This window comes from Bradyrhizobium sp. CCBAU 65884 (assembly GCF_028128835.1).
GTDB lineage: Bacteria > Pseudomonadota > Alphaproteobacteria > Rhizobiales > Xanthobacteraceae > Bradyrhizobium > Bradyrhizobium ottawaense.
Window position 1 is genome coordinate 1 of record NZ_LBJU01000101.1, and the last position, 56332, is coordinate 56332.

52 protein-coding genes, 1 tRNA gene and 3 pseudogenes (1 of these 56 cut by a window edge) are annotated in these 56332 nt (G+C 63.1%); 27 read left to right on the forward strand and 29 right to left on the reverse strand.

Annotated features, from left to right (window positions below; all coding sequences use genetic code 11):
- Both XI03_RS09965 and XI03_RS09970 read left to right on the forward strand, forming a co-directional pair.
- The coding region (locus XI03_RS09965; RefSeq protein WP_271592024.1) for a hypothetical protein at positions 1–500 on the forward strand (500 nt) is incomplete at its 5' end.
- A gap of 48 nt (positions 501–548) precedes the next feature.
- Complete coding sequence (locus XI03_RS09970) at positions 549–935, forward strand: hypothetical protein (RefSeq protein ID WP_271592025.1); 387 nt, start codon at positions 549–551, stop codon at positions 933–935.
- A gap of 15 nt (positions 936–950) precedes the next feature.
- On the opposite strand, the gene XI03_RS09975 is transcribed toward XI03_RS09970, so the two are convergent.
- Together XI03_RS09975 and tnpC are read right to left on the reverse strand one after the other, a co-directional pair.
- Positions 951–1268, reverse strand: a complete 318-nt coding sequence (locus XI03_RS09975) for a hypothetical protein (protein ID WP_271592026.1) — start codon at positions 1266–1268, stop codon at positions 951–953.
- A gap of 68 nt (positions 1269–1336) precedes the next feature.
- Positions 1337–2267, reverse strand: a pseudogene (gene tnpC, locus XI03_RS09980) (IS66 family transposase); the annotation flags it as partial.
- 14 nt (positions 2268–2281) lie between these two features.
- Between tnpC and XI03_RS09990 the strand changes: the two are divergent.
- From XI03_RS09990 to XI03_RS10010, 5 genes are all read left to right on the forward strand, one after another.
- The gene (locus XI03_RS09990) at positions 2282–2632 is read left to right on the forward strand and encodes a phage portal protein (RefSeq protein ID WP_271592064.1); all 351 of its coding nucleotides are present in this window, start codon (positions 2282–2284) and stop codon (positions 2630–2632) included.
- A gap of 205 nt (positions 2633–2837) precedes the next feature.
- Positions 2838–3308 (forward strand): HNH endonuclease, encoded by a 471-nt coding sequence (locus XI03_RS09995; RefSeq protein ID WP_271592028.1) that lies wholly within the window; start codon positions 2838–2840, stop codon positions 3306–3308.
- Between the two features lie 32 nt (positions 3309–3340).
- Positions 3341–5572 (forward strand): phage tail tape measure protein, encoded by a 2232-nt coding sequence (locus XI03_RS10000; RefSeq protein ID WP_271592029.1) that lies wholly within the window; start codon positions 3341–3343, stop codon positions 5570–5572.
- 33 nt (positions 5573–5605) lie between these two features.
- On the forward strand, positions 5606–6025 hold the full coding sequence (locus XI03_RS10005; protein ID WP_271592030.1) for a hypothetical protein: 420 nt from the start codon (positions 5606–5608) through the stop codon (positions 6023–6025).
- A 968-nt stretch (positions 6026–6993) separates the two neighbouring features.
- The gene (locus tag XI03_RS10010) at positions 6994–7332 is read left to right on the forward strand and encodes a hypothetical protein (protein WP_271592031.1); all 339 of its coding nucleotides are present in this window, start codon (positions 6994–6996) and stop codon (positions 7330–7332) included.
- A 270-nt stretch (positions 7333–7602) separates the two neighbouring features.
- On the opposite strand, the gene XI03_RS10015 is transcribed toward XI03_RS10010, so the two are convergent.
- From XI03_RS10015 to XI03_RS10040, 5 genes and pseudogenes are all read right to left on the reverse strand, one after another.
- Positions 7603–7887: a DUF3892 domain-containing protein gene (locus tag XI03_RS10015; protein ID WP_271592032.1), complete on the reverse strand. Its 285-nt coding sequence runs from the start codon at positions 7885–7887 to the stop codon at positions 7603–7605.
- A 685-nt stretch (positions 7888–8572) separates the two neighbouring features.
- The gene (locus tag XI03_RS10020) at positions 8573–9124 is read right to left on the reverse strand and encodes a YfbU family protein (RefSeq protein ID WP_271592033.1); all 552 of its coding nucleotides are present in this window, start codon (positions 9122–9124) and stop codon (positions 8573–8575) included.
- Between the two features lie 408 nt (positions 9125–9532).
- On the reverse strand, positions 9533–10516 hold the full coding sequence (locus XI03_RS10030; RefSeq protein ID WP_271592034.1) for a tyrosine-type recombinase/integrase: 984 nt from the start codon (positions 10514–10516) through the stop codon (positions 9533–9535).
- A 241-nt stretch (positions 10517–10757) separates the two neighbouring features.
- Positions 10758–10827, reverse strand: a tRNA-Glu gene (locus tag XI03_RS10035).
- 164 nt (positions 10828–10991) lie between these two features.
- Positions 10992–11606 (reverse strand): annotated as a pseudogene (locus tag XI03_RS10040) (IS256 family transposase); the annotation flags it as partial.
- A 333-nt stretch (positions 11607–11939) separates the two neighbouring features.
- Between XI03_RS10040 and XI03_RS10045 the strand changes: the two are divergent.
- The 3 genes from XI03_RS10045 (at position 11940) to XI03_RS10055 (ending at position 15082) form a co-directional block, all read left to right on the forward strand.
- Entirely contained in the window at positions 11940–12515 is a 576-nt protein-coding gene (locus XI03_RS10045) for a tyrosine-type recombinase/integrase (protein WP_271592035.1), read from the forward strand.
- A 74-nt stretch (positions 12516–12589) separates the two neighbouring features.
- A complete protein-coding gene (locus tag XI03_RS10050) occupies positions 12590–13510 on the forward strand; it encodes a hypothetical protein (protein WP_271592036.1) in 921 nt (306 codons plus the stop codon).
- A 546-nt stretch (positions 13511–14056) separates the two neighbouring features.
- A complete protein-coding gene (locus XI03_RS10055) occupies positions 14057–15082 on the forward strand; it encodes an IS110 family transposase (RefSeq protein WP_271592037.1) in 1026 nt (341 codons plus the stop codon).
- Between the two features lie 321 nt (positions 15083–15403).
- Here XI03_RS10055 and istB read toward each other — a convergent pair.
- Positions 15404–16147, reverse strand: a pseudogene (gene istB / locus XI03_RS10060) (IS21-like element helper ATPase IstB).
- An 11-nt stretch (positions 16148–16158) separates the two neighbouring features.
- Positions 16159–17697: an IS21 family transposase gene (gene istA, locus XI03_RS10065; protein WP_271592065.1), complete on the reverse strand. Its 1539-nt coding sequence runs from the start codon at positions 17695–17697 to the stop codon at positions 16159–16161.
- 105 nt (positions 17698–17802) lie between these two features.
- On the opposite strand from istA, the gene XI03_RS10070 reads away from it, so the two are divergent.
- The 4 genes from XI03_RS10070 (at position 17803) to XI03_RS10080 (ending at position 20904) form a co-directional block, all read left to right on the forward strand.
- Positions 17803–18369, forward strand: a complete 567-nt coding sequence (locus tag XI03_RS10070) for a hypothetical protein (RefSeq protein WP_271592038.1) — start codon at positions 17803–17805, stop codon at positions 18367–18369.
- Positions 18370–18453: 84 nt separating this feature from the next.
- Entirely contained in the window at positions 18454–18708 is a 255-nt protein-coding gene (locus XI03_RS40500; protein ID WP_442869705.1) for a helix-turn-helix transcriptional regulator, read from the forward strand.
- A 147-nt stretch (positions 18709–18855) separates the two neighbouring features.
- On the forward strand, positions 18856–19134 hold the full coding sequence (locus XI03_RS10075) for a hypothetical protein (RefSeq protein WP_271592039.1): 279 nt from the start codon (positions 18856–18858) through the stop codon (positions 19132–19134).
- A gap of 870 nt (positions 19135–20004) precedes the next feature.
- Positions 20005–20904: an alpha/beta fold hydrolase gene (locus XI03_RS10080; protein ID WP_271592040.1), complete on the forward strand. Its 900-nt coding sequence runs from the start codon at positions 20005–20007 to the stop codon at positions 20902–20904.
- Between the two features lie 347 nt (positions 20905–21251).
- Here XI03_RS10080 and XI03_RS10085 read toward each other — a convergent pair whose 3' ends face one another.
- Entirely contained in the window at positions 21252–21743 is a 492-nt protein-coding gene (locus XI03_RS10085) for a hypothetical protein (RefSeq protein ID WP_152102338.1), read from the reverse strand.
- A 263-nt stretch (positions 21744–22006) separates the two neighbouring features.
- Here XI03_RS10085 and XI03_RS10090 point away from each other — a divergent pair, with 263 nt between their 5' ends.
- The 3 genes from XI03_RS10090 (at position 22007) to XI03_RS10100 (ending at position 27114) form a co-directional block, all read left to right on the forward strand.
- A complete protein-coding gene (locus XI03_RS10090; protein ID WP_271592041.1) occupies positions 22007–25063 on the forward strand; it encodes an ATP-binding protein in 3057 nt (1018 codons plus the stop codon).
- Positions 25064–25381: 318 nt separating this feature from the next.
- Complete coding sequence (locus XI03_RS10095; RefSeq protein WP_038950112.1) at positions 25382–26596, forward strand: OpgC domain-containing protein; 1215 nt, start codon at positions 25382–25384, stop codon at positions 26594–26596.
- Positions 26597–26625: 29 nt separating this feature from the next.
- Positions 26626–27114, forward strand: a complete 489-nt coding sequence (locus XI03_RS10100; protein ID WP_271592042.1) for a DUF2059 domain-containing protein — start codon at positions 26626–26628, stop codon at positions 27112–27114.
- Positions 27115–27122: 8 nt separating this feature from the next.
- Here the strand turns inward: XI03_RS10100 and XI03_RS10105 are convergent, their stop codons facing one another.
- From XI03_RS10105 to XI03_RS10120, 4 genes are all read right to left on the reverse strand, one after another.
- Positions 27123–28235: an ABC transporter permease gene (locus XI03_RS10105; protein ID WP_038971307.1), complete on the reverse strand. Its 1113-nt coding sequence runs from the start codon at positions 28233–28235 to the stop codon at positions 27123–27125.
- A 2-nt stretch (positions 28236–28237) separates the two neighbouring features.
- On the reverse strand, positions 28238–31009 hold the full coding sequence (gene rbbA, locus XI03_RS10110; protein WP_271592043.1) for a ribosome-associated ATPase/putative transporter RbbA: 2772 nt from the start codon (positions 31007–31009) through the stop codon (positions 28238–28240).
- Positions 31006–32073 (reverse strand): HlyD family secretion protein, encoded by a 1068-nt coding sequence (locus tag XI03_RS10115; protein ID WP_028142172.1) that lies wholly within the window; start codon positions 32071–32073, stop codon positions 31006–31008. The genes rbbA and XI03_RS10115 overlap by 4 nt, the downstream gene beginning before the upstream one ends.
- A gap of 239 nt (positions 32074–32312) precedes the next feature.
- A complete protein-coding gene (locus XI03_RS10120; protein ID WP_271592044.1) occupies positions 32313–33518 on the reverse strand; it encodes an ABC transporter substrate-binding protein in 1206 nt (401 codons plus the stop codon).
- Positions 33519–33683: 165 nt separating this feature from the next.
- Here XI03_RS10120 and XI03_RS10125 point away from each other — a divergent pair, with 165 nt between their 5' ends.
- Together XI03_RS10125 and XI03_RS10130 are read left to right on the forward strand one after the other, a co-directional pair.
- Positions 33684–34451, forward strand: coding sequence for a FadR/GntR family transcriptional regulator (locus XI03_RS10125; protein WP_038971312.1), 768 nt, complete (start codon positions 33684–33686; stop codon positions 34449–34451).
- A gap of 66 nt (positions 34452–34517) precedes the next feature.
- Positions 34518–36131 (forward strand): acyl-CoA synthetase, encoded by a 1614-nt coding sequence (locus XI03_RS10130; RefSeq protein WP_271592045.1) that lies wholly within the window; start codon positions 34518–34520, stop codon positions 36129–36131.
- 37 nt (positions 36132–36168) lie between these two features.
- On the opposite strand, the gene XI03_RS10135 is transcribed toward XI03_RS10130, so the two are convergent.
- Positions 36169–37182: an AraC family transcriptional regulator gene (locus XI03_RS10135; RefSeq protein WP_271592046.1), complete on the reverse strand. Its 1014-nt coding sequence runs from the start codon at positions 37180–37182 to the stop codon at positions 36169–36171.
- 130 nt (positions 37183–37312) lie between these two features.
- Positions 37313–38515: an MFS transporter gene (locus tag XI03_RS10140; protein ID WP_271592047.1), complete on the reverse strand. Its 1203-nt coding sequence runs from the start codon at positions 38513–38515 to the stop codon at positions 37313–37315.
- A 152-nt stretch (positions 38516–38667) separates the two neighbouring features.
- Between XI03_RS10140 and XI03_RS10145 the strand changes: the two genes are divergently transcribed.
- From XI03_RS10145 to XI03_RS10155, 3 genes are all read left to right on the forward strand, one after another.
- Entirely contained in the window at positions 38668–39471 is an 804-nt protein-coding gene (locus tag XI03_RS10145; protein ID WP_095424650.1) for an MBL fold metallo-hydrolase, read from the forward strand.
- A 156-nt stretch (positions 39472–39627) separates the two neighbouring features.
- Entirely contained in the window at positions 39628–40656 is a 1029-nt protein-coding gene (locus XI03_RS10150; RefSeq protein WP_271592048.1) for an alpha/beta fold hydrolase, read from the forward strand.
- On the forward strand, positions 40653–41600 hold the full coding sequence (locus XI03_RS10155; protein WP_271592049.1) for a fatty acid desaturase: 948 nt from the start codon (positions 40653–40655) through the stop codon (positions 41598–41600). Before XI03_RS10150 ends, XI03_RS10155 begins: the two co-directional genes overlap by 4 nt.
- Positions 41601–41656: 56 nt before the next feature.
- On the opposite strand, the gene XI03_RS10160 is transcribed toward XI03_RS10155, so the two are convergent.
- Complete coding sequence (locus XI03_RS10160; RefSeq protein WP_028142163.1) at positions 41657–41905, reverse strand: hypothetical protein; 249 nt, start codon at positions 41903–41905, stop codon at positions 41657–41659.
- Between the two features lie 138 nt (positions 41906–42043).
- Entirely contained in the window at positions 42044–43024 is a 981-nt protein-coding gene (locus XI03_RS10165) for a helix-turn-helix transcriptional regulator (RefSeq protein WP_097668312.1), read from the reverse strand.
- Positions 43025–43112: 88 nt separating this feature from the next.
- Between XI03_RS10165 and XI03_RS10170 the strand changes: the two genes are divergently transcribed.
- Positions 43113–43853 carry a glutathione S-transferase family protein gene (locus XI03_RS10170; RefSeq protein WP_271592050.1) on the forward strand — a complete coding sequence of 247 codons (741 nt, stop codon included), beginning with the start codon at positions 43113–43115 and terminating at the stop codon, positions 43851–43853.
- An 89-nt stretch (positions 43854–43942) separates the two neighbouring features.
- On the opposite strand, the gene XI03_RS10175 is transcribed toward XI03_RS10170, so the two are convergent.
- The 4 genes from XI03_RS10175 to XI03_RS10190 all read right to left on the reverse strand — a co-directional run bounded on the left by XI03_RS10175 (position 43943) and on the right by XI03_RS10190 (position 47889).
- A complete protein-coding gene (locus XI03_RS10175; protein WP_028142160.1) occupies positions 43943–44728 on the reverse strand; it encodes an enoyl-CoA hydratase/isomerase family protein in 786 nt (261 codons plus the stop codon).
- A 12-nt stretch (positions 44729–44740) separates the two neighbouring features.
- Positions 44741–45847 (reverse strand): cyclic nucleotide-gated ion channel, encoded by a 1107-nt coding sequence (locus XI03_RS10180; protein WP_271592051.1) that lies wholly within the window; start codon positions 45845–45847, stop codon positions 44741–44743.
- 157 nt (positions 45848–46004) lie between these two features.
- Positions 46005–46223: a hypothetical protein gene (locus XI03_RS10185; protein WP_028142158.1), complete on the reverse strand. Its 219-nt coding sequence runs from the start codon at positions 46221–46223 to the stop codon at positions 46005–46007.
- A 220-nt stretch (positions 46224–46443) separates the two neighbouring features.
- Entirely contained in the window at positions 46444–47889 is a 1446-nt protein-coding gene (locus tag XI03_RS10190; protein WP_271592052.1) for a TAXI family TRAP transporter solute-binding subunit, read from the reverse strand.
- Between the two features lie 405 nt (positions 47890–48294).
- Between XI03_RS10190 and XI03_RS10195 the strand changes: the two genes are divergently transcribed.
- Together XI03_RS10195 and XI03_RS10200 are read left to right on the forward strand one after the other, a co-directional pair.
- Complete coding sequence (locus XI03_RS10195) at positions 48295–48642, forward strand: DUF3307 domain-containing protein (protein WP_049801962.1); 348 nt, start codon at positions 48295–48297, stop codon at positions 48640–48642.
- Between the two features lie 270 nt (positions 48643–48912).
- Entirely contained in the window at positions 48913–49311 is a 399-nt protein-coding gene (locus XI03_RS10200; protein ID WP_028142155.1) for a hypothetical protein, read from the forward strand.
- Here the strand turns inward: XI03_RS10200 and XI03_RS10205 are convergent.
- Complete coding sequence (locus tag XI03_RS10205) at positions 49308–49631, reverse strand: YkgJ family cysteine cluster protein (protein WP_028142154.1); 324 nt, start codon at positions 49629–49631, stop codon at positions 49308–49310. The genes XI03_RS10200 and XI03_RS10205 overlap by 4 nt on opposite strands.
- 18 nt (positions 49632–49649) lie before the next feature.
- Positions 49650–50348 carry a helix-turn-helix transcriptional regulator gene (locus tag XI03_RS10210; protein ID WP_026202551.1) on the reverse strand — a complete coding sequence of 233 codons (699 nt, stop codon included), beginning with the start codon at positions 50346–50348 and terminating at the stop codon, positions 49650–49652.
- Between the two features lie 111 nt (positions 50349–50459).
- Here XI03_RS10210 and XI03_RS10215 point away from each other — a divergent pair, with 111 nt between their 5' ends.
- Together XI03_RS10215 and XI03_RS10220 are read left to right on the forward strand one after the other, a co-directional pair.
- Positions 50460–50720, forward strand: coding sequence for a hypothetical protein (locus tag XI03_RS10215; protein ID WP_018321420.1), 261 nt, complete (start codon positions 50460–50462; stop codon positions 50718–50720).
- A gap of 38 nt (positions 50721–50758) precedes the next feature.
- Positions 50759–51487, forward strand: a complete 729-nt coding sequence (locus XI03_RS10220; protein ID WP_028142153.1) for a glutathione S-transferase family protein — start codon at positions 50759–50761, stop codon at positions 51485–51487.
- A 151-nt stretch (positions 51488–51638) separates the two neighbouring features.
- On the opposite strand, the gene XI03_RS10225 is transcribed toward XI03_RS10220, so the two are convergent.
- The 5 genes from XI03_RS10225 to XI03_RS10245 form a co-directional block, all read right to left on the reverse strand.
- Positions 51639–52790 (reverse strand): ABC transporter substrate-binding protein, encoded by a 1152-nt coding sequence (locus XI03_RS10225; protein ID WP_038950093.1) that lies wholly within the window; start codon positions 52788–52790, stop codon positions 51639–51641.
- A gap of 89 nt (positions 52791–52879) precedes the next feature.
- Entirely contained in the window at positions 52880–53299 is a 420-nt protein-coding gene (locus XI03_RS10230; RefSeq protein WP_028142151.1) for an acyl-CoA thioesterase, read from the reverse strand.
- 12 nt (positions 53300–53311) lie between these two features.
- Positions 53312–54073, reverse strand: a complete 762-nt coding sequence (locus XI03_RS10235) for an SDR family NAD(P)-dependent oxidoreductase (RefSeq protein WP_271592053.1) — start codon at positions 54071–54073, stop codon at positions 53312–53314.
- A 27-nt stretch (positions 54074–54100) separates the two neighbouring features.
- Entirely contained in the window at positions 54101–55984 is a 1884-nt protein-coding gene (locus tag XI03_RS10240) for a feruloyl-CoA synthase (RefSeq protein ID WP_038971317.1), read from the reverse strand.
- Positions 55981–56332, reverse strand: the final stretch of a protein-coding gene (locus tag XI03_RS10245; protein WP_028142148.1) for a crotonase/enoyl-CoA hydratase family protein. 458 nt of this gene lie beyond the right edge of the window; 352 of the gene's 810 nt are visible here — the last part of the coding sequence; the start codon falls outside the window, past its right edge — the gene reads right to left on this strand; its stop codon occupies positions 55981–55983. The genes XI03_RS10240 and XI03_RS10245 overlap by 4 nt, the downstream gene beginning before the upstream one ends.

Consider the following 56332-nt stretch of genomic DNA (forward strand, 5'->3'; position numbering starts at 1 on the left):
CATCGAGCGCTTCTGTCGTTACAGTGCCCCGGAAAAACAAGACCCGATGTTGCGAACTTCTGGTTCAAGACACTAGCCCGGGACCATCTCCTGACATCCGCGTGGGGCGTCCAGATGCCAGCGCCGAAGCAGTGTCAATCGCGGGCTCGTTCAAGCGTGCAAACATTTTGGCGTTCGGCTTCGCGCTATTGATCGGTGGTTTTGGCGTCTTTGGCGGTCTGAAGGCTCCAGCGCCCCTCATCCTGCTTGTCGCCGCTCTTCTCGCCTTCTTTGGCGCACGTAGGTGGCTTGATAGGTCGAGCGATGTCTACAAATTTCGGGACGCAGAGGCAGCCACAAAGCAAAATTGGCTACGCGCCCAGCAGCAATGGGCCGAACGAACCGGCTCCGCCACGTTCGACGCGAAGAAGCAAGAGGTGCTGAAGCTTCGGACCGCTATTGACTATCTCCCGCAAGTACGTGCCTCAAAACTAGATAAGCTCAAGAAGTCGGTGAGGTAGGCGCAGCTCTCACGCTATCTCGACCATTTCGAGATCGACAAGGCAAAATTGGATGGCATCGGCGAAGGGCGGAAACGCACCCTGCAATCCTACGGCATCGAGACCGCTGCTGACCTTCTTGGGCCAGCGGTCGAGTCAGTGCCCGGATTTGGACCGAAGCTGTGTGGCGTTCTGTACTCTTGGCGACAGTCGCTGGAGAAGCGCTTCGTATTCAACGCAGCAACTGGCGTAGATCGCCGTGACATGGACAAGATCGAGCACGAGATTTCCGTCGAGCGTCGGAAGCTAGAGCAAGCCGTCCGGAGCGGCTATGAAGAGCTTCAACAGCTTCACGGAAGGATTCTTCACGCACGGGCCCAATTGCGAGGGCCTGTAGAGGCAGCTTACAAAGCCTATCTTCAAGCGGATGTGAACTATAAAGCGGTGTCCGGCTAGTTCGGTCCTTGTGGCCTACTGCTTCCAGCCAATCACGATACCGTCTTCTAGATAGACTCGATTGCTGAAACGGTTCTTCCCCGTTTGCCCATATTTCCAGGTCTCCTTGGTCTTGGCTTTCTTGACTTCGTAGTCGCGATCCACGGGAGCGCCCCAGGCCTCCACAAGCTGCTCTTCCGTCATTCCCTGCCAGACTTGGCGCGCAATTATCATGTCTGCGATTTGCTCTCCATATTTGGCAACGAGACGCTGCCTGCGAGCCCTGCGCCGCACATTGTTGAGAACAGCTATTCCACCGATGATCGCTCCAACCACAAATAAAATTACCAACAACGGGTTCGCTCCCTCTGAAGTCGGACTCTCGCGAGAGGCCGCCGAAATGTAAGCGCTTAGCGATCACCCTATTGATGCAGGCTTGACGCTTTGCGGAATCGCCATGGCATGAGGTCTTCGATCCTGCTATGGGGATGGCCGTCGATGATCGCCTCGAGTGTTTCGGCGATGTAGGCAGCAGGGTTTACGTCGTTGAGTTTGCAGGTGGCGACGATCGAGGCGAGCAAAGCCCAGTTTTCCGCCCCGATTTCATGTTCGGCGAAGAGCGCATTTTTCCTGGTCAAGCAGATCGGCCGGATGGCGTTCTCGACCGGGTTGGTGTCGAGCTCGAGACGGCCGTCTTCGAGGAAGCGGGTCAGCCCCTGCCAATGATTGAGCGCATAGCGGATATCCTCGGCGAGTGTCGAACCGCTGGAGATCATCGACAGCTGTTTCTCGAACCAGGACCTCAACGCGGCGACCATGGGCAGCGAGTGCTCCTTGCGCGCGGCCAGCCGGATGTCCGGCGATGCACCGCGCGCCATGGCTTCGATGGCGTAAAGCTGGGCGATGTGCCGAATGGCGGCCTCGGCGATCGGCGACTTGCTGTTGCGGGCCAATTTCACAAAGCGCCGGCGCAAATGGCTCCAGCAATGCACGAGCGTCCAAGGCCCTTGCGGTCGAACGACTTCGGTCAGCCGGTCAATACCCGTCGTAGGCATCGCATTGCAGGAAGCTTCCGCCAAAGCCGTCCAGGAACTGCTCCGCGAAGGCGCCGCTGCGACCGGGGGCATATCGGAACAACACGATCGGTGGACTTAGGCCGCTGTGGCCACGGTCGTCTGACGCGATCGCCCAGAAGTAGCCTTTCTTCGTTTGACCTCGCCCCGGATCAAGCACCGGTGCCGTGGTCTCGTCCATGAACAGGCGATCCGCCATGGCCAGGTGGCGGCGCATGTGGTCCGCGATGGGCTGAAGATGGAAGCAGGCGCGGCCGGACCAGTTGCCCAGAGTCGCCCGATGGCGGGGGCAGCATCATGCAGGGCGTGCAGTTCGATAAGAACGGCAGGGTTGAGGGCTATTGGATCAGGCCGTTTGTGCTTGGCAACTTCAGCTCAGCGCCTCAGGCGGTCTTCGTGAAGGCCCGCACATCTTGGGGTCGAACGCGAGTTGGTCATCTTTTTGACCTCATCGTCCCTGGCCAAATCCGGGGCATCTCGCCGCTTGCTGCCGCACTCACGCCTGCGCATTCCAAGTCGACGTTGCGGGAATTTGGCCTGGCTGCCGCGCTCGTGCAAAGCATGGTTGCGGCCACGGTCGAAAGTGACTTGCCCCGCGACGCGGCGCTGAGGACACTCTCGACGGCCGACGCGATGGATACCTAGCGGCTAGACGGCCGATGGCTGCCTTGATCGGTGACCGTCACGTCGATGCCGCACACGTCGAGGACATGTCGCTGGATAAGCTCGCCAGATACGCAGATATGTTCGTTGAATTGGACGCGTACCGCGAGAAGCGACGAAAGCGATAGTGGGGCCGCTCTAGCTGGGCGGCCTTTTCACTTGCACAACATGAGATGGGGCGAGGGTGATGGTGCAGAAAGTCTGTGAGCGTTGTGGCGTTGAGTTTGAGGCTAAGCGACGCGACGTGCGTTTTTGTTCGCGGGTGTGTAAGAGCGCATCCTACCGCGAGGCCAATCGCGAAAAGCTTGCGGCCTACGGCGCCGCTTACTACGCAGCCAACTGCGACAAGCGCGCGACACAGGGGGCTGCATGGGAGAAGGCCAACCGCGACAAGCGTAACACGATCAACGCCAACAGACGCGCCCGCAAGCGCAAGGCAACCGTCCCGCTTACGCAAGATGAAATGGCCCGCATCAAGGCGATCTACGCGGAGGCAGAAACCAAGACGCGAGAGACGGGCACCACCTGGCACGTCGATCACATCTTGCCGCTCTCGAAGGGCGGCTTGCATCACCTAAACAATCTGATCGCAATTCCGGCAGGCATGAACCTGACGAAGCACGATGACTACTGGCCCGATCTGTATGCATTGCAGTGAGGTGGGCCGCACAAAGACAAACGAGGTAACCCTTGTCTAACCCCTCAGTTACAGCAACTATCTCGGCGAACGATCTTGCATCGCCCAAGCTGCGAGAACTCATCGCTACACTCAAACAGGCGGAAAGAGTAGCGAAGGAAGCCTTTAGCGGCGACGGCTTGGGAAAGCACGCCGCTGGACTTAACACTGCCACGGCCGCCGCTCAAAAGCACCTTGGCGTGCTGCACCAAGTACACGCAGCCCACAAAGCAATAGCCGCAACCGTAGCTGGTTACGCAAGCCTCCGCGTCGCACATGCTGGCATAGATACAATCAAGCATGCGATCCCATACCTTCGCGAAGATCAGTCGATCAAGGCGCGCACGGGCTATACCGAGGCCGAAATGGTGCGCCTCCGGAAACAGCAAAACGAGCTTGCAGCGCGTACAGGCGATAAGGTTGAGAGTACGCAGAAGGACCACGAGATATTCGGGCGCCTGCGGTACGACGCAGCTACTAACCTCGCGATCACCGAACCGACCGCAATTGGCGCGAAGGCGATGGGCGTCACTGCCGAACGCAACGCAGAGCTGCAAGAGGCAATGATCTCGCAGTACGGGGTCCACTTCGATAATCCCTCCGATGCGGCACGTAAAGTCAAACACCTGAACGACCTAGCGGCCGTTGCCACTAAGAAGTCCAACATGTCGTTTGAAGACGTGCTCGACTACACCCGCTATTCCGCAGCAGCGGCCCATACGGTCAATGTCTCGCCCGAGCAGAATCTAGCCATGGGCATGGCTCTCCGGCGCAGTGGCATCGTGGGTAGTGAAGGCGGCGTTTTTGCACGCCAGTTTTATGCTAGAATGATGGCCCCGACAGCAAAGGGCCGTGAGGCCGCAGCGCAGAACGGAATCACCCTGGACGAATACTCTTCGCACGGCACTATCTCAGGCGAAGGGCTGTCAGCGTCACTCGCTCGCAAGTTCGGCAAGAGCCTCTCGAAGCAGGCCATCGACACGTTCAACCGCTCCATCGAAGAACAAGGCGATGAGCTGCTGTCTGATCGCGGCAAGTTCGCTGAGGCTGTGGTCAAAGCCCGAACGTCTGATGGCGAAAAGCTCTCAGAGACTGATCGCAAGCACCTGACCAAAACCGCGAACGATTACTTCGACCTGACCAAGGGCGGCATTCGCGGCGGAGATCTGCTTGACAGAATGCTGAGCGCGAATAACCCCATGCTGCTTCAAGCCTTCCTGGGTGACAAACAGGGCGCACGTGCGAACGCGCTGTTGGGTGCACGCCAACAGTATGAAGACGCAAAGAACGATCAGCAACACGCGGACGGTTATTCGCAGAAGGTCTTCGAGGAAATGTCTCAGGGGCTGGCCGCCGCGACGGACAGACTAACCGCTTCGTTCGATGCTCTGCAAAACACTCTCGTGAAGTCTTCAGAGGGCTGGATCACCCCACTTGTGAATGGGGCTACGGCGGTCGCGAATGCGTTCAATACGCTCAGCCCGTCTATGCAGTCCTTTGCCACTCAGTTCGCGGCAGTAGGCACCGCAGTTGCGGGAATTACAGCGGGCGGCATGTTCGTCAAGACGTTCGCAACGCTGACCACGTCAGCGGTCGAAGCGTCTGCGGCCTTGCAGAGATTGGCTGGCAGCGCAGTGATTGCGGGCGGTGCTAACACGGCCGGAGGGGCAGCGGGCGCGGCAGGCGGGTTGATCGGCAAAGCGGGCAAGATCGCTGGCGCGGTCGTACCGGCAACCCTCGTGGCGGCAGGCGTGTATGAGGCCATCCAGTTCATGCAGAGCATTCCGCCTTCAGAAACTAACAGCAACCCGAGAGTTGGGGGCGGCAAAAAGCTGACGTTTACAAACCTCACGGGGATGACCACGGCGCTACCTTGGGAGACCGATTCCGATAACTACAATCCCAGGACTGGCGGCGGGCACAGAGCGCTTAGGACCGATGCGATCTTGCAGCCTGATCTCGGAAGGCTTCCTTCAGGCGACACGGGCGTACAGTCTCAGGGCTGGCAGGATTCCATCATTGCGGGGTCAACTCGGCCCTCGCAGGGTTGGGGTGACGGCAAGGTATCAACGTCGACCGAAGTGCACGGGACCGTGGAAGGTTCGGCCGAGATGCACCAGAACATCACGGTCACAGTCGAGCCGTCCGCATACTTCCGTTGTGACTCGTGCAGAAGCGGCGTCACGCGTTCAACTCAACGGCCAGCTCGGAACGTCAATGCACGGACCTGGCGACAACTCGGTTAAGTCTACACGAGGGCCGCCGACAGGATCACAAGAATGACGATGCTATTTCCACAGTCGTGGCGCGCTGGCATGCAGAGGGTCAGCGCGGCCGTCGACGCGACCATGGGCGAGCCAGTCTTGGTAACGCCCGTTACTCCGGGGAGGCCCAACTTCCCCGGAGACCCTCAGCCTGACAGGGCTGTCCTGGCGGTCGCCGTATTCACAGCCAAGCCTGAAACTGTTGTAATGGGTGAAGGCAAGGTGCACACGCGCGGCCACTCGCTGAGCCCGCTAATCACCACAAGCGTCCCTATCTTCAGTTTCGATCACAAGGCGTTGCCGTGGCCGTTGCTGCCAAGCTATCGCATCACGCTCATCCGCACGGGCGAAGCCTTCGAGGTGACCGACATCAAATCCGACAGCGTCACGCGTATCGAAGTGAAGGTCGTAAGGCTCGGCAGGGGTTTAGAGTGATGGGCGTAGCAAAACTACAGTTCGCACCGCGCACTGCCCCTGTCGAAACTGATTGCCCCGATGTCCTGGCTCACGCGCTTGCGAAGCTTAGGCGATGCGGGGGCGATGCGATCAACGTCCTGCGTCTAACCGATGAGCTTCCTGAGGTGGTGTTGCCGTTCCTTGCTTGGGCGGCTTCACGACGGCAGGACATTCCGGCTCGTGCCATCAGGGTCGTGATGAAATGTTGCGGCGAACCGATGCTTGAAAGAGCGCTCGGCCTTCACAGACTGCGGCGGCTAAAGCAGCGATATGGGGAGGTCAGCGCACCATTCGCACCGCTCTGATCGCTCTGAAAGACTGATAGGGCGGAGGTCGGTGCGGACATCGTCTATGAGGTCTCTTGCGAGACAAGAACATGGCGGTCCGCACCGACGGGGTGTTAAACGACACGAACTCTCGGAAATTGCAAGCCTGATAGGGCTGAGAGGCGTTAAGTCGCTCGGTCTTCCTGACCACCAATCCTGGTAGGTCACTTCGGATAGCTTTCCCGCTAGCCTCCATTGCATCCCGTGGTAACGGGCCTAACGGTCTGAGATTCAGGGCTGGCCACCGAAGTTAGCAGCACGCGATAGTGACCGTGCTTTCCTTTGCTCTCCAGAGGGAGGCTCACGTCGCTTCTGACTTCCCCGGAAGTGCGGATGCGGCAGGGACAGCGCCTTTACCTAAGGCCCCCGGTCGATAAAGGCGCCGAGTCGCATCCACGCTGCTTTCTCACAGACATCGATCTATCACCGAGCGGCGTTAAGTCGCTCAGTGCTGTAAGGTAGGTCGCATTACAAACCTTACAAGTTATGGATGTATTATATCCGAAACTCGCTTTCGGTCAATCCGCAGTATTCCCAGATTGAAGACCTACAGGAAGTCGAGGAATGCTCACGGCCAGTCAGCCGATACCCGGTTGATCCAAAAGACGGAGCACGACGATCATGGCGGTACAATCTGGACTCCAAACGGATGCGGGCGCGCAAAGAACCAAAGTCGTAATTCGGCGCGCGCAAAAACGGAAACCAACGGCACAGGAACTCGCCAACGCATTTTGTTTCGCGACGCGTGTATTTGATGACTGCGACCCGACCACGCGTGTGCGGATTGAGATACGGGATCGTATGGTCAGAACACCCGATTGGCGCTTTTATCTTATAGAAGGTCCCGGCCTTGGACCCGACGCCCGTGAGGTCGTAACGCCTTACAGCCTTGAGGACGTGTTTGCTTGGCTGCAAGATTGCCCGGAGCAGATTGAACGCACCACCGTGGAAGGTGGCTAGATTTGAACGGCCCACACGGGGCGCTTTTCGTTTTATGTATGGCCGCGCAGCCTCGTCAGCTTTTAGTCAGCCAGTGCGGATACGGAGCCCCCGGGTTAGCGGGACGTGGCAGGGACAGCGCGATGGCACCAGAACGGTCAGCGCCGAGTCACGTTTCCGCTAACTTCAAAAATGGCAGTGCGGGCGGGATAGGGACAGCGTCTGATCGAACGCAACCGAACAGCGCCGAGTCTCGCCCGCACTGCCTGCGATCTGAAGGATCGATAGACATCACGGACACTCAGGGAGCGAAAGGAGGTTGTCCGGTTGGATTCCGTCCGCAGCTGTTTTGATGTATTTGTGTCCGTTGTGCGTGGCGACGATGACGCGCGCAGTCTTGCCAGATTCCTCGACGTAGTACTCCCACTCGTGGCTTTCGATGTCTCGGATAGCCTTTTCGACCGATAGCTTCCACCGCGTTCCGTCTGAATTCAGCCCGCCAACATTCTTAACTCTCTCATGTGCGTTGGGTCTGTCGGTCTTGTTTATGCAACGAATGCGCACGCGTTTTGCCATGCGGGTGTCTCCCATTTCTGCACGCTGTCGGACCAGCTTAGAGCGTGTCTGACGACGTGGGGCCGACCGATTCTGGTAGTTGTGCCGGGGGCTTTCCCCGATGAATGTATCCCACCGCGAGCTTCTTCCGCTGCTTTGAGGCTGGCGCGGTGGAGTTAGCGGCGCGCGTGGTAGGGACAGCGCTTTTCGTATGCACGGGCGCCGAGTCACGTGGCCGCTAACTTCTACCAAGGATGATCCGAGCGGGTGGTGTTCACCAGAGGTTATGCCGATGACCGGGTGTTCAATACTTCGTCACGCGCTACAAGGGTCAATGGGCTGTTTCGCTCAAGGATGTGTACTCGGGCCGGCCCATATGCCACTGAGCAAGAGGCCATCGGTGTCGCAGTGGAAAACGCCCACGAGCAGGGGCAGGCAGGAAACGACGCGCAGGTTCTAGTCCAAGGCCACGACAAAAGGTTCAGAAGCGAGTGGGTATATGGGCGCGACCCTTACCCACCAACTTAAGTCGGGCGGCCCCAACGGATGCACACATTCGAGCGGCACATCTCGTCCCTACGCTCACAGGCGCTTGCGGTGCTTGCAGCCAATCAGGCCCGTGCGGCCGATCAGTCTTTGAGCATGAGCAGATGGCAACTGTGCCTGACGCGCAAGCGGGAGAACTACCCGCCAATGACGCGCCCGCCTAGCGATAGCTTGAATGCACCCGCGCCTTGAGTATCTCGGTCAACTCAGCCAAATTTAGTCTTCGATTGTGGAGCCTATCACGGATCGGCTCGAACACACGGTACATGCGCCTGTACGCGTCAACTGAGTGACTATGCGAATTGAGATTGCGCCCCTTGAAGTAATCGAAGCGATGCCGCATGTCGTTCAACATGTAACTGGCAACGTGGTAGTGCGGCTCGTTGTTCGCATCGAACCCCGGGAATTTGACGTCCGTTCCGAAAGGCTCTGCATCTCTCTCTAGCTGCTTCTTTTCGGCTGGCTCCAATGCCTCATAGCTTTCCTCCAAGAAAATCCACATGTCGAGGAAGTCTGTCGTTTCCCGCACTTCCGATGGGTCCTCGGCAGCCTCGAACGGAATTCCGGAAAGCTCCCAGTTGAAGCCCCATAGCTGATCTTTGAAGATCGTGTTGGAGATGAAATCCGGGTCGATCTCACCTTTGATCTTCATCGCTTTGTAGATGTCGGCAAGCATGAGGAGGATTAGCTTCTCGCCGTCTGATAACTTCATAGATCGCTCCCGGTCTATATGGGCCATCTATTCTGCACAATCAGAGCGTGCGGTACAACAGCGACATGTGGTAGGGGCGAGTTGAGAAGTCCGATGCTGGGGCTATTTAATAGACAGATTCCGAAAAACCGTGCGACTACAGGGCTGATGCTTGTCGCCCCTGAAGGTCTGCCGATGGTCAGAACGGAAAGCCCCAATCAATCCGCGTTCACGCGCCCTCGCAGGGGCTTGCGCCGTGAAGACGCTGCGTTCTACGTCGGGGTGTCTCCGTCCACATCGACAAGTGGGTTGAGGACGGCACCATGCCCAAGCCCATCAGGCGAGGCGGCGTTGTTCTGTGGGACATGAGGCTGATCGACCGTGCGTTCGAAGTCCTCTCGGGCGATGCGGAAGACGCGAACTCGTGGGCTAGTGTGAGCCTAACGCGGCAATAGCCTGCTTGGCGAGCAGCCTTTGCTCCGCAGCCTTCGTGTACCGTTCCAGCTCTTTCAAGCTGTCGTGGCCCGTGATGCTGGCAATCACCTTCAGCGATAAGCCCAGCTCGGCAAGTCGACGGGCCGCCGCGAAGCGCAATGTGTGGGGACTGCATTGCGTCGTGATCCCGGCTGCTTTGCCCCAGGCTGAGAACTTGCCGGTAAACGACTTGTCGCTGTAAGGCTTTCCGCGTTCAGTCAGGATGAATGCGGGCGCATCGGCTGAAATCTTGCAGGCCTTCAGTGCGGCCGCGAGTTGCGCAGCTAGTGGGATTTCCAGCTCTTTGCCGGTTTTGTTCTGGCGGACTTCGATGCTGCAATCGGTCAGGTTATCGAGATCGAATTTGCCGCCGACCACGCTGTGAGGTCCAAGCCTGACCGCATCGCCGCGCCGCTGGCCGGTGTAGAGCAGTACGGTCATGGCGACATGCTGCCGAGTGCCGAGGGGCCACCGCGCGAAGAACTTGGCAATGTTGGTTTCCGATAGCGTGTCCCAGCCTTTCTTCGCGCCCTTCGGTCGACGCTTCTTTCTGATGTCCTTGGCCGGATTGTCCTTCCGGTATTTGTGATCCTTGGCGAACGCCATGAGCAGCCGGAAGATTCGCCGCGTACTGTTCCCGGCCTCGATGCCGCCCTCAGCGGCCCGTTCGTCGACCATGCGCTGAATGTCGTCTTCCGTGATCTTGGCGACGGGCAGGCTTCCAGCGGCCACTTCAAGCCGGGCGAACAGGCGGGTGTAGTTGTCTTGAGTTACCTGCCCCAGCTCGGGAAACTTGGACTTTTTGTAGTGCCGGATCAGGGCCGCCATACTGCCAGCGGGGACGGTTTTGATGGGCGTGCGCGGCTTGCCCGGTTCGGGAGGGCTTTTCGCCTGACCGGCCTTGGTGCCCGTCTCTAGGGCGGTTGCGTAGGCCCGCATGAACTCTTCCGACCAGGGCAGACCTGGCAGGGTGGCGCGCGGTACTCCTTTCTTGCGGACGTAGTGGCGCGGGTGGCCGTGGCTGTCTAAAAAGCCTTGGACGTACCGGGAAGTCTGCGACGGTTCTGCATGCCTGAGCATGGGGGAACGGGGCCGGAACTGTCAAGGCGGTCATTCCCTTGGGCGATCAGTTGACGCTCAGACCAAAAACACAAATGAAATCAACGTGCTTTTTTGGTCTTGGCGCTCCCTAGGGGAATCGAACCCCTGTTTCAGCCTTGAGAGGGCAGCGTTAAGAATGCAGAACAACTGCTTCGTGGCTACCTCATCGGCAACTGATAAGGTTTCTGTCAAAAGCTTATCAGTACTGCGCCTTCTGAGGGGTTGTCCCGATCGCTGTTGAACTAGGTCGGATCGACGTTGCCGGAATGAATGTTACGCGGGCCTCGTGACGTGGGCAGCGGGGTTGATCGTCCGGATGCTTGTTGCCTTCGCCGTCAACCCCGATCGCGGCGACCAGCACGAGATCGTCGCCGAGATGCAGCCCGTCGATTTGGACCACCAGAAGGTCGAGCGCGGACAGATCGGCAGCCATGAAGTCGGCCAGCCGCGCCGCCGACAGCGCTACGAACCTCCGCGAGGCCGCCGACTTCGAAACCCCCGATCCGGGCGATGCCGGCACGTCACCCTCGGGCAACCGGACAGCGCGGCCGAACCGGCGCGTCGACACATTGATCAGCATCAGGTTCATCGCCCAGCGACCGAGCCAATCCTCCTCCGCCGCCGTTTCCCAGCTCGGGATCGTGACCTCGCGGCCGTCCACGCCCCGGACCCGCGGGCGCTCGAGCTCGATCTTGCCGCCGTGGAAGCCGATCCGTCCCCGCGTTCGGCCCCAACGGTGCGCCCGCCGCGCCGCATCGCGACCGTGGCGCGGCCCGCAGGCCGCCGTCACATCCGCCTCCATCATCGTGCCGAGCGCCTCGATCCCCGCCGCAAGGCAGAACCGATCAAAGCTCGCCCGCACTTCTGCAAACGCTTCGTCCACAGCCCCGGTCGCCGGCGAACCAGCCGATGTGATATCTCTCGTCATGGCGTTGCTCTCCTTTGTGGAATCAGCACCCCGAGCCTACCGGCTCAAGGTGGGCAACGCCGACCTCTTCAGAAATTCAACAGAACCCGGGACATCCCCGGCTCCCTCCTCTCTTGTTTACATAATGATTTACAACATCGAGTAATCTCGCCTCGCGAGCTATCCAGATCGCACTCTTAAGCAAACTCTCAAAGCCTCATCAGTCGCCGAGCACCTCTCATCCGGATGCGCTGATCTCTTCTGAAAGGTCATCGCGTCCAACGAACTGATAAGCATTTATTATGTTGCGTCGATCGGCCGAACGGCTAGAATCTAGCATTCGGTTTGATCGAGATGGCAGGCAAGCAAGCCAAGATCTTTTCTGATCAAGCGGCGCGAGACTTGCTCTTCTTCGCCGGCACGACCCGGCACCCGGATAGAAATCGCGTTATCGTTCTCTTGTCGCTGAAGGCAGGCTTGCGCGCCGCCGAGATTGCCAAGTTGACATGGGATATGGTTGAAGGCGCCGAAGGCGAGATTGGCGCGACAATCGAGGTACGGGACAGCGTCGCAAAGCGGCGACACGGCCGCCGAATCCCGGTCCAACAGGATCTGCGACAGGCACTCATCGCGTTACGAAAGCTATCTCCGGGAAACGGACCAATCGCGCGATCGGAACGCGGCGGACCGATGACGCCACTGAGCATCATGGTCTGGTTCAATCGCGCATTTCAAGCGATTGGCCTCAGCGGCTGCTCCTCTCATTCAGGACGGCGAACCTTTATTACGCGAGCCGCACGGCTCGTTCACAAGGCCGGCGGCTCCTTAAGGGATGTCCAGCTCCTGGCCGGCCACTGTTCGATCCAAACGACCGAGCGGTATATTGACGGCGACAGCGACGCCCAGAGGAGGCTGGTATCTTTGATTTAGCGAAGTCCCGATCATTGGCAGTGCCGGCGCAACCCTGCCGCCCGACCGGAGCGGCGGTCAGATCCGCCGCCAGCTTGATCGGCGCCATTTGCCGAAATGGCACTGGCCTGCCCTCGTTGGCGCCTCAGATCAGCGTCAGCTCACCAGATCCGGACCTCCACCAGATCGTGCGCGCTCGAAACACACCGCCGCTATTTGACTGGATGGTCGAGACCTTCAGCTTCCAGGGGATTTCGGACAGGGTGGCCGCGTCTTATCTTCACGCCCATGGCGGCATCACCTGGCATGAGATCAGCCAAATGGTGCGTGATCCCGCTTGCCCCCTGTTAGACAGTTATTGGACCTACGAGAGCTGCCGGTACGACAAGACTCGGCGCACGTGCAGCCACCCGCGCTACATCCGCCGGTGCCCCGTTCCCAAGGCTCCACTGAGAAATGGTCATCTCAACCAGACCGCGTTCAGCTTCTTTCTGTTTGTCAGAGATGTCGCCGATTCCGATCTTTTTGGGTGGATCGATGACCAGCTCGCGGCGACGGGCGAACTGGGCGATCGGTCCGCTCAAGAGGCGTTAGTGGGTCCGACCCGTCATGTTTTTGGAGTTTCGGACAAGGTTCTGACGATGACGCTTTCATCCGTTTTGATGGCGGATCGCGAGGCCCGTCCTGATTGGTATGCAGTGGGGAGTGCCATGATCGTCGTGGATCGGCTGGTTCACAACTTTCTGGTCCGAACCGGGATTTTGGCGCAACTTGGCATGGTTCACCCTTACGGTCCCCGTTGCTATGCCGACGGCGGCTGCGCCGAGGTCTTGCGGCGCGTCTCGGCGCAGATCGACGCGCGCCAGTTTGATCCTGATTTTCCGGCGGATTTTCCGCGCTTTGTTCAGCACGCTCTTTGGCATTACTGCGCTGCTGACGGTTTGAACGTCTGCAACGGCAACAATATTGATGATCGCAAGTCATGCGATCTATCGTCGTGTAATTGTTCACAGTAATTGCGTCAAAAAAGCGCTAAAATTACAGTAATCATCTTCTATTTTTGCGCAGTTTTTCTGCAATTAAAGTATTGAAGTCGTTGCGTTTTTGACGCCTACGCTTTATTATACTTACGACGAGATTGTTTGAATACTCTTCTCGTCTTCAGCAAAGGAGTCGTCCAATGACAAGACCGCCGTTGCCGGGACCGTCCCGCAGGACCAGCGACAACGCCGTTTCAGAAAGGGGCCCAAATCGGGCCCCTTCGGCTTTTCAGGAGGGCAAAATTGCTGATTCCGATGATCTCGCCCGGGTGTACCGATTTGATCTCGCCCAGGATTCCGAGATGATCTCGCCCACCATTCCGATTTGATGTCGCCCGGGGCGCGAGGCGTTCTGGCTGTCTGGTTTCTGGCATCGGCGAAGCCGCGTGGTCAATCTTGAATCGCGGCTCGACGGGTTGGTTTTTCTGTTGCTCCTGCTGTGATGGGGTGGACGCCCCCTCGACGGCATGGATATGCCAAAGTGAAGGGTGTTGAACAGCCATCACGAGAGAGGAAGCGTCCGTGAACGAAGTTAGCGCGATTGGACTAGATTTAGCGAAGTATGTCTTTCAGGCCCATGGAGCCGATGCCACCGGAAAGGTCGTTTTTCGCAAACAGCTGCGCCGGAACAAGCTGCTGGCATTCTTTGCCGAGCAGCCGGCTTGCCTCGTGGCGATGGAAGCCTGCTCGGGCGCGCATTACTGGGCTCGTGAGATTGGCAAGCACGGCCATGAAGTGCGGCTAATCCCACCGGCTTACGTGAAGCCCTTCGTCAAGCGGCAGAAGAACGACATGGCCGATGCAGAGGCGATCTGTGAAGCAGCGCAGAGGCCGACCATGCGTTTCGTTCCCGTCAAGAGTGAAGAGCAGCAAGCGAGCGCGGTGGTGTTTCGGACCCGCGACCTGCTGATCCGGCAGCGGACCCAGGCGATCAATGCTTTGCGTGGTCATCTCGCCGAATACGGGGTGATCATGGCAAAGGGCACGGCCCATGTCGGAGAGCTTGTCGAGCGCGCAAGGGATCCAAAAACCAATGTGCCCGAAGCGGCACGGTTCGTACTCGACATCTTGATCAAGACGATGGAGACGCTGGAAATGCAGATCAAGAAACTCGACAGCGAGATCACCCGTCGCGCCCGAAAAGAAAAAGATCCCCGCCGTTTGATGACAATCCCAGGCGTAGGACCAATGACGGCGACGGCGTTGCTTGCCCTTGCGCCTGCCGCCGGAAGCTTCCGGAGCGGACGCGACTTCGCCGCATGGCTGGGGTTGACCCCGTTGCAGCGGTCCACGGGCGGCAAACAGAAGCTGGGTGCGACGTCGAAAATGGGGGAGCGAACGTTGCGACGGTTACTTATCATCGGCGCGACTGCGGTCGTGCAGCAGGCACGGCGGCGAGGCACTTCACCGTCATCGTGGCTCGGGCGCATGATTGCCCGCAAGCCACCTATGCTGGTAGCCACCGCTCTTGCCAACAAGATGGCCCGCGTCGTCTGGGCTCTGATGGCCAACGGTGGGGTCTATAAAGCTCCGGCTGTGGCGGCATAGCCGTCCGGTCAGAGGTCGTCGAGATGTAGGAAGGTCAAACGGAAGGTATGGCGCAACAGTCGAGAGACGGGGTTGGGAAAACCAGTACATGCCCAAGTGCTATCCAAGCACGCCGCTGTGATTTGGACCTGATCCGCGAACTCCCATACGGGCCCGCGACAAATGACGGTCGCATTAAAGGCCGGACAGATGTCAGCACCCGACTACAGCGCAGCGCTTGACGAAAGATTCTTCTTGCATCCCCGGGGGCGTCCACAGAGGGCATGTGGGCAACGCTCTTGCGTTGTCCAAGCGTAGCGGCATGTCCACAGCGCCACAGGCTCAAGCCTTTCGGTCGGGTTTGCGGGTTCGCCGCATGCTTTCGCCGTTGAGATCGATCCGGTGGGCATTATGGACCAGGCGGTCGAGGACGGCGTCGGCGTAGGTGGGATCGCCGATCAGCGCGTGCCATTGATCGACCGGGAGCTGGCTGGTGACGATGGTGGAGCGGCGGCCGTAGCGGTCCTCGAGTATCTCCAGGAGGTCGTGGCGGGCGGCGGCGTCGAGCGGCTCGAGGCCCCAGTCGTCGAAGATGAGGAGATCGACGCGGCCAAGCGCGCGCAGCAGGCGGGAATGGCGGCCGTCGCCGCGCGCCAAAGCGAGATCGGTGAACAGCCGCGGGACGCGCTGGTAGAGCACGGAGCGATTGTCGCGGCAGGCCTTGTTGCCGAGCGCTGAGGCGAGCCAGCTCTTACCGACGCCGGAGGGCCCGCAGATCAGCAGGTTAGCGTGGTCATCGATCCAGCGGCCTTCGACCAGCATCGTCAGCAGGCTGCGGTCGAGGCCGCGTGGAGTGCGGTAGTCGATATCTTCGACGCAGGCCTCCTGGCGCAGCTTGGCTTATTGCAGCCGCTTCGACAGCCGCTTGTCGCGTCGCAATGACGCTTCGCGTTCGAGCAGCAGCGCAAGCCATTCGGCGTGGCCGAGGCTTGCGGCCTCGCCGCCGGCTTCGATGTCGGCGAAGGCCTTAGCCATGCCATGAAGGCCGAGCGCGTAGAGTTGATCGAGGGTCGGATGCGTGAGCAAGATGTGATCTCCTAATTGTAGTAGCGCGGCCCGCGGATGTTGGGATGAAGGATCGGCGTGTCGTCCGCGGAGCGCTTGGGTGAAGGACGCCGATCGAGATTGTTGGCAAGGATCGATTTGACCGAGCCGTAGGTGCGCGCGCCAATATCGATCGCCCGCATGGCGGCAGCATCGAGCCGCTCGTGCCCGTAGGATCGGGCGAGCCGGATGATGCCGAGACAGGCGCGGAAGCCCTGTTCCGGATGCGCGCGCTCGTCGAGGATCAGGTCGCACAGCGCCGCGGTGGCCGGCCCGATCGAGGCGGCGTCCTTACGGATCCGCTCGATGGTCCAGCCAGCGTAGCGCCGATGACTGGAGGCCATGTGTTCCGGCACGGTCGTGTGCTTGTGGTTGCCGCTCATGCGCTGATGCGCGGCGATCCGCTCACCCTTGTGGAAGATCTCGACGGTGCGGGCGGTGAAGCGCACCTCCACCTCGGCGCGGACGAAGCGATGCGGAACGCTGTAATAATGCGCCTCGACCTCGACGTGATAATCGATGCTGACCCGGCAGATCCGCCACTCGGCGAACTCGTAAGGGTTCTCCGGCAGGGCCTTCAGCGCTGGCCGGTCGATCTCCTCCAGCAGCTTGCGGCGGGTCACGCCGAGCCGCCGGATCGGTCGCTCCTCGTTGAGCCGGGTCATTAACTCGGCGATCGCCGCGTTGACCTCGGCGAGGCTGTGGAAGGTCCGATGGCGCAGCCGTCCGAGCAGCCAGCGCTCGACCATGAGGACCGCCTGCTCGACCTTCGCCTTGTCCCGTGGCCGCCGTGGCCTGGCCGGCAGAATGGCGGTGCCGTAATGCGCCGCCATGTCGGCGTAGCTGCGGTTGATCTGCGGATCGTACAGGCAGGCCTTGATCACGGCGACCTTGGTGTTGTCCGGCACCAGCAGTGCCGGTACGCCGCCGATCGCTTCGAAGGCGCCGACGTGGCCATCGATCCAGTCGGCGAGCCCCTGCGTCCAGGTCGCCTGCGCGTAGGTGAAGCTCGATGCGCCGAGCACCGCGACGAAGATCTGCGCGGTGCGCCGCTCGCCGGTGCGCCGGTCGATCACCACCGGGACGCCGTCGCCGGCATAGTCGACGAACAGCTTGTCGCCGGCCGTATGCGACTGGCGCATCGTCACCGACAGCCGGCCTTCCCAGGCCCGGTAGAGCTCACAGAACCGCGAATAGCGATACCCGCCGGGCTCGCCCGCGACGTACTCCTCCCACAGGATCGACAGCGTCACGTGCTTGCGCCGGAGCTCGCGGTGCACCGCCGCCCAGTCCGGCTCCGCCTGCCGGCGATGGCCCCGCCGCGTGCCGAAACCCGCACCGGCGCTGGCGAACAGCCGGGCCTCCAGATCAGTGTCGGTGATGTCGTCAGACAACGGCCAGGTCAGCCCCGCCGCCTCAAAACGGCGGATCGTCAACCGCACCGTCGAAGGCGCCGTCGCCAACCGCCGCGCAATCTCGCGGGTCGGCATTCCAGCCAACTTCAATCTGATCACTTCGCGCACATGGCGCATCGCAAACCTCTCCGTCGGCATCCAGGTCCCCCTTCGCAAAGCCGAAAGGCGGGACCGTATCGGAGCCAGAAGAGGCCTCGTCACCCCGGGCGACATCATCCCGGAATGGTGGGCGAGATCAAATCGGAACGGTGGGCGAGATCATTCCGGAATCGTGGGCGACATCGAGCGGAATCAGCAGAGGAGGTTATCGAAGGCAAGTGGCGCCTGTTGTGCCATCCTCTCGATATCGAAAAGCTCAACGGGGTGCCTCAGGAATCCGAGTGGAAGCAGAAACGCGCGAGGCAGCTCATCGAAGCGCTCGGCGAATATGAGACCGCGTGTGAGGCGTTGCGCGCGGAGCTCGGCCTTTATGAAGCAGAGGATATCTCGGCACGCGCTTTTGCGCCACTCGTAGCCATCCTCGATCGGATGAAGGAAATCGAGCCGAAGACGCTGCGGGGACTGCAGGCCAAGGCCCAAATGATCACGCGCTGGTATTGGGACCACCTTCCAAAAGAGGCCAGCGTCGAGAACATGGCGCTGACGCTTCTGAAGGGGTTCGTCACGTTAAAGGCTGCTGCCTGGGACCACGAGAGGGACAGGAAGCCCGCTGGCAGTACCGCCAGCGGGCTTTTTAAGGGCAGAGCGCCGATCGGATTCCGCGTCTGGGATAGTGTGGATTACGCCTAGTCAATGGATAGTGGCTCCTGAATTTCATAGACCCAGCAGGACGCGTCCGGCTTCATCCGCGCCATGATCTCAAAGGGTGAGCCCATGGCAACTAAGTTCTTGGATGGTTTCGTGTCGAACGCTGAGGCTGAAGCGCGGTCCACTCTGTCGTCGGTGACTATCTGGAGACGCTCCAAGGCAGGGACATTCCCTAAGCGCGTCAAGATCACTGCCCGTCGCGTTGGCTATCGACGTGCCGAATTCGAAGCTTGGCTCGTCGATCCGCAAAATTGGCGCCAGTCAGAGGTCCGGTGCGTAAGATGTCGAGAGGGCAGCAGACGTTCAAGCAGCGGGACCTGACCAAGGCCATCAAGGCCGTGAATCGGGCTGGAGTGCGCGGTCGCGTAGAAGTGGATCGCAATGGCCGGATTGTGGTGACAGTCGAGCCGCCGGATGAGGATCGCGGAGGCCATCGCGACGATGAATGGGATTAGTCAGGGGGAGTCCATGGCCGACGTGAAACTGCCTTTTCTACATAGCTTCAAAGATTCCCGCGGGAAGAGGCGGCACGTGTTTCGTCGCAAGGGCCACAAGACGGTTTCGATCAAGGGAAGTCCTGGATCGTCCGAATTTTTAGAGGCCTATCAGGCGCTGCTCGAAAAGACAGGCGACGACCCACCCTCCACGATCGGCGGTAGCAAGGCCAAATCCGACACGATCGACGCGTGGGTAATTGCTTACTTCAAGCACGAGACCTTCACCGATGGGCTCGCGAAGGACACTTAGAATAGGTGGCGGCCGATACTCGAGCGCTTCCGCGATCACAAGACGCCCAGCGGTCGTCGCTATGGTGACAACCGAATCGCTAGCCTGCGCGAGAAATCGATCAGAGATTTCCTCGAAGGGAAAACCGCCAATCAGCAAAAAAACGAACTGAAGGCCGTGCGAGCCTTAGTTCGATTCGCGAAGTCAAAAGGTGCGTTGTCGAGCGATCCCAGCGAAGCGATCGAGACTCTGAAGGCCGGCATTAAGAGCACCGGGCATATGACGTGGCTCGAGCCGCAAGTGGCGCAGTATCGCGATCGCTGGCCGCTCGGAACGATTGCGAGATTGGCTCTGTAATTGCTGCTCAACATCGCAGCACGGCGACATGATGCCCACCTGCTCGGAGAAGACGCCCCGTCTCGGCCCACTATCTATTGACGACTGAAATCCCGTAAACAGACTCCGCAAAAGGAAGGTCAAACAAGCCCAAACTCCATGATTTTGTTAGTCCTTTCGATTGCTACTTACATTTCGGGACGAAGGGGTCGCGGGTTCCGCCCCTCATGCAAGCCGGGGGATTTCCTGTTGGACCAATCGCAATAGTCGGGTGTTGCGTGTCCCCGCAACCAAATTCGGATTTCACCGGATCCGAGACGAAAATGGCCCGCATCACGCGGGCCATTTTTGTTTTGGGGGCGATCGCGCGGAGCTGCGATTCTTTGGTGTTGGTTCGGATAGGACATGACGGGCCGCCGCTCCATGGGCGTGCATGCCGCGCGCAACAGCACTGCATGATTGAAGGAACACGCTCTCGATCCGCGCGTCATCTTTGTCGCCGGGCCCATCCGGCACTTGCTTTCCGGGCGCCTGTCATTCGGAAGGGCTGGTCCAATGAAGTTCGAGGATTTCGAGGCCGCCGATGTTCAGGCGGAGGAAGCACGGATTTTCATCCGTCGGGCCGGTTCGGGACCGGCGCTGCTTCTGTTGCATGGATTTCCGCAGACACATCTGATGTGGCGAGACGTTGCGCCATTGCTCACGCAGGATTTCACCGTGGTTTGCGCCGATCTTCGCGGATATGGCCGTAGCGCTTGTCCGCCCTCAGGCCCTGACCACGCGCCATATTCCAAACGTGCGATGGCAAAGGACATGGTGTCCGTCATGACGCGCCTTGGCTTCGACCGTTTCTCGGTCGCCGGCCATGATCGCGGTGGCCGTGTCGCTTACCGGCTCGCACTCGACCACGGCGAACGCGTGGAGCGGCTCGCCGTCCTCGACGTCGTTCCGATCGCCGATGCCTGGGAGCGCGCCGACAAGAAATTGGCGGTTGGCTATTGGCCATGGTCGTTGCTTGCGCAGCCAGCGCCTCTTCCTGAGCGGCTCTTGTCCGCAGCTCCCGACGCCGTCGTCGACAATGCCCTCCATGGCTGGGGTTCGGCAGCAGGCAGCTTCAGTCCGGCGGTCCGGGCAGCCTATGTCGAGGCGTTGCGCGATGAGGCGCATGTTCACGCGATCTGCGAGGAATATCGCGCGGCGGCAACGATCGATCACGAGCACGATCTGGCGGATCGCAATTCCGGCCGGCGGATTGATTGCCCTGTCCTGGTTCTCTGGAGTGGTCGCGGCCCGTTGAACGCGTGGTACGCGAGCGAGGGTGGTCCCTTGGGGCTTTGGCGGAACTGGGCCGATGACGTGCAAGGGAAGCCGCTCGATGGAGGACACTTCTTTCCGGAGGATATTCCGCAGCAGACGGCCCATGAGCTGAATCGGTTCTTTGGGAGCGATAGCTAGTTGCGCGTCCGCGACCTGCGAAGATGGCTCGCTCGCGTCCGGCGCCATGCTCACCACGACCTTGGTGGTGTCTGAGTCCGACCGCCCCTCCGGCCAGAACTGGCCGACCTCGATGGTGCCTTCGACCTCCAAGAGTCCAACGGGCATCGGCCGCTCCTCTCAAACCGGCGCGGTCGCTCCCTTGAGGCGGCGCCCCGCGCGCGCGAGCGAAGGGCAGCGCATCATCTTGCTGCGACAGGCCCATGACGGGAGGTAGGACGGGCGCGACGCGCGCGCGGCCCTGGCAAACAAAACGCCCGCGCACCTCAAGTGCGCGGGCGACGATCGAAGCCGGTTGCGTCGGCAGATCAGGATCGATACGGACAGACCATCGTCAGGTTCAGCAGCGTCGGCTTGTCCGAGCCTTTCTTGTATTCCCACTCCAACCGGATCTCGTGTCGGTGGGCATAGGCATCGCTTGCCGCGTGGGTGATGATCTTCGTCTTCATCGGGATTGGCGGCTCGGAGTTGAAGCATTTCCGCACGCAGGCATCGAGCAGGTCACATCGTGTCAGCGGGATGACGCCGGGCTCGTCCTTGGAGAGCGGGACCGTGTTTGGCTGGGTGCTGAGGTCGACGCGGGCGCGGCCCTTCTCCTTGTGCCAGTACTTGGCGCTGCCCTGCGGCCACCTCGATGGCGGGTTCAAGATCAAATGGTACTGGCCGTATTCCAGGGTCGGCAAGTCGATGTCGTCGGATGCCTTGAGCTTGGCGACGCTCTTTTTCATGTTCGCCAGGGGATAGTAATTGGCGTTCATCAAGTCTCGAAATGCCTTGCCGCTATATACCAGTCCGGCCATCGCCTCTTTCCTCGATATGTCTGTTTGTCAAAAACCGTAGCGTGTGGCCGCAAATACGCGCGATGCGGCGGCCGATCACACAATTTGTTGTGTGCAGGCACGCTACCACCCACGACTGTACTTCGTCCAGCGAGCTACCATCCGGTAAGGTCGCGTATCCCGCAAGCCTAATTGCCATGCAGTCCCCTATTGGTAATGTAAGCCCAACGTCTCGCGGGCGCGGGTAGCGAAGACTGCTGAGGCAGTCGTTTGAAGGCGCTGGAATGCATTGCTTCGCGTGTCAGTCGGCGATCGGTCCGGGCGATAGCTGGTGCTCCAAATGCGGAGCGGCGGTCCGCGAGCGCGTTGAGCCCGACAGCGAACGGCGGTTCGTGACCATTTTGCGCGCCGACGTCGTCGATTCCACAGGACTTGTCGCCGAGCTGGAGCCGGAGGCCGCGGTGTCGCGCCTCGAGCCGGCTCTCGCGGCGATGAGAGGCGCGGTGCGCCAGTTCGGTGGCATTGTCAGCAAGGAGCTGGGAGACGGGCTGGCCGCCGTGTTCGGTGCCCCGATCGCCGACGACAACCACGCGCCGCTCGCTTGCCACGCGGCCATCGAGCTCGTCCGGCGTGTTGGCAGCCTGGGCGATCCCGGTCTTCAGGTCCGGGTCGGGCTCCACTCGGGCCATGTGGTCGCCTACATGGTCGCCAGCGAATTCTCCAAGGTCTATGAGATCGGCGGGGCCGCCCAGCATCTGGCCGCGCGGCTGGAAGCGGCGGCCGAGGCGAACCAGGTCTACGTCTCTGAGGCCTGTCAAAAGCTCGCGGATGGACACGTCCGCTTCGAATTCCTGGGCCGCAAGACGCTCCGCGGTTTCGGCGAGCCGATGCCTGTGTACCGGGTCATGGGCGCGAGCGATCTTTCGAGCTGGCGGGTCCGGCGTGCGCGCAGTGTTTCCCGATTTGTCGACCGCACGACGGAGCGGGCCTTGCTGTGGCGTGCGGCCGAAAGGGTCAGCGCCAGCCGCCAGACCGTTCTGCTCATGGGTGACGCCGGCATCGGAAAGTCGCGGCTTGCGCACGAGTTCGCGCAGGACCTTCGCGCCAGCGGCTGGCGGCTGATCGATGCCGAGTGCAGTCCGAATCTCCAGGGCGCGCCGTACAGCGCCCTCAAGCGATTGTTGCTGTCGATCTTCGAGTCGGCCGCAAGGGATCAGGCCAGGGCGGATGATCCCAGAGGGGCGTTGCCGGCCGTGCAGCAGCGGGCCATCGACGCGGTCCTGGACCTGCCGATCTCCGATCCGCAATGGGACGAACTGGAGCCGCACGCGCGCGGGCGCGCGATTTCAGATGCTAGCTGCGCGATCGTCGAGAGCATCGCCCGTCGTCAGCGCACGATCCTTCTGATCGAGGACCTGCACTGGATCGATCGGGCCAGCGATACGGTCATGGCCACGCTCTCCGCGCTGCAATGTCCCGATTTGCTCGTGCTGCTGACCACGCGGCCCAACGGGATGCCGGTGTGGATTGCGCGCTGTCACGCAGAGATCGTGGCCATGCGGCCCCTCGACGACGATTCGGGCTTGGCCATGCTCGCCGAAATGCTCGGCCCCGCCACCACCAACGCGGATCTGAAGAACCGGATCATCTCCCATACCGCCAACGTTCCGCTGTTCATCGAGGAAGTCTGCCGCAGTCTGAAGGATAGCGGCATGCTCCTCGGTCAATGGGGCGACCTGTCTCTTGCGCGTCCCGTGGAAGAGCTCGGCATTCCCACCAGCATCCAAGGTGTGATCGCGGCGCGGCTCGATCGCGTGTCACGACAGGAACGATCGCTCCTGCAGATCGCCGCGGCGTTTGGTCCCCGGACAAACCAGGCCCTGCTCCGGAAGATCGCGGCCTTGCCGGAAGGCGTGCTGCAGGATTGCCTCACCGCGCTCGACCGGGCCGAACTGCTCGTCAGGATCGATAGCGAGTTGGAGGACTCGCTCGAATTTCGGCACGAGATGGTCCGGCAGGTGACCTACGATTCCATGGTCGAAAAGGTGCGCGAGAGCATCCATGCCAGCATCCTCGCAGCGCTCGAGGACGACGAGGCATCGAACGACGGGCCGGACGCGCTCTGCTATCACGCGACGAGGGCGAAGGATTGGCAGAAGGCGTTTCACCATGGCAGAAGCGCCGCTCGAAAATGTCTGGTGCGCTCAGCCTATGCCGACGCGGTCGACTATTTCGAGATCGCAATGGGGTCTCTCGACAAGACCCCGGTGACGCAAGCGCGAGAAGTGGACGCCATCGATCTCCGGATGGAGGCGCGCTTGGCCTTTGCCGGATCGGGGCGCGTCGCCGAAGCCCTGGATCTGGGACGCGAAGCCGAACGGCGCGCCGATGCAATCGACGACATCGGGCGCAAGATCGCGGCCATGACCGTGAGAGCGGGCGCGCAGAACTTCTACGGAACGCCGGTCGAAGCTGTCGCGATCGGGGAAGAGGTCGTGCGTCTGGCGGAAAGCTCAGGCAATCCCGGCTGGCGTAATCTCGCGCAATATGGTCTTGGGCAGGCCTATTTTCTCTGTGGCCGCTATCAAAGCGCCGAGAAGATGCTGGCCGCGGCACGTGCCGGTCTCGTGGGCTCGGCATCGAGTGCCCCGATCGGCACGACTCCACGATCCTTGCTCCTCCTCTGCTGCATGATGAACGGCATCACCCACACCGTCATGGGTGAGCTCGACGCCGCCGAGCAGCTCCAGCAACAGGCCGCCGCGATCGCGGAGGAGACCGGCCGCCCCTACGACCGTGTCGCCGCCGCCTATAGCGGCGGCTGGCTGATGCTCGGTCGAGGCGACCCGGCGGCGGCCGCCGCCATTCTCGAAGACGGGTTTGTCCTGGCGCAGAAGCACGGCATCCGCCTGTTCGTGCCGGTGCTCGCCTGCCACCTCGGCATGGCCTATCTGGAGCAGGGCCTGTTCGACCGGGCGCGCGGCATGCTGACCGAGGCGCGCGAGGAGGCCAAGGCGGTCGGCTACACCTCGGCGGTGCTGCGCAGCTCGATCTACCTTGCGCTCGCGACCTGCCGCCTCGGCGATGTCAGGGCTGCGCAGAACATGCTGCGCGAGGCGCGTAACACCGCCCGCCAGCAGGGGTTTTCGGGCCTCGAGGCCGAGGCCCTGTTCGGCGAAGCCGTTGTGACGCCCATCTCCAGTACGGAGAGCAGGGCGGCCATCCTTACCGCGCTGCGCGCGGCCATCGCGATCGCATCCGAAAGCGGCGCGCTGCCGCTCCAGCGCAAGGCCGAGGCGATGCTGACCGAGGTGCTCGCCCAGGGCAGCGAGCTCATCTGACGCCGCGTCCCGCCGGGTCTGCACCTTGTCGCCGCGGGACCGAACCGTCGGCCCAAAATGCCGAATGAATCTTGTAGGTAGCACAAGGGGTTAGCTACTGTGCATGGGGTTGTTTTCGCATAATTGATCGGGCGCCGCCTCCAGGCGGCTGCGAGAGGCAGCCTCGCTCACCGCAGTGACGAAGCCCCTTGCACCGACGCCAAGGTGGGCTACCGTCGGTGACTAGCCGCAGGGCCAGGTGACTTTTGATCTCGATTTCTTAGCATCGCATTTTGCCGGCGCCGCCATGGCGCGACGCCTACCGGATGAGGCGGGGCCATGATCACACGGGACCAGTCAGCTTTGTTGGCGCCGGTCGAGCGCGACCTCAGGCTCGATCTCTTCCGCGGCATCGGCCTGTGGATGATCTTCCTCGACCACATCCCGCACGACGTCGTGGCCTGGCTGACGCTGCGCAATTACGGCTTCAGCGACGCCGCCGAGTTCTTCGTCTTCATCTCCGGCTATCTGGTCGGCTGGATCTACGGCCCGATCGTCGCCGGCGGCTGGTTTCTCGCCGCGATGAAGCGGCTGTGGCGGCGTGCGGCCGAGCTGTATGTCGCGCACATCATGCTGTTTCTGCTGTTCACCGCGCAGATCGCCCGCACCGCGCGCCGCTTCGACAATCCGATGTACCAGCACGAGTTCAACGTGTTCAACTTCCTGGCGCATCCGGACGAGCTGATCGGGCAGGCGATCGTGCTGAAATACAAACCGGTCAATCTCGACGTGCTGCCGCTCTACATCACGCTGGTGCTCGCCTCGCCCTTCATCGTCTGGTGCCTGGTGCGCCGGCCCAACCTGACGCTCGCCGCCTCGGTCGTGCTCTATGTGCTGTCGCGCTGGTTCAACTGGAACGTCGCTTCCTACCCGCCCGGCACGACCTGGTACTTCAACCCGTTCTGCTGGCAATTGATGTTCGTGTTTGCGGCCTGGTGCGGCGTCGGGCAGATCGACAAGATCGCGAGGTGGGTGTGGTCGAGGGCGGCGATGGGTCTGGCCGCGGCCTGGCTGGTGTTCGCGCTGCTGATCGTGATGACCTGGCACGTCCCAGCGCTCGAGGCGCTGATCCCGAAATGGATGATCAAGGCGATCTACCCGATCGACAAGACCGATCTCGACATGCTGCGCTTCACGCATTTCCTGGCATTGGCAATCTGGGTCACCCACTTCCTCTCGCGCAAATGGCGGGCGCTGCATGGGGCCTGGCTGCGCCCCGTGATCCTCTGCGGCCAGCATTCGCTGCCGATCTTCTGCCTCGGCGTGTTCCTGTCGTTCTCGGCGCACTGGATCCTGACGCAGTACACCAGGGGCATCTGGGAGCAACTCGCCGTCTCCATCGTCGGCATCGTCATCATGGTCGGCGCGGCCTGGCTGCTCGACCGCGCCGAGCGTGTGCCGAACCTGTTCGTGAAGGTGACGGAGGTCGAGGAGCCGGAGATGGTCGAGAGCGCGCAGGCCGCGACCGCCGGCGCGGCTCCCGCGAGCCGCTGAAGCATCGTCCGCATGTCCTGGAGAGCCCAATGTCCAAACGTTTGATGACGATCGCCGGCGCTCTCCTGTTTCTCGCCTGCGGTGCATCCGCGCAGGCGCCGTCGCCGGAGGCGATGAGCGCGGCGCGCAAGCTCGTCGTCACCCTGAAGATCGCCGATCAGTACCGCGCATTGCTGCCGCAGCTCCTGCTCAAGCTCCGGCCCGTGGTCGCGCAGGACAGGCCGGAGATCGAGCGCGACTACGATGCGGTGACGGCACCCGGCTCCGAGATCTATGCTCCGTTCGTTGCGTCCATGGTCGAGCAGATCGCGGCGTTCTATGCCCAAAGCTTCAGCGTGGACGAGCTGCGCCAGATCGAGGCGTTCTATGCCCAGCCGGCCGGGAAGAAGTTCTTGGAGAAGTCGGATGCGCTGGCGCAGGCGAGTGCGCAGATCGGCCAGGATGTCAGCCAGAAGGCCGCCGACGAATTGAAGCAGCGCCTGATCGAGGCGCTGCGCCAGAAGGGGCACAAGCTCTGAGCCGCGGGCTAAGCCAGGAACGCGCGGAAGCGCCGCAGTGCGATCACGAAGAAGACGCCGCCGATCACGGCGAGCGCGACCAGCTGCGGCCACACGGCCTCCAGGCCCGCGCCGCGGAACAGGATCGCCTGGGCGAGCATCACGAAATGCGTGTTGGGCGCCGCGAGCATGATGTCCTGGACGAATTGCGGCATGCTCTCGCGCGGTGTCATGCTGCCCGACAGGGTCTGCAGCGGCAGCAGGATCATGATCAGCAGCAGCCCGAACTGCGGCATCGAGCCGGCGACGGTGGCGAGAAAGATGCCCATGCTGGTGGTGGCAAACAGCTGCAGCGCGGCGCCGACGAGAAACAGCGCCAGCGAGCCGTCGATCGTCACCTCCAGCCAGCCCTTGACGACGAAGGCGATCGACAGCGCGGAGGCGACCAGCACCACGGCGCCCATCGACCAGACCTTGCTCACCATGATCTCCAATGGCGTGACCGGCATCACCAGCAGATGCTCGATGGTGCCGTGCTCACGCTCGCGGATCAGCGCCGCGCCGGTCAGGATGATCGAGAGCATCGTGATCGAGGTGATCACGTGGTCGATGGCGCCGAACCAGGATTTCTTCAGCTCCGGATTGAATCGCGCCCGCAGCGTCAGCTCGATCGGCGCGGTCTGGGCATTGCGCGTGTGCGCCAGGAACTCCGCGACTTCCGCGCTGACGATCTGCTCGATATAGCCGCCGCCGTTGAACGCCTGCGAGATGCGGGTCGCATCGACGTTGAGCTGGATCGTTGGCGATTTGCGCGCCAGCAGGTCGCGCTGGAAGTCAGGCGGGATGTCGAGCGCGAAGGTATCGAGGCCGGCGTCCATCCGCCGGTCCATGTCGTATTGCGAGATCATGCGCGGTACGGAGAAGTAGGGCGCCGTGAATGCCATCTCGATGCGGGTCGAGATCGGCGAATGGTCTTCGTCGACGACCGCGATCGCGGCGCGGTTCAGCGTTTCCGGCAGCGCCTTCGCGCCGGCATAGACCGCGAGCGTGAAGGAATAGACGATGAGCACGAGCAGCATGGGGTCGCGCACCAGGCCGCGCAATTCCTTGATGCCGAGCTGGAACAAATTGTCGAAGCGCATGGTCAGCGGGCCTGTTTCTTCAGCAGCATCGCGCCGGCAATCACCAGGACGGGGACCATGATCGCGAGCGCCAGCAGGTCGTTGTGGAGGGTGTCGAACGCCAGGCCCTTGGAGAAGGTGCCGCGCGAGATCGTGACGAAATAGGTGGTGGGATAGAGCCGCCCGACCAGGGCACCAAGTCCCTGCAGCGAGGAAACCGGATCGATCAGCCCGGAGTACTGGATGGCCGGAATCAGCGTGACCAGAACGGTGCCGAACAGGGCCGCGATCTGGCTGTTCATGAAGGCCGAGATCACCAGCCCCATGCCGGTCGTCGCCGTGACGTAGAGCAGCGCGGCGAGCGCGTAGGTCGGAAAGCTCCCGGTGAAGGGGACGCGGAAGACGACGAGGGCAAAGCCGACGAGAAGGAGGAAGTTTCCGAACGCCAGCACGACATAGGGCAGCTGCGTGCCGAGCAGGAATTCCAGCCGCGTCACCGGCGTCACGTAGAAATTGACGATCGAGCCGAGCTCCTTCTCGCGCACGACCGCGAGCGCGGCGAGCACGGCCGGAATCATGATCAGCAGCAGCGGAATGATGCCCGGCGCCATGGCGACGACGCTGATGACATCGGGATTGTAGCGGTAGCGCAGCTGGAGCTGGTAGGCGCCGGCGATCGCCGCCTCGCCGTAGAGCTCGCGGCCCTTTTGCGCGAGCCAGGTGGCGTGGATCGCCTGGGCGTAGGAGCGCAGCGTTTCGGCCCGCGTCGGATTGGCGCCGTCGACCCAGGCGCCGATCTCGACATGGCGGCCGCGGCTGACGTCACGACCGAAGCCCGGCGGCAGCTCGATGGCGAGCCCGATCTCGCCGGCGCGCATGCGACGGTCGAGATCGGCATAGTCGGTGATGGGGGATTTTTCGGTAAAGTAGCGCGAGCCCGCGATCTGGAGGCTGTAATCGCGGCTGATCGCGCTGTCGTCGCGGTCGAGCACGGCGAAAGTCAGGTTCTCGACGTCCATGCTGATGCCATAGCCGAGCACGAACAGCAGCAGCACGCTGCCGAGGATTGCGAGCGTGGCGCGGATCGGATCGCGCCGCAGTTCGAGTGCCTCGCGCCGGGAATAGGCGAGCATGCGGGTCGGATTGAACGTCGCGCCGCGCTTGCGTGGCGGCCGCGCTGTCGCGGCCGGTAGGGGCGATGCGATCGCAGGCTGGCCGGCCGGCTCCGCCTTATCCGCGATCGCCTCTTCCAGGCAGGCGATGAAGGCCTGCTCCAGCGTCGCGGTGCCGCGCGCGGCCACGATCGCCGCGGGTGTGTCCGACGTCAGCACCTTGCCCGCATGCATCAGCGAGACCCGGTCGCAGCGCTCGGCCTCGTTCATGAAATGGGTCGAGACGAAGATGGTGACGTTGTCCTTGCGGGAGAGCTCGGCGAGGATCTGCCAGAAGCGGTCGCGGGCGACCGGATCCACGCCGGAGGTCGGCTCGTCGAGGATGAGGATGTCGGGCGCATGGATCATGGCGACCGCCAGCGACAATCGCTGCCGCAGTCCGAGCGGCAGCGCGTCGGGCAGAGCCTCGGTAACGTCGGCGAGGTCGAACCGGCTGATCATCTCGCTGATGCGCGGGGCGATGGTCTCCGCCGGCAGCTCGAACAGCCGCGCGTGCAGATCGAGATTTTGCGCGACCGTGAGCTCCGAATAGAGCGAGAAGCCCTGCGACATGTAGCCGATGCGCCGCCGCACCGACATGTCGCCGGCATCGATGGTCTTGCCGAACAGCCGCGCGGTGCCTTCGCTCACCGGCAGGAGGCCCGTGAGCATCTTCATGGTCGTGGTCTTGCCGCACCCGTTCGAGCCGAGGAAGCCGAAGATCTCACCCTTCCTGATGCGGAAGCTGACGTCGTCGACGGCCACGAAGCCGTTGAACCGTCGGGTCAGGTGGTCGGCCTCGATCGCGATCTCGTCATGGTCCTCAGCGCGCGGCGGGATGACGACATTGGTGTAGTTGCTGCGATCCGCGTCGGGCAAAAGGCGAATGAAGGCGTCATCGAGCGTATCCGCGCCGGTCTGCCGCTTGAGCTCGGCAGGCGTTCCGGTCGCCAGCACGCGGCCGGCATTCATCGCGATCAGGAAGTCGAACTGCGCGGCCTCTTCCATGTAGGCGGTCGAGACGATCACGCTCATGCCGGGCCGGCTATCGCGGATCGAGGTGATCAATTCCCAGAACTGGCGGCGCGACAGCGGATCAACGCCGGTGGTCGGCTCGTCCAGGATCAAGAGTTCGGGATCGTGGATCAGGGCGCAGCACAGGCCGACCTTCTGCTTCATGCCGCCGGAGAGTTTTGCCGCCGGCCGGTCGGCGAAGGGCGTGAGCCCGGTGTCGCGCAGCAGGCCGGCGATCCGCCTGTGCCGCTCGGCCTTGTCGTGTCCGAACAGACGGCCGAAGAAGTCGATGTTCTCGAACACCGACAGTGTCGGATACAGATTCTTGCCGAGCCCCTGCGGCATATAGGCGATGTCGGGGCACACGTTGCGGCGATGGCGCGAGCTTGCCATATCGCCGCCGAGCACGTGGATGCGTCCGTCCTGGATCGCGCGGGCTCCGGCGATCAGCGACAGCAGGCTCGATTTGCCGACGCCGTCGGGGCCGATCAGTCCGACCATGCAGCCGGACGGCAGGTCGAGCGTGATGGCATCGAGCGCCCGGGCCTTGCCATAGCTCAGGCCCACGCCTTCCAGATGCACCACGCTGCCGGCGGCAGCCGATGCATCGGCTGTGGCAGTCGCGCTCATCTCGTCAGCTTGATCTTGAGATTGTCGGGCCATTGTGCGGCCGGATCGAGCTGCACATAGGCCATGCCGGGCAGGCCGGTCTTCACATGCTCGATGTGCTGGCGCAGCAGCTCGGGCGCGATATGTGCCTTGATGCGGAACATCAGCTTCTGACGCTCCTCCTCGGTCTCGACGGTCTTGGGCGTGAATTGCGCGACGTCGGCGACGAAGGTGGCCTTGGCGGGGATCACATATTGCGGGATGGCGTCGAGCACGAGGCGAACCTCGGCGCCCATCGCGACGCGGCCAGCCTCGGCCGTCGGCAGGAAGAACGTCATGTAGACGTCGCCGAGATCGACCATGTTGAGGACGCGGCCGCCGGCGGCGAGCACCTCGCCGGGCTGCGACACGCGATACTGCACGCGGCCGTCGCGCGGCGCTTTCAGCACGCTGTCATTGAGGTCGGCATTGATGCTTTCGATCGCGGCCTTCGCGGCGTCGACCGAAGCGCCCGCGTCGATCACCATGGCGCGGGAGGAGCTGATCGCGGCCTCGGATGCCGCGACCTGAGCGTGGGACGCGGCAAGCGCCGCCTTGGCCGTGGCGTTGGCAGAGCGGTCGTCGTCCAGCACCTGCTGCGATACCGCGCTGGTTCTGATCAATTGTTCGGAACGATCGAGCTTGCGGCTCGTGCTGTCGAGCTGCGCGATGCGCTGGTCGACCACGGCCTCGGCGGCCTTGCGTTCGGCTTCGCGCTGGTTCACCAGGCTCTTGGCGGTCTCGACGTTGATGGACGCGCGCTGCAGCTGTGCTTCGGCCTGGCGGCGCTGGGCCTGCAATTGCTCGGTGTCCATGCGCGCCAGAATCTGGCCCGCGCGCACGAAGTCGCCTTCGTTGACCAGGATCTCGCGAATCCGGCCGGGCGTCTTGGTCGCGATGTCGATCTCGACTGCCTCGATGCGGCCGTTGCCGCGGGCGAAGCCTGCAGGCAGCGTGTTGGTATCGCGGTGCTGCCAATAGTAATAGCCGCCGCCAGCAAAGAGGACGGCGATCGCGGCGATAACGCGACCCGGAGTGAAGTTCATTTGATCAAAACGCCGTGAGGCGGCGCCCACTGTTGAGACACGAACCCGGCCGCTGATGGTGCGGAAAGGCAGGCTCAACATTGTAGCGAATTTTGCATCGCAACTTGATGCAGATCAGACGGAGGCGCGAGGCGTATCTGCCTCAAATTTGGGCTCTGCGTCGCCGCTCGTCCGCCGTGATTGCAAGCGGACGAGCGAGGATTGCTGAACGGATTGCTATCGGCTCGATCCGGGCCGCCCTATTTCACCAGCGGGCAGCCGCCATCCTTCAGCGGCCGGAACGCCTGGTCGGCGGGCACCTCGGCGAGCAGCTTGTAGTAATCCCACGGCCCTTTGGATTCCTCGGGCTTCTTCACCTGGAACAGGTACATGCTGTGCACCATGCGGCCGTCCTCGCGCAGCACGCCGTTGTCGGTGAAGGAGTCCTTCACCGGCAGCTCGCGCATCTTCGCCATCACCGTCTTGGTGTCCCTGGTGCCGGCGGCCTGCACGGCCTTGAGGTAATGCAGCGTCGCGCTGTAGGTGGCGGCCTGGTTCATCGTCGGCATGCGCTTGACTCGCTCGAGGAAGCGCTTGCCGAAGGCGCGGGTCTTGTCGTTGAGATCCCAGTAATAGGCCTCGGTGATGATCAGGCCTTGCGCGAGCTTCAAGCCGAGGCTGTGCACGTCGGAGATGAACATCACGATCGCGGCCAGGTTCTGGCCGCCGGCGACGATGCCGAACTCGCCAGCCTGCTTGATCGCGTTGATGGTGTCGCCGCCGCCGTTGGCGAGGCCGATGATCTTGGCCTTGGAGGCCTGGGCCTGAAGCAGGAACGAGGAGAAGTCGGCGGTATTGAGCGGATGCTTGACGCTGCCGAGCACCTTGCCGCCCGCAGCCTTCACGACATCGCCGGTATCGCGCTCGACCGAATGGCCGAACACGTAGTCGGCGGTGAGGAAGAACCAGGTGTCGCCGCCGTTCTTGACGATGGCGCTGCCGACGGTGTGCGCGTTGGCGTAGGTGTCGTAGGTCCAGTGCGCGGTGTAGGGCGAGCAGGATTTTCCCGTGATGTCGGAGCTGGCCGCATCCGTCACGATCATGATCTTCTCGTACTGCTTCGACAGCTCCATCACCGCAAGCGCGGTCGCCGACGTCGGCAGGTCGATGATCATGTCGACGCCCTCGGTCTCCCACCATTTGCGGGCGATGGTCGAGGCGACGTCGGGCTTGTTGAGCACGTCGGCCGAGACCATGTCGATCGGCTTGCCGAACATCTGCCCGCCGAAATCCTCGATCGCCATTTTGGTCGCCTCGACATTCCCCATGCCACCAATGTCGGAATAGACGGAGGAGAAGTCGGAGAGCACGCCGATCTTGAGCGGCGCCTGCTGGGCCGAGGCGGCGGTGATCAGGGCGGCCGACAGCAAGCCGGCCGCAGACACGAGTGCTGCGATAGATCTCATGGATACGTTTCCTCTTGAGCGGGACTATTCTGTCCCTTTGTCCGACAAAGTTAGGGCTCGGTTCCTGCAGAGTCAATTTGTTGCCTCTGTCGCATCAATGACGCAGTTTGACGCATTCCGCGGCGACGCCTATACTTTGTCCGACAATCACCATTGGAGGCCGATTTGCCTGTCGCGCCGCTGTTCCGACCGATTGATGTCGCGCCGGCCTATCAGAAGGTGGCCGACGCCATCGAGCGCGAGATCGTCAATGGCCGCATCAAGCCCGGCGATCCCATCGGCACCGAGCACGATCTGGTCCGCCAGTTCGGCGTCAATCGCTCGACCATCCGCGAGGGCATCCGTGTGCTGGAGGAGGGCGGGCTGATCCGGCGCGATTCCTCGCGCCGCCTGCACGCCTGCCTGCCGCGCTACAGCAAGCTCGCAAGCCGTCTCAGCCGCGCGCTGGTCCTGCACGAGGTAACGTTCCGCGAGCTCTATGAGGCCTCGATGACGCTGGAGGTGGCCAGCATCGAGGGCGCGGTGGAGCGTGCGAGCGAGGAGAATCTCGCCGAGCTCGCCGGCAATCTCGCGCGCAGCGAGGCCGTGGTCGGCGATCCCGCGCTGCTGGCCGAATGCGATGCCGAATTCCACGTGCTGGTTGCAAAAGCCTCGCAGAATCGCGTGCTCCAGCTCGCGCGCGAGCCCGCGGCGCAATTGTTCTATCCGACCACCGAGATGATCGTGACCGGTGTCGCCGAAGGCGGCCCGCGTCTCGTCGCGGCGCACCGCCATCTCATTGACGCGATCCGCGACCGCGACCGCGAGGCCGGCGTGCTCTGGACTCGCCGGCATTTGCAGGACTGGCGCCGCGGCTTCGAGAAGATTGCTTCGCTCGATCGCTCGGTCGAGCACATGTACATGGAGCACGCGCAGGCGGCCCGGCGCCGGTAGCGAAAAACAAGACGCAAGATTTCAGTTAAGAAATTCAACAAATCAAGACATCACACGGAGGGACACATGACCGGCGACACCGCAGCCACCATCTCGAAAGCGCGCGAACATTCCATCGGCGATCTCCTGCGCCGCTCGGCGGGCCGTGAGCCGAACAAGCTTGCGGTGAGCTGCGGTGATGTGAGCTGGACCTTTGCCGAGATGGATGCGATCTGCAACCGGCTCGGCCGCGGCCTGCTCGGTCTCGGCGTGAGGAAGGGCGATCGCCTCGCGGTGCTGTCGCGCAATTCGCACGCCTTCGCCGCGCTGCGCTTCGCGGTGGCGCGGATCGGCGCGGTGCTGGTGCCGATCAACTTCATGCTCAATCCGGACGAGATCAATTTCATCCTGAAAAGCTCCGGCGCAAAGTTGCTCGCGGCGGGGCCGGACTTCGTCGAGCCCGCGCGCGCGGCCAGCGCCAGGGATTGCGCCGTCGAGAAGATGATCTGGCTGCCGGGCGAGGATCCCGCGTCGGCGCCGGCGGGCCTCACCACCTTCGACGATCTACTTCATTCCGACGGCTCGTTCCTGGAAGCCTCGGTCGACAGCCGCGATCTCGCGCAGATCGTCTACACCTCGGGCACCGAATCGCTGCCCAAGGGTGCGATGCTGACCCATGAAGCGGTGATGTGGCAGTATGTCAGCTGCATCATCGATGGCGGCATGAGCGTGGACGACAAGTTCCTGCACGCGCTGCCGCTCTATCACTGCGCCCAGCTCGACGTCTTTCTGGGGCCGCAAGTGTATCTCGGCGCCTCCGGGGTGATCACGGGCAAGCCGACCGCCGACAACATCCTGGCGCTGATCCAGGCCCACAAGATCACTTCGTTCTTCGCGCCGCCGACGATCTGGATCGCGATGCTGCGCTCGCCGAATTTCGACAAGTCCGACCTGTCGTCCCTGCAGAAGGGCTATTACGGCGCCTCGATCATGCCGGTGGAAGTTCTGCTCGAGCTGCAGCGCCGCTTGCCCGCCGTAAAATTCTGGAATTTCTACGGCCAGACCGAGATCGCGCCGCTCGCGACCGTGCTGCGGCCGGAGGACCAACTGCGCAAGGCAGGCTCGGCAGGCAAGCCGGTGCTCAATGTCGAGACGCGCGTCGTCAACACGTCAATGGAAGACGTTGAGGTCGGCGAGGTCGGCGAGATCGTGCACCGCTCGCCGCATCTATTGTCCGGCTATTACAACGATCCCGTGAAGACTGCGGCAGCATTCACCGGCGGCTGGTTTCACTCCGGCGATCTCGCCACCGTCGACGAAGAGGGCCACATCACCGTGGTCGATCGCGTCAAGGACATGATCAAGACCGGCGGGGAGAACGTTGCCAGCCGCGAGGTCGAGGAGATGGTATATCGTATCCCGGCGGTTTCCGAGGTCGCCGTCGTCGGCCTGCCCGATCCGCGCTGGATCGAGGCGGTCACCGCCATCGTCGTGGTCAAGAGCGGCGAAAAGCTGGACGAGGACGCCGTCATCAAGCACTGCGCCGGCCAGATGGCGCATTTCAAGGTGCCCAAGCGCGTCATCTTCGTGGATGCCTTGCCGAAGAATCCGAGCGGCAAGCTGCTCAAGCGCGAACTGCGCCAGCGCTTCGTCGGCGGCGAGACGCTCGACAAGGCGATCCAGAAGAATTTTGGCGCGTAAGGCCGGGCGGCCTTTGGCTGCGTCGTGATCGAGTTCGCTAGCCGGCGTCGCCGGCCAGCTTCCTGACGTCGTCGGGCGTCTGTCCGAAGCGGCGGCGGAATGCGCGATGGAAGTAGGATACGTCGTGAAAGCCCGCGAGATGCGCGATTTCGATGATCTTGCGCATGCGCATGGCGGGATTTCGCAGCAGGCGTTCGGCACGCAGCAGGCGCTGCTCCAGCACGAAGCCGCTATAGGTGATGCCGGCCTGTTCGAACAATAGCTGGATCGTGCGCGGGCTGATCCGGTGCGCGGCTGAAAGGACGGTGAGCGACAGCGCGGGGCTGTCAAGCTGCGCCAGGATGTCGGACTTGAGGGTTTCGAGACGCGCTGCCGCCAGGCCTCGCATTCGAGCCTGCTCAGCGACATCGCCGCGCGCTCCGATCATCAGCACCGAAAGGTCGAACAGGTGCTGCGAGACCGCGTCCAGCTCCGCGGGGCCGAGCTTGTCGGCATACTCATGCGCGAGATCATAATAGCGCAGGAACATCGATGTGATCGGATTGGCGCCGGGGATTGAGCGTGCAATCAAATCCTCTGCATTCGGGCACGCGCGCAGCAGCGCCTTGCGCGGCAACAGCGCAGTCTGGAAATTGCCAAACCCTGTCTGAGTGATGTGCGCGCCCTTGATCGAGGGATCGCCGATCGTAACGTCGCCCGCGGCGATCTCCAGCGGGCGTTTTCCCATGGCCCCGCTGAGCGCCGAATTGGGCGACATCGTAATCACCAATTCGTCGTTGGTCCCCAACGACACGAAAGACATCGGCGAGCCGAACGAGGCCGAGAGCCTGATGCGGGGAAGAATCGCCGGCGCAATGGTTCGGTGAACGCGCCCTTCTCCGACCGGCACGAAATCGACGTTGGCCACCTGACGGCAAAACTGCTCGCGCCATCTTTCATAGGCCGGGCCATTCGGGTCGCCATCGAATGAGAGTTGTGGCTGGATCATCGGTCGGAAGCGCAGATGTTGACGGTTTACGGCAGGTTGTATCGCCAGGCCGGTGCGCCGCAACGGCAAAAGCGGCGGATTGCGTGATAAGCCACTCGCAACGGCGCCCAGAGACCGCGACCAGGTGCCGCAGTCCCCATGTGCGTGGACTGCAAAAGCACTTTGCGCCGTGGCGTTCGGGTGGGGGCGAGCCTCAGTATTTCTTCACTGCCGCCCCGAATGCCAGCCACAGCACCATTGAGGCGAGGCCGAAGCCGCCGAGCAGCAGGAAGGTCGGCCCGTAGCCGATCCATTGCGCGATCCAGCCGCCGAGCGCGGGACTGAGGCTGGCGCCGATGCCCTGCAACGTAATCACGGCGCCCTGGCCGAGATTGATGCGGCCGCTGCCGTTCAGCGCGCGCGCCACCATGCCGGGAACGGCGACCGTCTGCAGGCCGGTGCCGATACCGTCGAGCACCTGCATCGGTATGACGCCCCACCATCCTGTCACGAAGAAGGCCAGCACGCCGCGGACGGGCAGGAACATGAAGGACACCAGGATCACCGGCCAATAGTTGCGCTTGCTCGCGGCCTTCATCGCGATCAGCGAGGTCACGATCATGACGCCTTGCGCGATCACCACGGTGGTCGCGACGAAGCTCGGGCCGTTGGCCTGTCCCTCGGCCACGGCCGCAAGCCCGTAGAGCGGTACAATGGCGGCATTGCCGAGGTGGAAGACCGCGAGCGCGAGTGCCAGCACGAGCAGAGCCTTGTGCTTGAGCAGCATCGTCATCGCATCCGGCGGAGCCTTGGAGTCGTCTTCCTTGCTGCCGCGTGCGGCACGGTCGTCGATCGCTTTGGCGGGGATCATCATCACGCAGGCGATCGCGATGGCGCCGAACACGGCCGCCAGCACGAACACGGCGACATAGCCGAACCTGTAGCCGAGATAGCCGGACAATGCCGCGCCGACCATGTTGCCGGCGTGGTTGAAGGCCTGATTGCGGCCGTTGAGCGCGTTGAACCCCTTCTGCTTGGCGATGCCGAGCGTGATGCCTGTTACCGCCGGCACGATGGCGGCGCTCGCCAGCGATTGCGCCACTTGCGAGAACGTCACCGCCCAGAAGTTTTGCGAGATCAGGATGATGGCGGAGGCGAGAACGACGCAGATGCCGGGAATGACGACCCATAGCCGTTTGTTGCGGCTGGAATCGATGAAGCCGCCGATCGGGGTCGTGACCAGCATGCCCGCGACATTGCCGATCGTCATCGCGGTGCCGATCAACCCGGTCGCCCAGCCGCGCTCCTGGAGGAAGACCCCGACGAACGGCCCAATGCCCGACTGCATGTCGGCCATGAAGAAGTTGAGCGCGAACAGAGGCCAGATACGGGACGAGGAGGGAGGCCGCGATGTCATCGATACCTAAACATGCTCTTCGTGTGTCGCGATCCTCTTGACCATCCTTCCGGCGTGGACCTGAACGTAACGAGCGCTGGCCGCGTTGGTTCCGATCTTGCCGAAAGCGCGGTCGCAATGTCATCCTGCGATCTTCCCACGGAGTTCTGGTCATGCCTCTCTGGACCTGCGAAACCTGCGGCGCGCAATTCCCGAACGTCGGAAATCCGCCCGCCTCCTGCGTGATCTGCGAGGATGAACGGCAGTTCGTGAACTGGAAGGGGCAGACCTTTCTCACGCGCGAGGAGCTCGCGCGGGGCCATCGACTGGTGGGACGCGACGATCTCGGCCTCACCGGGATCGGTCTGGAGCCGAGCTTCGCGATCGGACAGCGCGCGCTGCTGGTGCCTCAGGGCGACGGCTGCGTGATGTGGGATTGCATTCCGCTCGCGACCGATGAAGCCATCCAGTACGTGGCGGCGCTCGGCGGGCTGAAGGCGATCGCGATCTCGCATCCGCATTACTACGGCGCGGTCGCAGACTGGAGCGATACCTTTGGCGGCGTGCCGGTCTATCTGCATGCCGACGATCGCGCTTTCGTCACGCGGCCGCATCCCTCGATCGTGCACTGGACCGGCGAGAGCCACCGCATCTCAGACGATGTGCTGCTGCTACGCACCGGCGGTCATTTCGCCGGCGCCACCATGCTGCATTGGCAACGCGGTGCCGAGGGCAGCGGCGCGCTGCTCACCGGCGACATCGCCCAGGTGACGATGGACCGCCGCTTCGTCAGCTTCATGTATTCCTATCCCAACTACATGCCGCTCAATGCAGCTGCGGTGCGGCGGATTGCGGCCGCCGTCGAGCCGCTCGCCTTCGATCGCATCTATGGCGCCTGGTGGGGCCGCAACATCGCCAGCGGCGCCAAGGCCGCCTTCGCGGCGTCAGTGGAGCGCTACGTCGCCGCCATCGCCTGAGCCGGCGAGCGGATCTGATTTATCTTGCCGGTCTCGAATAACTGTACTATAAGTACAGTTACAAAATCTGCTGCAATGACGCAGCTGCGAGCCCGGCATGATCGATGCATCGTGGAAGCTGCGGCGCTCTGCGGCTGCGTAAGCGGAGTTCGGTTCATGACGGCGCATTACGAGATCTTCGAGGCTGGCGACGTTGTCCTCCAGTCCGGGACCGTTTTCCCTTCGCTGAAGCTTGCCTACAAGACCTACGGCACGCTGAGCGCCGCCAAGGACAACGTCATCCTCTATCCGACCTCGTTCAGCGCGCAGCATTTTGACACCGAGTGGCTGATTGGCCCGGACGGCGTGCTCGATCCCACGCGCTACTTCATCGTCATCCCGAACCTGTTCGGCAACGGCCTGTCGTCCTCGCCGTCGAATACCGCGGCGCCGTTTCCCGAGGTGACCTATCACGATGCGATTACGGTCCAGCATCGGCTCCTCACCGAGCGTTTCGGCATTTCAAAGCTGGCCCTCGTCTATGGCTGGTCGATGGGCGGCATGCAGGCGTATCACTGGGCGGCGCTGCACCCCGACATGGTCGAGCGTGCAGCCGTGGTCTGCGGCAGCGCCCGCTGCGCACCCTATAACCATGTCTTCCTGGAAAGCGTGAAGGCCGCGCTGACCGCCGATCCTGCCTTCGGCCACGGCCGCTTCGCCGAGAAACCCGTCGCCGGCTACCGCGCCATGGGGCGCGTCTATGCCGGCTGGGCGATGTCGCACGGCTTCTATCGCGACGAGCTCTGGCGCGAGGCCGGCTTCACCTCGCTGGAAGATTACCTCGTCCGCGTCTGGGACGCGACGTTTGCCCGGCGCGACGCCAATGATCTGCTGGCACAGATCGGCATCTGGCAGAACGGCGACATCAGCCGCTGTGCGAGCTTCGCTGGCGATTTCGATCGGGCGCTGGCGGCGATCAAGGCGCACATGCTGCTGATGCCGGGCGCGACCGACCGTTATTTCGATGTCCGCGACAACGAGGACGAGCTCGGCCGACTGGTCAACGCGAAATCCGCGGTGCTGCATCCGATCCCGTCACTGCATGGCCATCGCGCCGGCAATCCCGTTGGCAATCCGCGCGACCAGGCCTTCATCAAGGCCGAAATCGCGGACCTACTTGGCAAGCAGGCAGGCAACCGATCATGACCGACACAGCCGTTTCAGAGTCCGGCCATCGCCTGAAGCCGCTGACGCCCGCCATGCTGCGCGAATTGTCGGCCCGCTCCGATGTCAGAGGCGCAGCGCAGAGCCTCGGCCATTATGGCGTGATCGTGCTGGTGGGCACGCTGATCTGGAAGGTTTCGTCGACCTGGGGCGTGCTCTGGGCGCTGCCGCTGATGGCGGTGCAGGGCTATGTCGTCGCCTTCCTGTTCATGGCGGTGCACGAGACCGCGCACAAGACCGCGTTCAAAAGCCGCAGCCTCAACCTCGTCGTCGGTTATCTCTCGGCCTTCCTCATCGGATTGCCTTACGAATATTACTGCCTGTTTCACTGGGATCATCACCGCTACACCCAGGATCCGGACAAGGATCCCGAGCTGATCGTCGGGGTGAAACCGACATCCGACACGCAGCTCGCGATCGCCTATAGCGGCATGCTCCAGGTCGCCGGCCGTCTCCGGCTGATGCTCGGCCATGCGGTCACCGGAAAGGTCACCGTGCCCTGGATCCCCGAAAACAAGCGCGCCGTCATCGTGAGAGAGGCGCGTATATATGTCGCGGTCTATGTCCTGCTGCTCGCGCTCTCGCTGTGGTTCTCGTCAGCGCTGCTGCTCTGGGTCTGGCTCGTCCCGCTTGTCATCGGGCAGTTGTTCCTGCGGCCCTATCTCTATGCCGAGCATACCGGCTGCGAGCGCACTCGCAGTGCTTTTCAGAACACCCGCACCACCTACACCGCTGCGGTGGTCAAATGGTTCGCGTGGAACATGCCCTACCATGTCGAGCACCACGCCTATCCCTCGATACCGTTTCACGCGCTGCCGAAGCTGAACGAGATCGTCGACGGTGAGATCGTTTATCGCGGCCGCGGCTACATCCAGACGACGCGCGAAACCTGGGTCTGGTTTCGCCGGAATCTGAGGAGCCGTTAACCAAACGCAAAACTCCGGCCGCAGCGCGACCGGAGCTTTGTTTGGAAGGCGAGATATCAGTAGATTCCGTACGCGCAGACATTCACGACGCGGACGCGCATGCCATGGCGGGTCCGAACGAGGCGCTCCTGGTAGCAGTTGCTGACGCCGGTGTTGACGTAGACGCCGCCGAAGCCCCAGCCCGGACCCCAGCCATGACCCCAATGGTGATGGTGGAAACCGCCAGCCGAGGCGGCGGTGGGCGCGAGAGCGGCAACGCCGAGCGAACCGGCGGCGATCAGGCCGAGAGCAAGCTTACGAAACATCTTCATTCTCCAGTGTGGCGCTAAGGCCGTTGTTGTGTCCCTGCATCTCGGTCGGGCCGAGACGCGAATGCGTTCACCCGGGAGGAGGAGAATCGTGTTTCAGGAATGTTTCGTGGGCTGCGGCGAAAGATGCCGGCCTCATGTTTTCCGCGCCGCGCGATAGCGCGCGGCCATCGCCTGCGTCAGCTCCGCCATCTTGTCGCGGAGGTCGGCGGGCTCCAGCACCTCGGCCTCGGGGCCGAGCCGCAACAATTCGGCCGCGGCGTGCCAGGACGTCTTGCCAGCAGGCACGCGCGCAATGCGCCAGCCGTCCACATCAGCGGTCTCCTCGAGCTGCGTGCGCGCCTTGATGTACGGCTGGCTCAGCGCGTCGAGCAGCTTGACGCCGAACGGCGACAACCGGACGATCGCGACATTGGGATGCATCTCGGCCTCGAGACGCAGCGTCGCGGCCTGCCAATAGGCGGCGAGATCGAAATCGGCGGGACGATCGAAGCCTTCGTCGAGCGCCGTGCAGTCGAGCACGCGCGCGACGCGATAGGTGCGCACGCTGGCGTCGACCTGGCCGGCGAAATACCAGCTCCCGCCCTTCAGCACGAGGCCGAGCGGTGCGAGGCGACGCTGCTTCTCCGCGCGCCAGCTCTGGTAGCGGATCTTGATCAGCGTCCCGCGCAGCACCGCGCCGGCAATCGTGCGCAGATGCTTCGGCTCTTCGGCCTCGCCGAACCAGCCCGGCGCATCCAGATGAAAGCGTTCCTGCATCCGGCTGGCATCCTGGCGCAGATGGACGGGCAGCGCCGCCATCAGCTTGTTCTGCGCGGCGATCATTGCCGCATCCAGCCCGAGCGCCGCCGCCGGGCCCGGCAAGCCCGCCAGGAACAGCGTCTCGGCCTCGCTCTGCGACAGGCCGTTCAGCCGCACGCGATAGCCGTCGAGCAGCCGATAGCCGCCCTCCGCGCCACGGTCGGCGTAAACCGGAACGCCGGACGCGGCGAGCGCGTCGATGTCGCGATAGATCGTGCGGACCGAGACCTCGCAGGCTTCCGCAAGCTCGGGCGCGGTGACTTGCCCCCTGGCCTGGAGGGTGGTGAGGATCGACAACATTCGGCTCGCGCGCATGGATTGCTTAAACCATACCTGACACAGGATGTCAGGTATGGCCCGCTACAAGCTGCCCCACCGCCCGCTGGCCCGATGGAGACCTGCCATGACCGATCCGAACCGCATCACGCTGTATTACTCGCCGCAAAGCCGCGCCACCGGCACGCGGGTGCTGCTGGAGGAGCTGGGCGCGCCCTACGATCTGCACGTCCTCAACATGAAGGCCGGCGAGCAGCGTCAGCCCGCTTATCTCGCCATCAATCCGCTCGGCAAGGTCCCGGCGATCCGCCACGGCGATGCCCTGGTGACCGAGCAGGTCGCGATCACCATCCATCTCGCCGATCTCTTCCCGCAGGCAGGTTTGACGCCCGCGCTGCACGATCCGCTGCGCGGTCCTTATCTGCGCTGGATCGCCTATTACGGCTCATCCTTCGAGCCGGCGCTGATCGACAAGTTCATGCAGCGTGAGCCGGCGCCGATCACGCAGTCGCCCTATGCCGACTACGACACCATGCTCGGCGCGCTGGAAGCGCAGCTGTCGAAAGGGCCCTATTTGCTTGGCGAGCGGATGACGGCTGCCGATGTGTTGTGGGGCGTGGCGTTCAGCTGGACCATGATGTTCGGCATCGTGCCGAAGAAGGACGTCTTCGTCCGCTATGCCGAGCGCATGACCGCGCGGCCTGCATTCCAGCGCATCAATGCCGCGGACGACGAGATGGCGGCGCTGCATGCGAACGAAGGCGGCGGGAGTGTAGGTCAGCCCCACACTCAATCGTCCCGGGCAAGCGTCAGCGCAGACCCGCGACCCATAACCACAGGAAGGTGTTTTGCGAAGACTCGGAGTTAGCAGCCCGGCGCGGTAACCACTCCCTGTGGTTATGGGTCCCGGATCGGCGCGCTTAGGGCGCGCTTGTCCGGGACGACAGCGAGAGAAATTCAAAACCTCGGCGCTCTCTTCTCCGCGAACGCCTTGATGCCTTCCTTGATCTCGTCGCCGCGCATGCTGTCGCGGTGGCGCTGGTCGGCGGCGCGGTCATCGAGCTCGCCGCGGGCGAATTCGTTGATCGCGCGCTTCATGCCGCGCATCGCCTGCGGGGCATTGCCGGCGAGGATGTTGGCGAGCTTGTCGACCTCCTCGTCGAGGAATTCCACCGGTACCATCGCGGTGAGATAGCCGATGCGCAGCATCTCCGGCGCGCTGATCTTCTGCGCCGTCAGGAACAGCTTCTTCGCATTGTCGACGCCGAGCCGGGTGACGTAGCGTTTGATGCCGCTCCTGTAGTAATGCAGCCCGAGCCGCGCCGCCGGCATGAACATCTCGGCGGTGTCGACGCCGATGCGGAAATCGCAGGCGAGCGCGAGGTCGGTCGAGCCGCCATAGACGCCGCCGTTGAGCCGGCAGATCGTCGGCACGCCCAGATCCTCCAGCCGGTTGACGACTACCTCGAATGCAGAGCCCGCGCTCTGCTGCTCGTTGGCGCTGACGGCGCGCTCGGCGACCGAATTGAGGTCATACCCGGCCGAGAAGGCGCGTCCGGTGCCGGTCAGCACCAGCACGCGGATGGCTGGGTCGGCCTCGATCAGGTCGAACAGTCTGACGAGGTCGTCGAGGTCTTCGGCCTGCAGCCGGTTGAGATGCTTGGGCCGGTTGAGGCGGATGGTGGCGCGGGCGCCGTCACGTTCGAGCACGGGGCCGGTGGCTGCGTCGGTGATGTCCGACATTCTTGTCTCCTTTTATCTGTTTTCGAGCGCGCGGCGTTTCGCCTCGGCGTCGATGGTCTCGGCGAGATCGGGATGCCGCGCCATCAGCACGCGGAAGTCGACGAGGTCGAGCACCAGAAGCCGCGACACTTTCGTGGTCGAGACGTTGGCGCCGCGCTTGTTGTTGCCGAGCAGCGCCATCTCGCCGAAGAAGGCGCCTTCGCCGAGTTGGACCTTCTTGCCGGGCAGTTCGACCTCGACCTCGCCCGCGGCGATGAAATACATGCAATCGCCCTGCGCGCCCTTGCGAATGATCATGGTGCGCGCCGGCAGCTCCATGGTCCGCAGCATGTGGGTGACGTCGGCAATCGCAGCGGGCCCGAGCGCTGAGAAGAATGGCACCTTGCTGACGGATTCCCAGGTCTTGAGGAAATTGTCGCGCCGCGTCTCGGCGGCAAATCCGGTCGCCAAAATACCGGTCCAGAGGCCGAACACGCCGAGGCCGGAGATCATCACCGCGGCCGCCACGATGCGGCCGAGCGGCGTGACCGGCACGACGTCGCCGTAGCCGGTGGTCGTGAGTGTGACGACGGCCCACCACAGCGCGGCGGGCACGCTGCCAAAAGTCTGCGGCTGCACGTCCCGCTCCAGGAAATATTCGGCGACGGAGGCGAGGAAGACCACCATCAGGAAGATCACGAGCACGCTGACCAGCGGGCCCGATTCCAGCACCAGCACGCGGCGAAGCTGCCGCAGGCCGGGGATGCCAGGCACCACCTTCAGCACCCAGAGCACGCTGAGCAGCCAGGCCGTCTTCGGCTCGGCGCCGAAGAGAAGCGCGACCGGCACCGCCAGCGCCCCGATCGCATCGACCAGTCCGGCGGAGGAGGACATGTACAGCGAGAGCCGCCCCTGCTGCGTCATGTGGCGCAGCCGCACCAGCCATTCGAACACGAAATAGGCGAGGCAGGTCCAGAGCAGGGCGTTGATCCAGCCGTGCGCCTCCTGGGCGCGCTTGTCCGACAGCAACACCATGCTGAGCACGCCGACGGTCACAGCCACATAGGCCGCCTTGGTCATGTTGCGGCCGGCCGTGGCGGCCGCGAACTGGGCCAGAGCGGAAATCAGCGGCTTGGACATGCGGAAAGGCGGCTCGATCTTGAGACAAGTCTTCGGGTCCCGGCGGGGACGCCGGTGTCAAAGTGCCCGCCCGGGCGGGGGCCGTCAACGACGGGCAGGCTGGGTGAACGGCGCTGCTGCGCCTGCCGGTCCGTGCCGCCGTCGCTGGCGTGGTGCCTTACCTGAAATGCGGCGGCTCGTCGTAGCCACGGCGGCTGCTGAAGAACAGCAGCACCATCAGCCCGACGCCGACAATGACGGAAAACCCCGCGCCCAGTGCCAGCGCCACATAGCCTTCCGTCGGGATCGGCTCACCTTCGACCGCCATTGCGGAATAGGCGAAGTAGCCGGCCGCCGCCAGCATTCCCAGAAGGACCATGATGAGGAGTGCACGCATGCTGCGGTCTCCGGTTGCAACCGGAAACCAACGGTTGCAGATGGGCTGGGTTCCAGACGGGCGGTCGTCACGATCTCTCTCTCGTGCCCCGGGCGCAGCGCAGCACGGAGTGATGCGCTGCAGAGCCGGGGCTCATCCAGCGGCGCAAGCTGCGGTTCCTGGGTCCCGGCTCGGCGCCGCAACGCCTTCGGCACAGCGGCGGCGCCAACCGGCGCGGCCGTCAGGCGCTCTGGGCGGTCTTCACCACCACGACATTGCTGTCGTCGTGCTGGGCAGGGCCGCCGCCCTGAACCGTCTTCTCGGTTTCGCCGGCATGGCGTTTCAGATAGTCGCGGCGCATGCCGATCTCGTCGCGGACGAATTCGTAACCGAGCTTGAAGGTGTCGAGCCCGTCGGTACTGATCGTGCCGTCCCTGAGACCGATGACGGCGCCGCGCAAGATGCCCTCCAGCTCGTCCTGGAGACATTCGAGCTGGTCCAGAGAGTGGGCGTGCTCGATCCGCTCGCCGATGTCGAGGATGGCGGTGGAGAGCTCGCTGGCCTTCTCCGGCGCGATGCGGGTGATCTTGGCGTAGATCGCCGCGAAGATCGAGCCGATGACGCTGAGCGCGGCGGCGCCCAGATACATCAGGTCGCTGTACTTATCCATGAACGATTTGGTGTCGTCGTTGATGTAGTCGGCCGCCCCCTGGTGCGCCATCACGAAGGCGTCCTTCTCGGTCGAGGCCGGCTCAATTCTGCTGGCAAAGCCGTTGTCGAGCCCGAGCGCGGATTTGTTCTCGTAGATGGTGCGCGCCAGCTCGCCCGCCGTGGATGGGGACATCCTGGATTGCGTGACCAGCAGCCATTCGAGCCCGACCGTGTCGAGGTCGTCGTCGGGAATTTGCGGCGAGGTCGACAGCGTGCCTGCCGTCAGCGTCTCGCTGGAAATGCCCGGGAGCTTGCGCGCCAGCGCCTTGGCCTCGTCGATCGCGTTGAGCGTGAAGCCGCCGCGCTTGGCGACCTGCTCATAGGCCTTGTCGCGCACCGCCCTGGAGGCATGAACGATGGCGATCACCGCGCCAAAGCCGTTTGACGGCGCAAACAGCTTGTCGAGCGTCGTGCCCTGCGGCGCCATCTGGATCTTGGCGGCGTCCGGACCGTCGGGGATGTCGAGGATGCCGCGGACGAAGGCGAGGGAGGATTCGTTCTCGGCGAGAACGGCGACCTTCTTTTTCTTCAGCTCGGCGATCGACTTGATCTTCTTGTTGCCGGGACCGAGCAGAAGCACGAGGTCGTGCTCGAGGATCGCGAGCGCGCGCGCCCGCAGCGGCACCTTGGCGTCGGTACGCAGCACGGCGAGATCGGCCTGCTTGCGGTCGAACTGCGCGAGCGCCTTGGCGTTGTCGGCGTTGTTGACGACCTTGATCCGGAAGCGCGAGGCGTTGCTCTTCAGCAGGGCGGCGAGCTTTGCCGCGAACAGCGCCTCGTCGCTGTTGGGAGCGCCGACGGCAAAGGTCAGCGTCTCCGAATTGTGCAGCATGGCACGGCCGCCCCAGACGGTGGCGAGCGACAGCAGCAGGGTCAGCACGACGTAGAGGAAGACCTGTTGCTGATTGGTCTTGATCACCTTGGGGCGCCGCGGCGGCGGCTCGATCGGGGATGCGGTGGGGCCTTCAGTACTCATGGCAGCACTCTGGCCTTATTCTCCGGTGACGGACGGCTCGCGGACGTGATCGCGGCGGGCGCCCTGCAATTCCTAAACGTCTGAAAAAAGAATGATATTCTGTACCGGCAATGATAGCGCGCCGGGACCGGAATGCAAATTTCGAGCCGAGGGTAACCTTACTCGACGCGGACGCGGCGAAAGGTCATCCTATCACCGGTTAGCCACACTTGGCGATTTTCCGGTTCCCCCCGGCTGCATTCCGCCGCGGGAGATGTCATAAATCGAAGGTCCCGGCGGTTTGACCCGGTCCAAGAAGAAGTTGCGCTGAACGCTCCAATTTTTCTTGTCACCTCAATGAGGGCGTCGGCTTTGTCGTTTCCACCCATGTCATCGGCGATTCCGGTCGAAGCGCTCATTGGCTGGATGTTGCTGCTCACCTTCAAGCACATCATCGCCGATTTCGTTCTCCAGACCGCCTGGATGGCGCACGGCAAGGACCAGAAGCACGGCTGGGCCCTGCCGCTTCTGGTGCATTGCCTGATTCACCTTGCGGTTGCGCTGCCGCTGATCCTGATCGTGGCGCCGAAATTCTGGTTCGTGGCCTTTATCGACTTCGTGATCCACATCACGATCGACCGCGCCAAGGGACTGGTCTCGGCGAATTTCGGCGTCGACCTTGCGCATCCCTGGTTCTGGACCCTGATCGGCGTCGACCAGGCCCTGCACCATCTCACCGGCTTCGGCCTCTCCATCTTCATGGCGGCGAACTGAGGGGAGTGGCCTCGGGGCGACGATCGGGCCTGTATGGTTCGAGACGGCGCTACGCGCCTCCTCACCATGAGGGGATAGTCTGTCAGCAGTTCCAGACCTCATCCTGAGGAGCCCGCCGAAGGCGGGCGTCTCGAAGGATGGCCGCGGAGAACTCCCCGCCGCCTCCGATTCGCGGCCCACGCGCAAGCACCCCGGGTGACTACCGGGCAGCGTGGTTAACCTTTCATTAGAGAATTGCGCTGCATCTTCCGCACACGAGGGAGAACTGCAATGTTTTCAAGCCGCGACACTTTTGAGAGCGATTTCTGCCCGGTTCGCGACGAGCTCCTTGGCGAGATGTATCGCGCCAGCGAGGGTGGCCTGCCGAGGCTGGTTGAGAGTGTTTCTCCTGACGCGCGCGCCAGGCTGGCGCTGTTCTGCTATCGCCGCAGCCATCTGCACTCGCTGGCGGTCGCGATCGCAGGGAGCTGCAACGAGCGCGACCTGATCGAAAACGGCGGCCGCGTCGGCTCGACGCTCTATGCGCTGTCGCGCGAAGGCACGGCGAAATCCTCGCCGTCGCTATCGGGCGGGCGCAAGCCGATCACGCTGTCGACCAAGCCGCTCTCGGTGCTCGCACCGCTGGACGACGAAATCGACGACGAAATCGGCGAAGCCGTTCCGGCCTAACTTGCTTCGATAGCCGGAAGCCCGAACTTCCGCCGCGCCATCGCGCATTCGGCGTCGCCGGGCATGCAGGTGCGGCACACCTCCGGCCGCATCGCATAGATGCCGCATGCGGTCGCGTTTCCGATATCCCCTTGCAAGGCCGAACAGCGATCGCCCTCGCAACGCATGCCGGATTGGCGGTCGTTGACCAGCGCTTCCGGAATCGCGGCAAGCTCTTCGTCGCTCTCGATCGAGAAGCGCGGCCAGTTCGCCGAATAGCCGCAGCAGGCGCCGCAACTCTGGCAAAAGCTCGACAGATCGACGGGGGAGTTCTCTTCCATCGTCCTCACATGTCCTTGTCAGGTGTCTTTGGGCGGGCCCCAGACCAGGCTCTGCCGCCATCTCGCGCGCAGCACGTCGCGCCGCTCCGGATATCTCTCGTCGAGATAGTTGGCGTCGACCACGCGGTCGGTGCGGAAGCTGCGGAAGTCGCCGCGTAGCTCGCACCAGGCTGCCAGCAGGCGCACGGCTTCGAGATAGCCGACCGAGATCGGCCAGATCATGCGCTCGCTGGCGCGGCCCTGCTCGTCGCGATAGCGCAGCATGATCTTCTTGCCTTCGTGGATCTGGGTGCGCGTACGTACCATGTCCAGGCGGTCCGGCTCCCTGTTCCAGCTCGGCCGAGCCCGGCTCGCCGGCTCCAGCACGAAAGGACGCAGGCGCTCGGGCACGGTGTCGGCGATCTTGGCCATCAGATCTTCGGCCGCGCGCGCGAGTGCCGAATCGGCATGGCCGGCGACCCATTGGGCGCCCAACACCGCCGCCTCGATCTCGTCGGGCGTCAGCATCAAAGGCGGGAGATCAAATCCCTTTTCCAGGATGTAGCCCATGCCGGCTTCACCGCGAATCGGCACGCGCTGGCCGATCAGCGTCGCGATGTCGCGATAGATCGTGCGCTTCGAGGTCTCGAGCTCGGCCGCGATGGCGTCCGCCGTCAGCGGCTTACGCGTGCGCCTCAGCACCTGGATGATTTGAAACAGCCGGTCGGCGCGTCTCATGCTGGTCCCTTGTCGGTGATCTTTTCAGAAAGCGGCGCGCGGCTGCTGACAGGATGTTGGCAGCAGGGGGTTCTATACCGGGACAACACATCGACTGAAGAGGATTTGTCCATGATCATTCCGACCCATTTCGGCCCGGCTATTCCGATGTTGCGGGCACAGGCGTGGTCCGCCTCGGCGTTCGGCCGCCTCGTTTCGCTCGATCTCATGGCCGTCGACCTCCGGTTTGCCCTTGCGAGCGTGGTGGCACGCCCGCTGATCCAGGCCGCGGACGCGCTGGTCCGCCATGTGATGGGCCGTGCCTGGCGGGGGGCCCGTTTCGCAGAAGATATCACGGCTGCTGCCACCATGGTGGCAGCAGCCCGGCACTAGGTTCCGTCAACTTTTTCGGTGGTTCAGGAGAAGCTTTCATGATCACGCTCTACGGATTTGGCACCGGCTTCGGCCTGCCGGAAATCAGCCCCTTCGTCACCAAGACGGAAGTGCAGCTCAAGATGGCGGGACTGCCCTACCGGAAGGAGCGGGCCATGCCGCCCGCCTCGCCCAAGGGGCAGCTGCCCTTCATCGACGATGGCGGCGAGGCGGTGGCCGATTCCACCTTCATCCGCGCCCATATCGAGCGCCGATACGGCTTTGATTTCGATGCCGGGCTGTCGCTGACCGACCGCGCGCAGGCCTGGGCGTTCGAACGGATGATCGAGCACCACATCTACTGGGGGCTGGTCGGGGCGCGCTGGGTCGATCCGGTCAATTTCGCCAAGGGGCCTGCGCATTTCTTCGACGGCGCGCCGGAGCACAACCGCGAGAAACTGCGCGAGGATGCGCAATTCCGCGTCGCCGAGAACTATCTGCTCTCGGGCCTCGGCCGCCATGGACCCGATGACGATGTCGAGCTCGCCGTGCGCTCGCTGTTCGCGCTCTCGGTGCAGCTCGGCGACAAATCCTATCTGATGGGCAACAAGCCCTGCGGCGTCGACGCCACCGCCTTCGGTATGCTCGCCGGCATCCTCTCGCCGTTCTTCGAATCGGCCCTGCGTGAGCGTGCCGAGGGCTTTCCGAACCTCACCGCCTATGTCGATCGCATGATGGACAATTACTACCCCGAATTCGCCTGGACCCCGCTGCGGCAGGCGGCTTGAGGCCGCCGTATCCGCGGGCTCGGTGCCCCTCTCCCGCAAGCGGGAGAAGGGGCGCACCGGCGCCTGGGGCCCGCAGCTCGATCTCAAATCCGAAAAACAAAAGAGCCGGCCCATCGGGCCGGCTCTCGTTGTCTCTCAACTTTCGCCGTGTCTATTTCACCAGCGAGTACTTGCCGTTCTTCACCGTCAGCAGGATGCGCGAGCGGTCGTCGAGGCCGTAGCGGTCCTTTTCGGTGAAGTTGTAGACGCCCTGGCTCGCCGCCAGCTCCTTCTCCGTCAGCAAGGCCTGGCGGATCGCTTCGCGGAATTCCGGCGTACCGGGTTTTGCGGTCTTCAGCGCGGTCGGGATGATGCGCTTGAGGATCTCAAAGGCGTCGTAGGAATGGCCAGCGAACTGGCTGCGGCTGTTCGGGCCGTACTTTGCCTCATACGCGGCGTTGAGCGCGAGACCCGGCTTCTTGGTGGCGGCTTCGTCCGGCTGGTCCTCGGGGTCCATCACCGGACCCGACGCCATCAGCACGCCTTCGGCCGCTTTGCCGGCGATGCGGATGAAATCCATGCTGGCGGCGCCGTGGGTCTGGTAGATCAGGCCCTGATAGCCGCGTTCGCGCAACTCGGTCTGCGGCAGCGCGGCCGCGGTGCCCGACGCGCCGACCAGGATCGCATCCGGGTTGGCGGCGACCAGCTTCAGCACCTGTCCGGTCACCGACGTATCGGGACGGGCGAAGCGCTCCTCGTCGACGATGGTCATGCCCATCGGCACGGCCTGGGCTTTGAGGTCGTTGAACCAGAGGTCGCCATAGGAGTCGGAATAGCCGATATAGCCGAGCGTCTTCACGCCCTTGCTCTTCATGTGCTCGTACAGCACCTTGCCCACGATCGGGATCGGCTGCGGCATCGCCACCGACCACTTCATGCGCTCGGGCGTGATCGGGAAGGGCGCCAGGCCGAAATGCGGAATGCCGGCTTCGTTGGCGACGTTGGAGACCGCGATCGTCGGCGGCGTCAGCGCCGAGCCCATGATGATGTCGGCCTTGGATTCGGTCACGAAGCGGCGCGCGTTGGTGGTTGCGGTGGTGGGATCGCCGCCGTCGTCGAGCACGATCACCTTCAGCGGCACGCCGCCGATTTCCTTCGGCACGAATTCCAGCGCGTTGCGCTCGGGAATGCCGAGCGCGGCGCCGGGGCCGGTCGTGGTGGTGGTGATGCCGATGGTGATTTCGCTGGTCTGGGCCAGCGCGGGCAGCGCCGGCAGGGCAAGCGTCGCCGCGGTGATGGCGGCGGTCAAGTAAAAGCGTTTCATCTATTCCTCCCTTTACGTGTTTCTTTGAAAGCAGAAATCGGGGGGTAATTCAGCCCCCTCTTTTGGCGATGCGGCGATTAGCTCCGGACTTAACTCCCCGTGAATTTGGCTACCATTTCCGCCGGGAACGGTGCCGATTTCAGCTTGTCGGGGTTAACGGGATCGCGACCGACCAGGACGCGGGTCTCAAAACCCTCGATCGCCAGCGCGTCACCCTTGTAGACGTTGTGCTTCACCTCGAAGCTCGAACGCTTGATGCTCTCGATCTTCGTCTCGATGGTGATCCAGTCGCCATAGGTCGAGGGGATGTAGAACTTGGACCGCGTGTCGACCATCGGGATGCCCACCAGGCCGTACTTGCGGACCAGATCCTGCTTGGAGAATCCGGCGACCTCGAACAGGGTCGAGGTCGAATCGTCGAACATCGCGAAATAGCGCGGGTAGTAGACGATGTTGGCGGGGTCGCAATCGCCCCACTGGATCTGTACGTCGCGCCGGTTCACGAACATGTGTCGCGCGCCTTATTTCGGTGCCATGCGCAGCGAGCCGTCGAGGCGCACCACTTCGCCGTTCAGGTAGGAGTTCTCGACCATGTGCAGCGCGAGCGCGGCGAACTCGTCGGCATGGCCGAGCCGGCGCGGGAAGGGGATCGCGGCGGCGAGCGAGTCCTGGGCTTCCTGCGGCAGGTTCGCGAGCAGCGGGGTCAGGAACAGGCCGGGCGCGATGGTCAGCACGCGGACGCCGAACTGCGCCAGCTCGCGCGCGATCGGCAGCGTCATGCCGACGATGCCGCCCTTGGAAGCCGAATAGGCGGACTGACCGATCTGGCCGTCATAAGCGGCAACGGAGGCCGTGTTGATGATGACACCGCGCTCGCCGGTCGCCTGCGGCTCCAGCTTGGACATCTCGGTGGCGGCCAGGCGCAGCATGTTGAAGGTGCCGATCAGATTGACCTTGATCACCTTGTCGAAATCGGCGAGCGCCATCGGGCCGTCGCGGCCGACGACGCGCTTGGCAACGCCGATGCCGGCGCAATTGACCAGCACGCGCGGCGCGCCAAGAGCCTTGGTCGCCTGCGCGATCGCAGCTTCAGCGGAAGCGGCGTCGGAGACGTCGCAGGTAATCGCCACGCCCTTGATCTCGGCGGCAACGGTCTCGGCGAGCTTGGCATTGAGATCGCAGACCGCGACCTTGGCGCCCTGCGCCGCAAGTCTTCGCGCGGTGGCGGCGCCAAGCCCCGATGCGCCGCCGGTGACGATGGCTGCCTGATCTTTCAACAACATGGCGTTCTCCTGTGGCTTATGTCCGGGTTAGCCGACCGATATCACACGGTCCGACGGATTGGCAGCGTAGAGCTCCTCGATCAATTCGGTGCGGTGCTCGAGCACGGCGCGCTGGTTGATCGAGCCCTTGTCGGTGACTTCGCCCTTGTCGATCGAGAGCGGCGCGTCCATCAGGATCGCGCGCGTGATCCGGGTCGAGGAACCCGTGGCTTGGCTGAGGAAACGGGTCAGGCGCTCGCGAAAAGCCTCGCGCACCAGCCGGTCGCGTGTTGCGACGACGAGATCGTCGGTCGGCAGCGTCGGATTGATCAGCCGGCAGCCGTCGAGGTCGAGCACGACCAGCGCCGAGACCTCGTCACGATTGATGCCGGCGATGACGACGTCGCGCACCAGCGGGGCGCAGGCGGCCGTGAGGCGCGCGCGCAGCGGGCCGACGCTGACCCAGGTGCCGCTGGCGAGCTTGAAGTCTTCACCGACACGGCCGTCGAAATCGAAGCCTGCGTTGAGATCATCGGGATCGGCGGGCTTGAGCGCATCACCCATCATGTAAAATCCTTCCTCGTCGAAGGATTTTGCGCTGATGTCGGGCTGGCGCCAGTAGCCGGGCATGACGTTCGGCCCCTTGGCGCGCACTTCCAGCTTGCCGTTGTTCGGCACCAGTTTTGCGTCGTTGCCCGAAACAGGCAGGCCGACATGGCCGGAGCGGCTGGTGCGCGGATTGACCGACATGAAGAACGGCGCGGTCTCGGTCGCACCGAGCCCGGTCAGCATCGGAACCCGATAACCTTTTTCCTTCACCGCGAGCTCGTCGAGGCTGTTCCAGATGAATGGCGACAGCGCGGCGCCGGAGAAGAACATCGCGTGCAGCCGGTCGAAGAACTTTGCGCGCAGGCCCTGGTCGTCGCGCAAATAAGGCAGCAGCGATTCATAGCCCTTGGGCACGTTGAAATAGACCGTCGGCGAAATCTCCTGGAGATTGCGCACGGTCTCCTCGATGCCGCCGGGCATCGGCTTGCCGGCGTCCAGATACATCGAGCCGCCGTTATAGAGCGTCAGGCCGATATTGTGGTTGCCGCCGAAGGTGTGATTCCAGGGCAGCCAGTCGATGATGACGGGCGGCTCGTCCTTGAGGAAGGCGAGCGTCTCGCGCAGCATTACCTGGTTGGCGCAGATCATGCGCTGGGTGTTGATGACGGCCTTGGGATTGCCGGTCGAGCCCGAGGTCAGCAGGAATTTCGCGATCGTGTCGGGGCCGATCTTGCCGTGGACATCGTCGAGATCGGCGCGGATCGGCGTTGCCATGAGGTCGGCGAGCAGGGTGACGTCGCGGCCTGGCACCTCGCCGTAGGACGCGGCGATCTCGGTCCCGAGCGAGACGTTGGCGGCAAGCGCATCGGCGAACTTGTCGGCATCCTCGGCGAAGACAAGGCCGGGCGTCAGCAGCTTCATCAGGTAAGAAAGCTTGCCGTAATCCTTCGACACCAGCGAGTAGGCCGGCGACACCGGGCAGAACGGAATACCGGCATAGAACGCGCCGAACGCCAGCAATGCGTGGTCGATCGAATTGCCGGAGAGGATGACGACCGGCCGCTCCGCCGACAGGCCGCGCGCAATCAGGCCGGACGCAATGTGACGGCTCGCGACCAGCAGCTCGGCGTAAGTGATCTTGCGCCAGCCGCGGCCGCCTTCGCGCTCGGCCATGAAGACGCGGTCCGGCGTGGTGCTGGCCCAGTGATGCAGGCGGTCGGTGAGGCGAACGGGATAGTCGCCGAGCGCCTGTTTCGGCCGCAGGTAAATCGTGCCGTCGTCGCGGCGTTCGATGTCGACGACGGGATCGCCGAATGAAATGGGCCGCAGCGGGAAAGTGCTCGCGCCGCGCTCCATGCTGGAAGAGGACGGCTGCGCGCTCATGACTTGGGCTTTACCTTTGCGGTCTTGTGTTCGAGGAATTCGCGGATCCTGCGCTTTGCCTCTTTGTCGCTCTGCGCGACGGTCGCCATCAGCGATTCCATCAGCAGGCCGGTCTGCGGATTGGCCTCCGCGATCATCGGCAGCGCCTGGAGCACGGCGAAGTTCGTCAGCGGCGCGTTGGAGGCGACCTTGGTCGCAAGCTCCATCGCCTTGCCGAGCCCGTTGCCGGCCTCCGTGACATATTGCGCGAAGCCGTAGGAGGCGCCTTCGGTCGCGCTGTAGACGCGGCCCGTCAGCATCATGTCCATCATCCGGGCGACGCCGATCAATCGCGGCAGCCGCACCGAG

Excerpts from the sequence above, each read along its gene's own strand:
- XI03_RS09995 (WP_271592028.1), top strand. The coding sequence starts at position 2,838 with ATGGTGCAGAAAGTCTGTGAGCGTTGTGGCGTTGAGTTTGAGGCTAAG.
- XI03_RS10005 (WP_271592030.1), top strand. The coding sequence starts at position 5,606 with ATGACGATGCTATTTCCACAGTCGTGGCGCGCTGGCATGCAGAGGGTC.
- XI03_RS10010 (WP_271592031.1), top strand. The coding sequence starts at position 6,994 with ATGGCGGTACAATCTGGACTCCAAACGGATGCGGGCGCGCAAAGAACC.
- XI03_RS10015 (WP_271592032.1), bottom strand. The coding sequence starts at position 7,887 with ATGGCAAAACGCGTGCGCATTCGTTGCATAAACAAGACCGACAGACCC.
- XI03_RS10020 (WP_271592033.1), bottom strand. The coding sequence starts at position 9,124 with ATGAAGTTATCAGACGGCGAGAAGCTAATCCTCCTCATGCTTGCCGAC.
- XI03_RS10030 (WP_271592034.1), bottom strand. The coding sequence starts at position 10,516 with ATGCGGGCCTACGCAACCGCCCTAGAGACGGGCACCAAGGCCGGTCAG.
- XI03_RS10045 (WP_271592035.1), top strand. The coding sequence starts at position 11,940 with ATGGCAGGCAAGCAAGCCAAGATCTTTTCTGATCAAGCGGCGCGAGAC.
- istA (WP_271592065.1), bottom strand. The coding sequence starts at position 17,697 with ATGCGCCATGTGCGCGAAGTGATCAGATTGAAGTTGGCTGGAATGCCG.
- XI03_RS10070 (WP_271592038.1), top strand. The coding sequence starts at position 17,803 with ATGGTGGGCGAGATCAAATCGGAACGGTGGGCGAGATCATTCCGGAAT.
- XI03_RS40500 (WP_442869705.1), top strand. The coding sequence starts at position 18,454 with ATGGCAACTAAGTTCTTGGATGGTTTCGTGTCGAACGCTGAGGCTGAA.
- XI03_RS10075 (WP_271592039.1), top strand. The coding sequence starts at position 18,856 with ATGGCCGACGTGAAACTGCCTTTTCTACATAGCTTCAAAGATTCCCGC.
- XI03_RS10080 (WP_271592040.1), top strand. The coding sequence starts at position 20,005 with ATGAAGTTCGAGGATTTCGAGGCCGCCGATGTTCAGGCGGAGGAAGCA.
- XI03_RS10085 (WP_152102338.1), bottom strand. The coding sequence starts at position 21,743 with ATGGCCGGACTGGTATATAGCGGCAAGGCATTTCGAGACTTGATGAAC.
- XI03_RS10090 (WP_271592041.1), top strand. The coding sequence starts at position 22,007 with ATGCATTGCTTCGCGTGTCAGTCGGCGATCGGTCCGGGCGATAGCTGG.
- XI03_RS10095 (WP_038950112.1), top strand. The coding sequence starts at position 25,382 with ATGATCACACGGGACCAGTCAGCTTTGTTGGCGCCGGTCGAGCGCGAC.
- XI03_RS10100 (WP_271592042.1), top strand. The coding sequence starts at position 26,626 with ATGTCCAAACGTTTGATGACGATCGCCGGCGCTCTCCTGTTTCTCGCC.
- XI03_RS10105 (WP_038971307.1), bottom strand. The coding sequence starts at position 28,235 with ATGCGCTTCGACAATTTGTTCCAGCTCGGCATCAAGGAATTGCGCGGC.
- rbbA (WP_271592043.1), bottom strand. The coding sequence starts at position 31,009 with ATGAGCGCGACTGCCACAGCCGATGCATCGGCTGCCGCCGGCAGCGTG.
- XI03_RS10115 (WP_028142172.1), bottom strand. The coding sequence starts at position 32,073 with ATGAACTTCACTCCGGGTCGCGTTATCGCCGCGATCGCCGTCCTCTTT.
- XI03_RS10120 (WP_271592044.1), bottom strand. The coding sequence starts at position 33,518 with ATGAGATCTATCGCAGCACTCGTGTCTGCGGCCGGCTTGCTGTCGGCC.
- XI03_RS10130 (WP_271592045.1), top strand. The coding sequence starts at position 34,518 with ATGACCGGCGACACCGCAGCCACCATCTCGAAAGCGCGCGAACATTCC.
- XI03_RS10140 (WP_271592047.1), bottom strand. The coding sequence starts at position 38,515 with ATGACATCGCGGCCTCCCTCCTCGTCCCGTATCTGGCCTCTGTTCGCG.
- XI03_RS10145 (WP_095424650.1), top strand. The coding sequence starts at position 38,668 with ATGCCTCTCTGGACCTGCGAAACCTGCGGCGCGCAATTCCCGAACGTC.
- XI03_RS10150 (WP_271592048.1), top strand. The coding sequence starts at position 39,628 with ATGACGGCGCATTACGAGATCTTCGAGGCTGGCGACGTTGTCCTCCAG.
- XI03_RS10155 (WP_271592049.1), top strand. The coding sequence starts at position 40,653 with ATGACCGACACAGCCGTTTCAGAGTCCGGCCATCGCCTGAAGCCGCTG.
- XI03_RS10160 (WP_028142163.1), bottom strand. The coding sequence starts at position 41,905 with ATGTTTCGTAAGCTTGCTCTCGGCCTGATCGCCGCCGGTTCGCTCGGC.
- XI03_RS10165 (WP_097668312.1), bottom strand. The coding sequence starts at position 43,024 with ATGCGCGCGAGCCGAATGTTGTCGATCCTCACCACCCTCCAGGCCAGG.
- XI03_RS10170 (WP_271592050.1), top strand. The coding sequence starts at position 43,113 with ATGACCGATCCGAACCGCATCACGCTGTATTACTCGCCGCAAAGCCGC.
- XI03_RS10175 (WP_028142160.1), bottom strand. The coding sequence starts at position 44,728 with ATGTCGGACATCACCGACGCAGCCACCGGCCCCGTGCTCGAACGTGAC.
- XI03_RS10180 (WP_271592051.1), bottom strand. The coding sequence starts at position 45,847 with ATGTCCAAGCCGCTGATTTCCGCTCTGGCCCAGTTCGCGGCCGCCACG.
- XI03_RS10185 (WP_028142158.1), bottom strand. The coding sequence starts at position 46,223 with ATGCGTGCACTCCTCATCATGGTCCTTCTGGGAATGCTGGCGGCGGCC.
- XI03_RS10190 (WP_271592052.1), bottom strand. The coding sequence starts at position 47,889 with ATGAGTACTGAAGGCCCCACCGCATCCCCGATCGAGCCGCCGCCGCGG.
- XI03_RS10195 (WP_049801962.1), top strand. The coding sequence starts at position 48,295 with ATGTTGCTGCTCACCTTCAAGCACATCATCGCCGATTTCGTTCTCCAG.
- XI03_RS10200 (WP_028142155.1), top strand. The coding sequence starts at position 48,913 with ATGTTTTCAAGCCGCGACACTTTTGAGAGCGATTTCTGCCCGGTTCGC.
- XI03_RS10205 (WP_028142154.1), bottom strand. The coding sequence starts at position 49,631 with ATGGAAGAGAACTCCCCCGTCGATCTGTCGAGCTTTTGCCAGAGTTGC.
- XI03_RS10210 (WP_026202551.1), bottom strand. The coding sequence starts at position 50,348 with ATGAGACGCGCCGACCGGCTGTTTCAAATCATCCAGGTGCTGAGGCGC.
- XI03_RS10215 (WP_018321420.1), top strand. The coding sequence starts at position 50,460 with ATGATCATTCCGACCCATTTCGGCCCGGCTATTCCGATGTTGCGGGCA.
- XI03_RS10220 (WP_028142153.1), top strand. The coding sequence starts at position 50,759 with ATGATCACGCTCTACGGATTTGGCACCGGCTTCGGCCTGCCGGAAATC.
- XI03_RS10225 (WP_038950093.1), bottom strand. The coding sequence starts at position 52,790 with ATGAAACGCTTTTACTTGACCGCCGCCATCACCGCGGCGACGCTTGCC.
- XI03_RS10230 (WP_028142151.1), bottom strand. The coding sequence starts at position 53,299 with ATGTTCGTGAACCGGCGCGACGTACAGATCCAGTGGGGCGATTGCGAC.
- XI03_RS10235 (WP_271592053.1), bottom strand. The coding sequence starts at position 54,073 with ATGTTGTTGAAAGATCAGGCAGCCATCGTCACCGGCGGCGCATCGGGG.
- XI03_RS10240 (WP_038971317.1), bottom strand. The coding sequence starts at position 55,984 with ATGAGCGCGCAGCCGTCCTCTTCCAGCATGGAGCGCGGCGCGAGCACT.